Origin of the sequence: Erythrobacter neustonensis (genome assembly GCF_001663175.1) — a bacterium.
GTDB lineage: Bacteria > Pseudomonadota > Alphaproteobacteria > Sphingomonadales > Sphingomonadaceae > Erythrobacter > Erythrobacter neustonensis.
This window is the reverse complement of record NZ_CP016033.1, coordinates 57,672-112,819: the sequence shown is the minus strand read 5'-3', so window position 1 is coordinate 112,819 and position 55,148 is coordinate 57,672. Positions and strand designations below refer to the sequence as shown.

Sequence of the window (55,148 nt, the reverse complement as noted above, 5' to 3'; positions counted from 1 at the left end):
GCCTGAAACTGGTCGATCAGGTCGAGCTGGGTGAGGATCTGGCGGGCAAAGGCTTCGAACTTGTTGGTTACCACCGCCATCGCCACACCCTGCCGGGCAAGCTGTGCCAAACCCTCACGCACTCCGGGATAGGGTTCGGTATGGACCGCATTGTGATCGGCGTAATAGGCCAGCATCGCCTTGTAGAGCCGCTTGAATTCGTCTTCGGGCAGGCCGCCTTGCGCATCGACCGCGCGCGCCAGCATCACCTTGGCCCCGCCGCCGATGAGGTCTTTCGAGCTTTCGACCGAAACCGCGTCGAACCCGCCAAGCACCAGCGCATGGTTCACCGCCGCGCCCAGATCGCGGAAGGTATCGAGCAGGGTGCCGTCAAGGTCGAAGCCGATGGCGCTGAAAGGGATGCTGTTCATGCGCTTCGGCGTGGCGGATGCGACTTCAAACCGCAAGCAATTGCTGTAAGGATCAGGGTTATGACGACCACAGCTTCCCCCTTCGCCGCCATCATCCTCGCCGCGGGCAAGGGCACCCGCATGAAGAGCGACACGCACAAGGTGCTGCACAAGATCGCAGGGCGCGCGATGCTTGATCACCTGATGGCGAGCGTTGCCGAGCTGGGGCCGCAACGCACCGCAGTGGTCGTGGGCGCGGGGCGCGAGCAGATCGAGAAAGCGGTCGAGGGGCGCGCCGTGACCTGCCTGCAGGAACCGCAGCTCGGCACAGGCCACGCGGTGCAGCAGGCGCAAGCCGCGCTCGAAGGCTTCGGCGGCGATGTGCTGGTGCTTTATGGTGACGTGCCTTTCGTGAAGGCAGAGACGATGCGCGCGATGCTCGAACGGCTCCATGGCGCGGATAGGCCAGCGGTGGTGGTCCTCGGGTTCGAGCCCGAAGACCCGCTCGCCTATGGCCGGGTGATCGCCGATGATGCGGGCGGCATCGTCAAGATGGTCGAATTCAAGGACGCGGACGAGAGCGAGCGGGCCTGCCGGTTGTGCAATTCGGGCCTGCTCGCCGCGCGGGCAGAGGATCTGTTCGGGCTGCTGGCACGGGTCGGGAACGATAATGCACAGGGCGAATATTACCTTCCCGACATCGTCAATATCGCGATTGCCGATGGGCGCGGCTGTGCGGTGATCGCAGCAGACAGCGCGGACGAGGTTGCCGGCATCAACAGCCGGGCCGAACTCGCCGGCGCGGAAAGCCGCTGGCAGGCCGCGCGCCGGCTTCGCGCGATGGACGAGGGCGCAACCCTGATCGCGCCCGACACGGTGTTCTTCAGTCATGACACCGAACTGGGCCGCGATGTCACGATCGAGCCCAACGTCTTCTTCGGCCCCGGTGTGCGCGTCGCGGACAGGGTGCTGATCCGTGCCAACAGTCATATCGAGGGTGCCAGCCTCGCCAGCGGGGTCAAGGTCGGCCCCTTTGCGCGGCTGCGCCCCGGCACGGTGCTGGAAGAGGACAGCTTCATCGGCAATTTCGTCGAGGTGAAGAACGCGGTGATGCACAAGGGCGCCAAGGCCAGCCACCTCACCTATCTGGGCGATGCCAGCATCGGCGCGGGCGCCAATATCGGTGCGGGCACGATCACCTGCAATTACGACGGCTATTTCAAATATCGGACCACCATCGGCGAGCGCGCCTTTATCGGTTCGAATTCGGCGCTCGTCGCGCCGGTCACGATCGGCGCGGACGCGATCGTGGCAGCGGGCAGCACCGTCAGCCGCGATGTCGCGCCGGGCGAGTTGCGGATGGTGCGCGCCGAACAGCTGATCAAGGATGGCTGGGCCGATCGTTTCCACGACACGATGAAAAAGAAGAAGGCGGCGGAGAAGAAGGGGTGAGCGCACGCGCGCTCGGTCTAGCGATCGTCACGGTGCTGGCGGGGTGCCAGGGGCAGGATGCCGGCACGGACTCTGCCGCCCGGCAAGATGCAGCGCCGCCATTACCGACCCCTGCCGCCTCCCCGGTTACAGCACAGCCGCGCATCCCGGCCGTAGCCTGTGCCGCAGGGGAAACGCCGGTCTTCACCTGCAGGTTTACCGATGGCAAGCGCGTCTCGGTATGCGGCACTGGCCCGGGCCGCGCCGAATATCGTTTTGGCGGCGAGCAGCCGGAAATGGTGATCGCCGGCGGGGCGCGGGCGAACGTCATGTATTCGGGCGGCGGCGAACAGCAGTTGGCATTCGACAACGCCGATACGCGCTATATCGTCTTCAGCCGCATGGTGCGCACCCGGTTCGACGGAGCCGGCAACGAACCCGCGATCAGCGACGGGGTGGTGGTCGAGCGCGCTGGCACATTCGCCGCCATCCGCATCTGCGACGATCCCGATCTTCGCCCGGTCGATGTCGATGCAGCGGAAAAATACCTGCCCGCCGGCGATACGGACGGCGGCGACCTGTTTACCGAAGCAACCATCAGAGCGGACCCGCAAGGCCATGAGTGACGATCCCCACACCCCGGCCTGCTGGCTGTGCGACCGGCCCTTGGGCGATGTCGTCCAGTGGCATCACCCCGTGCCCAAGTCGAAGAAGGGCAAGATCAAGGTGCCGGTCCACCCGATCTGCCATAAGACGATCCATGCCAACTTCACCAACAACGAACTGGCCCGCATCGGCGCGAATGCCGCCGCGATCCGCGACAATCCGGCGATTGCGAAATTCGTCGCATGGGTCGCGAACAAGCCCGCCGATTTCGACGCGCCCACGCGCTGACCGGTCGCCTGTGCCCGCAGGGGCGGGAACTCTTCGCTGGCTCGCGGACTATGGCTCCTGAAACAAGGAGATCATGGAATGAAAGCCCTTCGCTGGATCGCTGCCGGAGCCGGCCTCGCCGCCGTGGGGGCCGTAGGTGCCTATGCGCAAAGCCGCAGGACCGAACAGCCCGATTTCACGCTGATCCGCGACGATGGCGATTATGCCTTGCGCGATTATCCGTCGCTGGTCGTCGCCGAGACGCGGCACATCGGCACCCGGCAGACCGCAAGCCGCGCAAGCTTCAACAGGCTCGCCGCCTATATCTTTGCCAAGGACCGCCCCCAAGGTGGCGAGAAGATCGCGATGACCGCGCCTGTCCTGCAGCAGGAAACCCAGCCGAGCGAATGGCGGATGCGGTTCGTCATGCCGGGCAAATACACGCTCGAAACCTTGCCGCCCGCGCCCGCCGACATCACGCTGACGCAGACCCCGGCGCGGCGCATGGCTGCCGTGCGGTTCTCGGGGAATGCCGGGACTGCCGAACTGGCCGAGATGGAGACGCGCCTGAGAGGCTGGATCGCAGCGCAAGGGCTCGTGCCCGCGGGCGAGGCGGAATTTGCCTTCTATGACGCGCCAATGGTTCCCGGACCGCTACGCCGCAACGAGGTTCTGATCCCGGTCGCGGCGAAATAGCTCAGGCGTCCTGCATCCCGGCCTGCCGCGTGCCTCCGGTGGCGAGGTAATCGGCTTCCCACTGGTCGAATTCGGCACGGCTGAGCAGGTAGCGGTCGCGCGCCTCGTGAAAGCTCATCGCGCTGTCGCGCACCGCGCGCACGACTTCGTCCTTGCGCGCCTTCGACCAGTGGACGCGGTGCGTGCGGGGCAGTTTGTAGTAGCTCTTGATCGCGTCGGCGATCGATACATTGCGGTCATAGGCCATCGGTGAATTCCCTCGTCGCTGGTTTTCATCGCCCCCGATGGACCCGGTTTCGGCGCTGTGGCCTTAACGAGGTCCTGCCGATCATGGTTAATATCGTCTTGATGAAACGCGCCGTGCCGCACGCGCGGTGAGCCGAGCGCAAAGTGTCGGCCGGGTTTACATGTCGGCCCGGCGCGGCGGGCTCCGGATACAAGAAAGGCGGCCCCTTGGCATCGGAGCCGCCTTTTTTGTGGTAAGGATCGAGCAGATTACTTCGCCGTGCGATCGTCCATCAGCCGCTTCATCAGGTAGATGAACTGCAGCGCCTGCAGCTTGGCGCGCTGATCGTTGTCGACTCCGCCCGAGTGGCCGCCGGTGGTATCCTCGAAGTAGTAATAGGGCTGCCCAAGCGCCTTCAGTTTCGCCGCACCCTTGCGTGCGTGCGCAGGGTGCGTGCGGTCATCCGCGGTCGAGGCCCACAGGAACGGTTCAGGGTATTGCACGCCCGCGACGATCTTCTGGTAGGGCGAATAGCCTTCAATCCACGCGCGCTGTTCGGGAATGCGCGGATCGCCATATTCGCCGATCCACGAGGCCCCGCGCCCGATCAGGTGGTAGCGCAGCATGTCGAACAGCGGGATCTGCACGATCGCCGCGCCGAACAGGTCGGGCCGCTGGGTGAAGGCGGTGCCGACCAGCAATCCACCTTGGCTGCCGCCCTGGATGCCGAGGTGTTCGGGCTTGGTGAAGCCGCGCTTCACCAGATCCTCGGCCACCGCGATGAAATCATCCCACGTGCGCTGCTTGTTCTCGCGGATCGCGGTCTGGTGCCAATTGGGGCCGAATTCGCCGCCGCCGCGCATGTTGGCGAGCACATAGGCGCCGCCCTTTTCGACCCACAGCTTGCCGGTGCTGCCGAGATAGGCGGGCAGGCGCGGCACTTGGAAGCCGCCATAGCCGGTGAGCAGGGTGGCGGTCGAACCGTCGGGCTTCATGCCCTTGGGCTTGACGATGAAGTAGGGGATCCTGGTCCCGTCCTTGCTCACCGCCTCGTGCTGTTCGACTTCGGCGCCCGCCGGATCGAAATAGGCCGGGCTGGTCTTCATCACCGCAGGAGGGGTGGTGCCGTCGGTGTAGTAGAGCGTGGTCGGTTCAAGGAAGCCCGACACGGTATACATGATCTGGTCGGTTTCATCCGACGAGGCGGCAATCCCGATGGTGGCATTGTCGGGCAGCGCGACCTGCGTGCTGGTCCACTTGCCATCGGCGAATTTGAACTTGAGCACCTTGCCCACGACATTGTCGAGCAGCGCGACATAAAGCCCGCCGCCGGTTACAGTCGTGCCCTGCTTTGTCTGGCGGTCGGCCGGGGCCCAAACCAGAGACTTCTTCGCGCCGTTGGGGTTGGCCTTCCATTCTTCCAGATTGGCCGCGACAAGGCTGTCGGCGGGGAAGGTCTGGCCATCGACGGTCCAGTCGACATCGGGCGAGAACAGCATGTGGCCATCGACGATCCCCACCGGGTTCGCCTTGGTCGGCAGATCGAGCTGGAGCCAGGCATTGTCCTTCCAGACATACCACAGCCGCTCGTGGAAGCTGATGCCGCGATAGGCGATGCGCGCATGGACCACGCTGTCATTGTCGCGCAGCAGCGTTGCGCCCGACGAGACATCCTTCACATCGCCCCGGAAGATTTCAGGCGCATCCGCAATCGCGGTGCCGCGCTTCCATTCGCGGGTGGTGAAGGGGTATTCGCTTTCGGTAATCGTACCGCCGCCGAAATCGCGGCTCACGAGCAGCGTGTTTTCGTCGACCCACTCGACTCCGCCCTGGCTTTTCGCATCGAGCACGAAGCCGCCTTCGACGAATTGCTTGGTTGCAGTGTCAAATTCGCGCAGGATCGTGGCGTCCTCGCCCCCGTCCGAGAGCGCGATCATGCAGCGGTTCAGGGCGGGTGGCAGACAGGTCGAGCCCTGATAGACCCACTCCTTGCCCTCCGCCTTGGCGAGCGCATCGACGTCGAGGATCACTTCCCACTGCGGGTTGGCGGTGCGGTAGCTCTCCAGCGTTGTACGGCGCATTACCCCCTTGGGGTTCGTCTTGTCCTGCCAGAAATTGTAGAGGCCATCGGGGCGGAAGCTGACGAAGGGAATGCGGTCGTTGCTGTCGAAGATCGCCAGCGCCTCGTCCTTCAGCTGCTGATAACGCGGATCGGCCTCGAAGGCGGCGAGCGTGCGCGCGTTTTCCTTGGCCACCCAGTCGAGCGCCTCGGGGCTGCGGGCTTCCTCAAGGAAGATGAAGGGATCCTGCTCGGCTCCGGGGATGCCGGGGACAGGCGTTTCCTGCGCCGAAGCGCCAGTGGCCGGTGCGATGCTCATTGCGAGAGCCAGTGCGAAAGTCGAGACAAGTTTCAAGCGTCCTCTCCTCGGGGGAATGCGTGCCGCCGTTGTGGCGGGAGAGGAGCGCAATGTGAAGGGGATAGACGCAAAAAGGGCGAGCCATTGGCCCGCCCTGATTGGTTGTTCGTCGATTGGCCGGGGGATTATCCCTCGACATGCTCCGCGAGCACGGTGAGGCCCTTTTCATTGACCTCGGCAAAGCCGCCGCGCACCTGGATGATCTCGGGCGCCGCGCCAGCAGCACGGAAGATCTGCACCGCGCCATCGCGGATCGTGCTCATGAAGGGCGCATGGCCTTCAAGCACGCCGAATTCGCCTTCGGTGCCGGGGACGACCACCATGTGGACGTCCTCGGAACGGACGAGCTTGGCCGGGGTGACGAGTTCGAAGTGGAGGGGCATGGTGCCTTACGCTTCCTCGGCCATCTTCTTGGCCTTGGCGACCACATCGTCGATCCCGCCGACCATGTAGAAGGCCTGCTCGGGCAGGTGGTCATATTCGCCGTCGACGACTGCCTTGAAGCTCTTCACGGTGTCTTCGATCTGCACGAAGACGCCCGAAATGCCGGTGAAGACTTCGGCGACGTGGAAGGGCTGCGAGAGGAACTTCTGGATCTTGCGCGCGCGGGCGACGATCGTCTTGTCCTCTTCCGACAGTTCATCCATCCCGAGAATGGCGATGATGTCCTGCAGGCTCTTGTACTTCTGCAGCGTTTCCTGAACGCGGCGGGCGGTTTCGTAGTGCTCCGCACCGACAACGCGCGGTTCGAGCACGCGCGAGGTGGAGTCGAGCGGGTCGACCGCGGGGTAGATGCCGAGTTCCGAAATCGCACGGTTCAGCGTCGTGGTCGCGTCAAGGTGAGCGAAGGAGGCGGCCGGCGCCGGGTCGGTCAAGTCGTCCGCGGGAACGTAGATCGCCTGCACCGAGGTGATCGAACCCTTGGTGGTCGAGGTGATGCGTTCCTGCAGCTTGCCCATGTCGGTGGCCAGCGTCGGCTGGTAGCCCACTGCCGAAGGAATACGGCCGAGCAGCGCCGACACTTCCGAACCGGCCTGGGTGAAGCGGAAGATGTTGTCGACGAAGAACAATACGTCCTGGCCTTCGACGTCGCGGAAATATTCCGCCATCGTCAGGCCCGACAGCGCGACGCGGGCGCGGGCGCCCGGGGGCTCGTTCATCTGGCCGAACACGAGCGCAACCTTGGAGCCTTCCGAGGTCGCGTTGCCATCGGCGTCCTTGGCGATAACGCCGGCGTCGAGGAATTCGTGATAAAGATCGTTGCCTTCGCGGGTACGCTCACCCACGCCAGCGAAGACCGACACGCCGCCGTGGCCCTTGGCGATGTTGTTGATCAGTTCCTGAATGAGCACGGTCTTGCCCACGCCAGCACCGCCGAACAGGCCGATCTTGCCGCCGCGCGCATAGGGGGCGAGGAGGTCGATCACCTTGATGCCGGTGACGAGGATCGCCGCGTCGGTCGATTGGTCCATGAACAGCGGAGCGTCGGCGTGGATCGGCATGGTGCTTTCGGCACCGATGGGGCCGCGCTCGTCGATCGCTTCGCCGATCACGTTCATGATGCGGCCCAGCGTCTTGGGGCCGACGGGAACGCTGATCTGCGCGCCGGTGTTGACGACTTCGGTGCCGCGGGTCAGGCCCTCGGTGGCGTCCATCGCGATCGTGCGGACGGTGTTTTCACCGAGGTGCTGGGCGACTTCGAGCACCAGCGTCTTGTCGCCATTCTTGGTTTCGAGCGCGGTCAGGATCGGGGGCAGTTCACCGGGGAACTGGACGTCGACGACGGCGCCGATGACCTGGCTGATCGTGCCGTTGGTGGTCTGGTTGAGAGCGGGGGCGGTGGCCATGTTTCGTTCCTTAGCCTTCGATTAGAGCGCTTCAGCGCCCGCGATGATTTCGATGAGTTCGGTGGTGATCGCGGCCTGACGGCTGCGGTTGTACTGGATGGTCAGCTTCTGAATTAGCTCGCCAGCGTTGCGCGTGGCGTTGTCCATCGCGGTCATCGAGGCGCCCTGTTCGGAGGCCTCGCGTTCAAGCAGCGCGCCGAACAGCTGGGTGCGCACGTAACGCGGCAGCAGTTCTTCGAGGATTTCCTCCTCGCCCGGTTCGTAATCGACCACGGCGTCGGCCGCGAGCGCATTGGTCGGGGCGGGGACGGGGATCAGCTGGTTCACGGTCGGGTCCTGCGCCAAGGCCGACTTGAAGGTCGGGTAGACGAGGTGCGCGACGTCGAACTTGCCCGCGTCATACATCGCGATCAATTCGTTCGCGATCGCTTCTGCCTCGGCAAAGCCCGGGGTCTTGGCGCCGCTGGTGTCGAAGCCGTCACCGATCAGCGTCGGAAACTCGCGCTTCAACGGCGCGCGGCCCTTCTTGCCGACAAGGTAGAACTCGACCGTCTTGCCTGCGGCCTGAAGCTCGCGCGCCTTGATCTTGGCGGCCTTGACGATGTTCGAGTTCAAACCGCCGCACAGGCCCTTGTCGGTGTTGACCACCACGAGCAGGTGCTTGCTGTCAGCGCCGGTGCCGGCCAGCAGGCGCGGTGCGGCAGAGCCCGACACCTTGCCCGCAAGCGATGCCATCACGGCCGAAAGCCGCTGGGCATAGGGCCGCCCGGCTTCGGCCGCGGCCTGCGCGCGGCGCAGCTTTGCGGCTGCGACCATCTGCTTGGCCTTGGTGATCTTCTGGGTCGACTTGACCGAGTTGATCCGACCTTTCAGTTCCTTGAGTGAGGGCACTGGGGGTTGTCCTTAAGCGAACTGCTTGCCGAATGCTTCGAGCGCAGCCTTGGTCTTGTCGGCGACTTCGCCTTCGAACTTCTTCGAGCTGCGGATTTCCGACAGCACGCTGCCGTGTTCGCGGCGCATGTAGTCGAGCATCTGGCTCTCGTATTCGCCCACGCGGTTCACGGCGACGTTGTCGATATAGCCGTTGGTGCCGGCGAAGATCGAAACAGTCTGCTCTTCGAAGGGCATCGGCGAGAACTGCTTCTGCTTCAGAAGCTCGGTCAGGCGGGCACCGCGGTTGAGCAGCTTCTGGGTCGATGCATCGAGGTCCGAGCCGAACTGCGCGAAGGCCGCCATTTCGCGGTACTGCGCAAGATCGAGCTTCATCGAGCCCGACACCTTCTTCATCGCCTTGGTCTGCGCGGCACCGCCCACACGCGACACCGACAGGCCGACGTTGATCGCCGGACGGATGCCTTGATAGAACAGGCCGGTTTCAAGGAAGATCTGGCCGTCGGTGATCGAGATCACGTTGGTCGGAATGTAGGCCGACACGTCGCCGGCCTGGGTTTCGATGATCGGCAGCGCGGTCAGCGAGCCGTGGCCGTTTTCGGCGTTCATCTTCGCGGCGCGCTCGAGCAGGCGGCTGTGGAGATAAAACACGTCGCCCGGGTAAGCTTCGCGGCCCGGAGGACGACGCAGCAGCAGCGACATCTGGCGATAGGCGACGGCCTGCTTGGAAAGGTCGTCGTAAACGATCACGGCGTGCATGCCGTTGTCGCGGAAGAATTCACCCATCGCGCAGCCGGTGTAGGGCGCGAGATATTGCAGCGGGGCGGGCTCCGAAGCGGTCGCGGCGACGACGATCGAATATTCCATCGCGCCGTTTTCTTCGAGCTGCTTGACGATCTGCGCCACGGTCGAACGCTTCTGGCCGATCGCGACATAGACGCAGTAAAGCTTCTTGCCTTCGTCGTCGCCGGCGTTGGCTTCCTTCTGGTTGATGAAGGTGTCGATCGCGACGGCGGTCTTGCCGGTCTGGCGGTCGCCGATGATCAGCTCGCGCTGACCACGGCCCACGGGAACCAGCGCGTCGACCGCCTTGAGGCCGGTCTGCACGGGCTCGGACACGGATTCGCGCGGGATGATGCCCGGTGCCTTCACTTCGACCCGGCTGCGCTTTTCGGCAACAATCGGGCCCTTGCCGTCGATCGGGTTGCCGAGCGCATCGACCACGCGGCCAAGCAGGCCCTTGCCGACCGGCACGTCGACGATGGTGCCGGTGCGCTTGACGACATCGCCTTCCTTGATTTCGGCGTCCGAGCCGAAGATCACGACGCCGACGTTATCGGCTTCGAGGTTGAGCGCCATGCCCTGCACGCCGTTGGCGAATTCGACCATCTCGCCGGCCTGCACCTGATCGAGGCCGTGGATACGGGCGATCCCGTCACCCACCGACAGCACGGTGCCGGTTTCGCTGACTTCGGCCTCGGTGCCGAAATTGGCGATCTGGTCCTTGATGACCTTCGAGATTTCTGCGGCGCGGATTTCCATGTTTATGTCCTTCAGGCCTTCATGGCTTGGGCAAGCGAGTTGAGACGGGTGCGGATCGAGGCATCAATGCGCTGCGATCCGATGGTGACGACAAGGCCGCCCAGGAGGTCGGGATCGACCGAGGCGGTGAGCATGACGGTGCGCCCTTCGCGCGCCGTCAGCTTGGTCTTCAGAGCGGCGATCTGATCGTCGCTCAGGGGGTGGGCGCTGGTCACGGTCGCGGTCACTTCGCCGCGCTGGGCGGCGGCGATCGCCTTGAACGCGACGATGATCGCAGGGATCTTGCCCAGACGGCGGTTGCCCGAAAGCACGCCGAGGAAATTGGTGGTAAGGTCGCTGAGGCCCAGCGTCTGCGCCACGCCTGCCATCGCCTTGCCCGCGGCATCGCGGCCAAGTTCGGGGTTGGTGGTCAGCGCAGTCAGATCGGCCGATTCGCGCAAGGCAGCGCCCAGCGTTTCGAGATCCTTCTCGACCGCAGTCACCTTGCCATGTTCGGCAGCCAGATCGAACAGGGCCGAGGCATAGCGTCCAGCCAGGCTAGCCTTGATACCGGCGGAAATATCCACGCGCGTCTCGTCCTCTCGGAAAACTCGTAAGGGGTCTTGCTTGGGCCTTGGGTCGGGAGCGCGCACAAGGGCGACCCTTCAAAGCTGGCGCGCGCCTAGCAATTGATTCCGGTTCCTGCAAGTCGCGAGGGGTCGGAATTGTGCAAGTGCGAAGATTGCGCGCTTCGCTGCGGCTCGCTGCGCGCGGCGTCCGAAACCTGCCAGTCGAGATAGCGCAGGCCCAGCCATGCCCCGACAAGCAGAGCCAGCGCCAGTGCGATCACTGCGAGCCGTCTGGTCCGGCCGCTCACTTGGCGGCCTCCTTGGCGGAGCAATTGTAGACCAGCCTTTCGTTGGGCCGGTCGGGCAGTTGAGCGATCAGCGCCGATTGCTGCTCGCCCAGCGTGCGCGCCGCATCGCTCACCCCGCAGGCGGGCGGCGTATAGGCCGCGCGCGCGGCGCGCGCCTGTGCCAGCGCGGCCTGTCCCAGCAGATAGCGGTCCGAACGCAGCGTGCGCGTGGCCGGATCGAAGGTGTTGACCGCAATCGCCGCATCGTCCTGCGCGGCGAACACGCGCGACCACTGGCCGGCCCCGGCAAGCCCGTATTGGGTGCGCCCGTTGACGCACCCATCGGCTGACCATTCCAATGCGACATCGTCGGTGCGGCCCGATGTCACCCGGCTGCGCTCGGGAACCAGCGTACAAATCAGCGCACCTTCCGCAGCGGCCCCATCAGCGGGCGCGGCGGGCGTATCCTTGCCTTGCGCCTTGTCTATCGCAGCAGCGACGCGGTCCTCGATCTCGTCAAGGCCGGGGCGCGTGAACCATAGCAGCGCCGCAATCACGAGCGCGCCAGCAGACAGCCCCGCCGCGATGCGTGCGTGGGTGCGGCGCGCATCATCCCCATGCCAGACGGCCGCTGCATAGCCGCAGCCGACGCTCGCGATCAGCGCGATCAGCGCCAGCGCCATGCGGTTTTCGCGCGCCTCAAGCACCTCCATCTGCGCGGTCAGCTGCGCTTTTTCGCGCAACGTGCGGAGCGCTTCGGAGCGCTGCGCGACAGCCGCGCGGGCTTCGTTTTGCTGCGCCTCGATGCGTTCGCGTTCTTCGGCGTTCAATTCGTCGATCGAGCGGCACGGCATCGCGTTGGTGACGGGCTCGACCCCGTTGCTGCGCAGAAACGGCAGCAATTCGCGCAAGGAGACCGCGAAGAAGAATTCCGCGTCCCCGCCGGCCGAATCCGAACTGAACGAATTGACCCCGATTACCCGCCCGCACGGATCGAGCAGCGGCCCGCCCGAATTGCCGCGCGCGATGGGGGCGGTGTGGAGGATCGTGTCGAACTGCCGGCTCGGCCGTTCCCCCGAGACAAAACCGCGCGATTTGACCGGGGGCTGCGCGCGGAAGATGTCGGCGATGTCGAGCCCTTGGGCCAGATCGACATTCATCGGATAGCCCACCGCCGACACTTCGCCCAGATCGCGGCTCACCCCCGCTGCCAGCGCGAGCGGGGGGAGGCGCAGCGAGCCCTTGGCGATTTCGAGCAGCGCCAGATCGTTGCGCGGGCTGACCGCGATCAGCCGCGCAAAGGCGCCGCCTTCGCCTTCGGACGGGACGATCCCGATCCGCAGCGTATCGTCCTGCACCGCTTCGCTGACGACATGCGCATTGGTGACGATCCGGGTCGCCGAAACCGCAAATCCGGTGCCGTGAGACACGGGGACGGGCTCGCCCCCTTCCTCGCCGATGATCACCACCCGCACCACGCCGCGCGAGGCCGCATCGACATCGCCGGGGTCGGCCGAGGCCGGCAGGGTCAGGAAGGTGAGGAGCAGGGCAAGCGTGCCAAGAAGCCGGATCATGGCGCGGCTTATACGCTCTTTTTCCAGCCGCGGAACATTGAACGCAAACTTGCCGGGTGCGGGCGCGCCGCGCCTGTGGCACAGTGTTTCACGTGAAACATTGCAAGAACATTTCGGATGATGCGCGCTGGCAGGCGGTGCTCGCCAAGGACCGCCGTTACGACGGGGAATTCGTCACCGGCGTCCATTCGACCGGGATCTATTGCCGCCCGTCCTGCCCTGCGCGGGCGCCGCTGAGGAAGAACGTGCGGTTCTATGATAGCGGGCAAGCGGCGGTCAAGGCGGGGCTAAGGGCGTGCAAGCGCTGCTCTCCCGACAGCCTGAGCAGCGAAGAAGCCTGCGTGATCGCCGCGATCGCGGCGATCCGCGAGCGCGGGGGAATGACGCTTGCGCAGCTTGGCGATCTCACCGGCTACGCGCCGACGCACTTCCAGCGCCTGTTCAAACGCACGGTCGGGCTTTCGCCGGCCGCCTATGCACGCGCGGTGCGCGAGGAGCGGGTGAGGGAGGGGTTGAGCGGGGGGCTAACCGTGACCGAAGCGGTGGCAAAGGCAGGCTACGGCGGGGCAGAACAGTTCTATGCAGAGACGAAAGGCAGGCTGGGCATGAAACCGGGAGAATGGCGCGAGGGCGGGGCGGGCAAGCAGGTGCACTGGGCGGTGCTGCCGACAACGCTCGGCCCGATGCTGGTCGCCGCGACCGACAAGGGCGTGTGCTGCCTTGCCTTTGGCGAAGGCGAGGCCGAATTGCGTGCGCGCTTTCCCAAGGCCGAACTGCTGCCGGCGGGCGAGGGGTTCCGCGATCTGTTTGCAGAGGTGCTCGCCGCGGTCGAGCAGCCGGGCGCGAGCAGCGCGGCGATCCCGCTCGACATTCACGGCACCGCCTTCCAGCAGCGCGTCTGGGACGAACTGCGCCGCATCCCGCACGGCGCGACGCGATCCTATGGTGAGCTTGCCGCCGCGCTGGGCAACCCCAAGGCCAGCCGCGCGGTGGGCGGCGCGAACGGCGCGAACAATGTCGCGGTGCTGATCCCCTGCCACCGTGTAATCGCGGCGGATGGGACTCTGGGCGGCTACGCCTATGGGCTGGAGATCAAGGCGGAATTGCTGCGGCGCGAGGGGGCGTGACCGCCGCACGGACTTCGCCCCGCAGCCCCCCGCGAACCGATCAATCCAGCTTCGGCGGCATCCCCGGCTCGCACGTCGCCATCGCGCGCTGATAGGCCGGGCGTTCGCCGATCCGCTTCAGATAGGCCTTGAGGTTGGGCATCGCGTCGATCCCCATTCCGCTCATCGCGCGGCTGGTGGTGAGCTGGAAGCCCATCATGATGTCAGCCGTGGTAAGCTGGCTGCCGCCGAAATACTCTGCCTCGCCCAGCCGCTTCTCGATCAGGGCCCAGCTTTTCTGCATCCGGTCGGCAACGAAGGGCGGCAATTCCTTCGCGCCCATGAACTGCGCGACGAGCGCCATCATGCCGTTGGTCATGAAGGTTGCGTTGGCCCAGTGATAGAAGAACAGGTGGTCGGTGTAATCGGGGTGGCCGAGCTTTGGCACCAGCGGCGTATCGGGCGCGTATTTCGCGACGAGATAGTCCATGATCGCGCCGCTTTCGCCCAGCGTCAGGTCGCCATCATTGATGACCGGCGCAATCCCCATCGGATGCAGCGCCTTGTATTCATCGGGCGCGAGGCGATTGTCGGCGCGGCGGGTGTAGAGCTTGCATTCGTAATCCAGCCCCAGTTCCTCGGCCAGCCAGACGATGCGTTCGGATTGCGACAGGCGCAGGTGGTGGATGGTCAGCATGGCTCGGGCTCCCTCTAAGCGTTTCGCGCCCAGCCTTTGCTTGCGGGCTCAAGGCTGTCGAGGAATTTTTCGGCGCTCTCCAGATATTCGCGCTGCTTGGCCTCGCCCATGCGGTCCCACGTGGCGTAGATCCGCCCGATGCGGTGATTGCTTTCGAGCCGCTGCCGGTTGGCGTCCATGAAATGCCAGTAAAGCGGATTGAACGGGCAGGCATCCGGCCCGGTCTTCTGCGACACCTTGTAGCGGCAGCCCTTGCAGTAATTGCTCATCTTGTTGATGTAGTTGCCGGATGCCGCATAGGGCTTGGTCGCCAGCCGGCCGCCATCGGCGTAAAGGATCATGCCGGCCACATTGGGCAATTCCACCCATTCGAAGGCATCGGCATAGACCACCAGATACCAGTCGGCGACTTGGCGCGGATCGATGCCCGCGATCAGACAGAAATTGCCGAGCACCATCAACCGCTGGATATGGTGCGCGTGGGCATCCTCGCGCGTGGTGCGGATGCAGTCCGACAGGCAGCGCATGTCGGTCTCGCCGGTCCAGAAAAACTCGGGCAGCGGGCGGTGCGCGCCCAGTTCGTTCGCCTCTGCAAGCCCGGGCATCTGGTGCCAATAGAACCCGCGCACATATTCGCGCCACCCGATGATCTGGCGGATGAAGCCTTCTACGGAATTCAACGGAGCCCTGCCCGATTTAAAGGCAGCCTCGGCGCGTTCGCACAGTTCGAGCGGGAGCAGCAGCCCGATATTGATGCTGGTCGACAGCATCGAATGATACAAGTCATCCTCGCGGTGAACCATCGCGTCCTGATAGGGCCCGAACAGTTCGAGCCGCCGCGCGAAGAAGGCATCGGCAGCCTCCAGCGCCTGTTTGCGGGTGACGGGCCAGCCGAAGGGTTCGAGATCGCCGAAGTGATCGGCAAAGCGCTTGCCAACCAGCGCGATCACCGCGCGCGTGATCGCATCGGGAGCGAATTTCGGGGTGGGCGGTGCGCGCAGGCCTTCCTTGGGCGGCTGGCGGTTTTCCGCGTCCAAGTTCCAGATGCCGGTCAGCGGCTTGTCCCCGTCCATCAGCACCCCCGTCTTCCGGCGCATGTCGCGGTAGAAATACTCCATCGTCAGATGCTTGCGATCTTCGGCAAAGGCGCGAAATTCGACATGCGTGGCGATGAAGCGCGTGTCGGGAAGGATCCGGACGGGGCAGGGGAGGCGGCCCTCCCATTCGAGCATGGCTTCGTGAACGCGCCATTCGCCGCTTTCGGTGACGCGGATTTCGGACGGCGCGTGGCGCTCCACCGCGCGAGCGACCTCGCCGGTGAAGCTGCCGGTGTTCTCGGGATCGTCGAGGGCGATGTAATCGACCTGCCAGCCTTCGGCGCGCAGCTCATCGGCAAAATGGCGCATTGCCGAAAAAATGAGCACGATCTTCTGCTTGTGGTGCTTCACGTAGGTCGCCTCGTCCCACACCTCCATCATCAGCACGACGGTGCTTGCCGGGGAGAGATCCTCAAGGCTGGAGAGGCTGCGCGACAACTGGTCGCCGAGGATCGGCACAAGAACGGGGCGGGTCATGCGAGCCATACGTCCGCCGCGCGCTTTTGTTTCGTTCAGACGAAGGAATAGGGGTCGATATCCACGCCCACGCGCACGCCGGGGGGAAACTGCACCGCGCCGATCCAGTCGCGCAAGGCCGCCTGCACATTGGCGCTGCGCCGCGCGTTGATGAGGAAACGATAACGATAGCGTCCGCGCAGCAAGGCCAGCGGCGCGGGTGCGGGGCCGAGGATCTGGACATCGGCCAGGCGCGGGCGGGCATCGCCCAGCCGCGCGGCGGCGGCGCGCGCTTCCTTTTCGTCCTCCGAGGACAGGATGATCGCCGCCCAGCGTCCGAAGGGCGGCGCGCCCGCATCCTTGCGCCCCTGCGTTTCGGCAGCATAGAACGCGTCGCGGTCGCCGTTCGCCAGCGCGGCGATGACGGGGGCATCGGGGTGGCGGGTCTGGATCATCACCTCGCCCGGCTTTGCGCCGCGCCCGGCGCGCCCCGCGACCTGCGCGATCTGCGAATAGGTCCGCTCGCCCGCGCGCAAATCCCCGCCTTCGAGGCCAAGATCGGCATCGACCACGCCCACCAGGGTGAGGTCGGGGAAGTGGAACCCCTTGGTGACCAGCTGCGTACCGATGATGATATCGATCGCGCGCGCTTCCGCCATGGCGATGAATTCGCCTGCGCGCTGGGGGGTCGACAGCGTGTCGGATGTGGCGACCGCGGTGCGCGCCTCTGGGAATAGCTCGGCCACTTCTGCCGCGATCCGTTCCACGCCAGGGCCGCAGGCGACCAGACAATCGCTTTCGCCGCATTCGGGGCAGGCGTCGGGCACCCGCGTCTCGAACCCGCAGTGGTGGCAGGCGAGCCGCGCGGACAGTCGATGCTCGACCAGCCATGCGCTGCACGAGGGGCATTTGAAGCGGTGCCCGCAGTTGCGGCACAGCGTCAGCGGCGCATAGCCGCGGCGGTTGAGGAACAATAGCGATTGCTCGCCTTTCTCCAGCCGGTCGCGCAAGGCTTCCACCAGTGGCCCTGCAAGCCAGCGCTGGCTGCCGGGCTTTTCCTGCGTCAGATCGACAAGCTGCACGGAAGGCAGCGTTGCCCCCCCGAAACGCGCGGGCAGATCGAGCTTCGTGTAAATCCCCTGCGCCGCCATGTGCAGGCTTTCGAGCGCCGGGGTCGCGCTAGCGAGCACCACGGGGATGGCTTCGAACCGCGCGCGCATCACCGCGACATCGCGCGCATTGTAACGCACGCCGTCATCCTGCTTGAAACTGATCTCATGCGCCTCGTCGACCACGATCAGCCCGAGATTGGCATAGGGAAGGAACAGCGCCGAACGCGCGCCGACCACCACCTGGGCGCTGCCGTCGGCAATCGCGCGCCAGGCACGGCGGCGCTCGGTCGATTTCAGCGACGAATGCCAGAGCACCGGTTTGGCCCCGAACCGCGCCGCGAACCGCGCAAGGAAATTCTCGGTCAGCGCGATTTCGGGGAGCAGCACCAGCACCTGCCGCCCCTGCCGGATGGCCTCTGCGACGGGTTCGAAATAGGTCTCGGTCTTGCCCGATCCGGTCACCCCGTCGAGCAGAAAGGGCGCAAAGGCCCGCGCGCGCACCGCATCGGTCAACGTCGCGGCGACCGTACCTTGCGTCTCCGACAGGTCGGGTTGGTGGAATTCCGGATCGGCGCAGGCGTAGGGGCGGTCGATATTGACCTGCACCGGCCCCAGCAACCCCGCACCCGCCATCCCGCGCAGCACGCCTTCCGAGACGCCGGCAAGCGCCGCCAATTCGCGCATCGTGCCCTGCTGGCCGGCGAGCATTTCCAGCGCGGTCCTGCGCTGCGCGGTGAGCCGGCCTTTCGCCTCGCTCCCCGTCAGCCGGTATTCGGTCATCGTCGCCGGCCCGCATAGCGCGCCGCCGCTGGCGAGAGCCATCCGCGCCACGCTGGCAAGTGGTGCGCAGTAATAATCGGCGGTCCATTCGATCAACCGGCGCAGGGGTGCAGGCAGCGGCGGCACGGGAACCACTTCGAGGATCGGGCGCAGCCGTTCGAACGCGATCGCATCGCCCGGCAGACGGCCTTCGTCCCAGACGATCCCCATCACCTTGCGCGGCCCCAGCGGCGCGATTACCACGCTGCCCGCAGGCGCATCGACGCCGTCAGGCAGCCGGTAATCGAGCGGGCCCAGAGCGGCATTCAAAACAAGCAGACGCAATCGGTTCATCGCAGCGCTATATGGAGATCGCCATAGGCCAAGGGCAAGCTTGGAGACCCGAATAATGACCGCAAATTCCCTGACCTCCGCCATGCCGACCCGCCGCCGCCTACTAGCTGGCGCTGCGGGCGGCGCCACTTTGCTGTTGCTTCCTGCGTGCACCACAATGGGCGGCGGGTTCAGCCTGACCGAAGCGGTGCGCCGCCTGCTGCTGCTCGCATCCGAGAATGCCTTTGCGCGGTTGACCGCGCCCGGCGGGTTCTGGGACGAACAGGTCGCCCGCATCGGGCTTGGCACGGTTATGGGAACGCGCGGCGATATCCTGTCGCGCATCCTTACCTCGGCGCTGGTCAAGGATCAGCTGGAGGAGCGGTTCGCCACCTTCGCGATCGATGCGACCTATCGCGCTGCGCCCGTAGTCACCGATGCGATCCGCGTGATCGGCTTCCAGAACGCAGTCGATCTGGTGCGCGGCGGGCCGACCGCGGCGAGCGGGTATCTGCGTCAGGAACTGGGCACCGCGCTGCTCGATGCGGTGGTGCCCGAACTCGGCGATGCGATCCGCGTCAGCCGCGATCCCCTGATCGGGCAGGCGCTGGGCGCGTTGACCGGGGTGGATGTCGCTGGCGTCGCAAACCGGCTGGGCCGCGAGGTCGACAACGCGATCTGGGGCGAAATCGCGCGCGAGGAAGCCGCGATCCGTGCCGATCCGCGCAGCACGCGCGATCCGGTTCTGATCAGCGTCTTCGGCGCGGCGCGCGCGCTCTAGAACCGGAAGGTCATCACCGTCTGGGGCACATGGGTGTATCGCGCGGGCTGGCCGCCGCGCGGCTGCGCGATCATCCAGTAATTGGCGCCCAGCTCCAGCCGGTCGCTGACCTTGTAGGCGAGGCCCGCCTGCGCACGCCATTGTTCGGTCGAACTGCCGCGGCCCGCACTGCGATCCTGCAACAGGCCGAGCCACTCGGCCCCGATACTCGCGCGCCAGCCATTGCGCAGCGGCTGGTTATACTGGATGCGCTGGCGCAGCCGCAGCTCCATCCGGTCCGCGCCGTCGAAAAAGCGTTCCTCCAGCCGGGTGCGCAATTCGAACCGCCCGCGGCCAATCACGATCTGCTGGTGCGGGCGGATTTCGGTAAGGCCCCCGGCATCGAACACCGCGCCTCCGCCGCCGATCCGCACACCGGGCGCGATCGTCTGCTCTATCGTCAGGCGCAGCGTCTGCTGCTCGCCCCCGCGCGCTTCCTCGCGCCAGCGCTGCGAGGCATCCACTGTCAGGCGCGTGTCCTTGTCGAGATCGCCTGTCAGGAACACGAACTGCCACAATTGCGTATCGTCATTGTCAGCAAGCGCACTCGACGGTTGCCAAGCCGCGACGAGGGCGGCAAGCAGCGCCAGATTGCGAACGGTATGACCCATGCCCCGCGCCCCCTTCCAGCGCGCTGATGCGCCGCTACACCGAGTTTAAGGAGACACAAGTGAAATTCTTCGTCGACACCGCCGAGATCGAAGCGATCCGCGACCTTGCCGCCACGGGTCTTCTCGACGGGGTGACCACCAACCCCTCGCTGATCGCCAAGTCGGGCCGCGATTTCAAGGAAGTGACCCGCGAAATCTGCGGCATCGTCGATGGCCCGGTCAGCGCAGAGGTCGTCGCGCTTGATCACGCGACGATGATGAAAGAAGCCGAAGTCCTGCGCAAGATTGCCGACAATGTCTGCATCAAGGTGCCGCTGACGGTCGATGGCCTCAAGACATGCAAGGCGCTGTCGGGCGAAGGCACGATGGTCAACGTGACGCTGTGCTTCTCGGCCAATCAGGCGCTTCTCGCGGCCAAGGCGGGTGCAAGCTTCATCTCGCCTTTCGTCGGGCGGCATGATGACAACGGGTTCGACGGGATGGACCTGATCGAAGACATCCGCCTGATCTACGACAACTACAATTTCGCCACCGAAATCCTTGTCGCGAGCGTCCGTCATACAAATCATGTGTTGCAGGCCGCCAAGATCGGCGCCGACGTGATGACCGCGCCGCCTGCGGTGATCCACGCTCTGTTCAAGCATGTGCTGACCGACAAGGGCATCGAAGGCTTCATGGCCGATTGGGCCAAGACCGGGCAGTCGATCCTGTAAAACCTGCGACTGTGAGATTTGCGAGCGGGGGCAGTTCGGGCTTCCGGCGGGCCAATTCGTTGCTAGAGAAAATGGACCATGGCTGACCAGTCCCCGCTCGATCTGTTCAAACAGGCGCTCACCGGCGCCAGCCGCGCCATCGCGCGCGACCCGGAAGTCGAAGTCGCGTGGAGCGCCGATGTGCCCGGCGCGGCGGGCAACCGCTTCCGGGTGCCGCTGCCCGGGCGCGATCTGCCGGCAGAGCAAGTCACCGAAGCGCGCGGCTTTGCCGACAGCTTTGCGCTCAAACTGCGCCACCATGACGCCGCGCTCCACGCCCGCGCCGCGCCGCCCGAGCCGATCGCCCGCGCCTGTTACGACGCGATCGAGCAGGTGCGTTACGAAGCGCTGGGCGCCAACCGGTTCGGCGGCATCCGCGCCAATCTCGATGCGGCGACCGAAATGCGCACCGCATCCGACAAGATCGTGCGCGCGCAGAATTCCTCCGAAGTGCCGCTCCAGACCGCGCTGGCGCTGCTGGTGCGCGAGGCGCTCACCGGCGAGCCGGTGCCGGCGAAGGCGCAGGGCGGGATCGAACTGGTGCGCGATTTCCTTGAGGAAAAGGTCGGCGGCGATTTTGCGGCCTTGTCCGAAATGATCGGCGATCAGGAAGCGTTCCAGCGGCTCGCGCTCGACATGCTGCGCGAACTCGATCTGACGCGCCCCACCGAAAATCCCGATCAGTCCGATACCGACGATGCGGACGACGACGACGCGCCCAGCGACGACGATCAGGGTGACGATGAAAGCCAGGGCGAAGGCGATCCGCAGTCCGCCGAAATGGCTGGCGAAATGGCCGAAGGCGAGGGCGAGGGCGATCAGTCTTCCGACACCCAGACCGACAGCGACATGTCCGAAGGTGAGCCCGGCGACGACAGCGACGCCCCCAACGCCCCCTCGCGTCCCAACCGCCCGCAGGCCGACGTGCCCGCGAGCACCGACTACAAATATTTCACCAGCAAATTCGACGAGGAAGTCTCCGCCCCCGACCTGTGCGATGCCGAGGAGCTCGACCGCCTGCGCGCCTATCTCGACAGCCAGCTGACCGGCCTTCAGGGCGTGGTGACGCGGCTTGCCAACCGGTTGCAGCGCCGGTTGATGGCGCAGCAGAACCGCAGCTGGGATTTCGATATGGAGGAGGGCGTGCTCGATGCCGCGCGCCTCGCCCGCGTGGTGATCTCGCCGGGCACGGCGCTGTCTTACAAGGTCGAACGCGATGTCGAGTTCAAGGACACGATCGTCACGCTCCTGATCGACAATTCGGGTTCGATGCGCGGGCGGCCCATCTCCATCGCTGCGATCAGCGCGGACATTCTGGCGCGGACGCTCGAACGGTGCGGGGTCAAGACCGAGATTTTGGGCTTCACTACCCGCGCGTGGAAGGGCGGCCAGTCGCGCGAGGCGTGGCTCGCCGATGGCAAGCCGCAGAACCCCGGCCGTCTGAACGATCTCAGGCACATCATATACAAGCAGGCCGACGAGCCTTGGCGCCGCGCGCGCCGCAATCTCGGGCTGATGATGCGCGAAGGCCTGCTGAAAGAGAACATCGACGGCGAGGCGCTGATCTGGGCGCATTCCCGCCTGCTCTATCGCCCAGAAGAACGCCGCATCCTGATGGTGATCTCCGACGGCGCGCCGGTGGACGATTCGACCCTGTCGGTGAACTCGGCAGGGTATCTGGAGGCGCACCTGCGCGGCGTGATCGAATGGATCGAAAAGGTCTCGCCCGTGCAGCTGGTCGCGATCGGCATCGGCCACGATGTGACCCGGTATTACCGCCGCGCGGTGACAATCATGGATGTGGAACAGCTCGGCGGCACGATCATGGAGCAGCTTGCCGAACTGTTCGAGGATGAGAAGGGTGTGAAGAAGCGGTGAGGTCGATGGGCCACACCGTGTTCGTTTCATCCTGCCCCGCGTGAAAACCGATTGACCGCACGCTCCGCTTTTAGGATGTCTCGGCGACAAGAGGGGTAGGGGGCCGGGACCTTTGTTTTCATCGTTGCTGATGCTGCTTTTGCAGCCTGTCGTCGTTCCGGCCGAGCCGGTGATCGTGGCCGACGCGCCTGCCGCACAACAGGCTGTTGCGGAGGCCTCGCCGCCGGCGCCCGCTGGTGTGCTCCTCCCCAAAACCACGCCGCTTATCATCGCGATCGACAAGGAGCTCGGCTCCAAGATCAGCCGGGCGGGGGAAACCTTTCCTATCCGGTTGGTCGATGCCGTCCTCGTCGACGGTGTCGAAGTGCTGCCTGCGGGAATCACCGGACAGGGCGAGGTCGTGCACGCCAAGAAGGCGGGTCTGGCAGGCGCCGCGGGCGAGTTGGTGCTCGCCGCGCGCTATCTCGATTTCAATGGCCGCCGGATCGAATTGCGCAGCTTCCGCTTCATGGAGGCTGGCGAAAGCTCGCTGGGCAAGGGCCAGGACAACACCGGGGTGTCCAATGTCACCACCGCGATCGCGGGGCCGATCGGGTTCTTCATCGGTGGGGGCAACACCAATGTGATGCCGGGCACGATCGCCAACGCGAAGACACGCAACGACGAATTTTTCGCAAGCGCCGCTGCGCCGGTGTCGCCGGCCACCGCTGCCGAACCAGTTCAAACCGAGGGAGGAAATCCATGAAGAAACTGCTTGCCGCCGCCATATTTGCCGGGACCGCGCCGATCGCCATGACCGCTGGCGTGCCCGCCGCGCTGGCACAGGAGGCCGAAGCCACTGCAACCATCCCCGCACCCCCGCCGGGCAAGGGCCAGGTCGTGTTCTACCGCACCGGCGGGATCAGCGGCGCGGCACTGGGCTGCGCGGTGTTCGACGTGGGCAAGGAAGATAAGCTTTCCTCGCTCGGTGCGGGCAAGTATTTCGTGCTCGTTTCCGATCCCGGCCCGCGCAGCTTCACGGTGAAGTCGCTCGAAACCAAGGACGCGCTGACGCTCGAGATCGAGGAAGGCGAAACGCAATACGTCCGCTGCAAGATCAAGACCGGCTTCATGTCGGGCCGCGCCGATATCGGGCCCAGCACCGAGAGCGAATTCCGGGCCAAGCACAAGAACCCCAAGCTGGTCGATGCCGACGACATGTCAGCCGAAGTCAAGGCGACCAATTACCCCTGATTCTCTCGCTTTTTGCGAAGAACCGAAAAAAGATGCAGGGCCGCTGGCGATTTTGTCGCTTGCGGCCCTGCTGCTTCGGGCGGCAAGACGAACGCCGCATCACCGCCAGCAAAGGCCCGAGATCATGAACGTCACCGAAGCTGTCACCACCCGCCGCTCGATCCGCGCATTTCTCGACAAGCCGGTGGACCTTGCCACCATCACCCGCGTGATGGACACCGCGCGCTGGGCAGCCTCGGGGTGCAACTACCAGCCGTGGGAGGCCAGCATCGTGACGGGCCAGCCATTGAAGGACTTGCAGGCGAAGATCGTCGCCAACGGCCCGCAGGCGGCGGAGTATGACTGGGCGGCGCCCGGTCAGGAGGAAGCCTACAAGAAGCGCCTCGACGGGGTATCGGCGGGCATGTTCGGCGCGATGGGGATCGCTCGCGATGACGGCGCAGGCCGGATGGCGGCGATGATGAAGAACGCGGTCAGCTTCGACGCGCCCGCGGTGATGTTCGTCTATTTCCCGCGGCTGATGAAGGAGCCGCAATGGTCCGATGTCGGTATGTGGCTGCAGACCGTGGCGCTGCTGCTGCGCGAGGAGGGGCTCGATTCCTGCTGGCAGGAATACATGGCGCTTTATGCGGGCACGATCCGTGAGTTCCTCGGGCTCGACCACGATCGTTACATGTTCTTCTGCGGCATGGCGATCGGCTACCGCGATGCGGATGCGCCGGTGAACAATTTCGAGCGCCAGCGCGTGCCGCTTGAGGAGCACGTCAAGTTTATCGGCTTCGAATGAGCCGCCTTGCGCATCGGTAAGCGATTGGGGCAAAGACCCGCGCCATGACCGATGCACCCCTCAAGCTGTTCAACTCGCTTACCCGTTCGCTGGAAGCGTTCGTGCCCGTCCACCCCGGCGAGGCGCGGGTCTATTCCTGCGGGCCGACGGTCTACAACTATCCCCACATCGGCAACATGCGTGCCTATGTATTCGCCGATGTGCTGGGGCGCACGCTGAGCTGGAAGGGGCTGAAGCTCACCCACGTCATCAACATCACCGATGTCGGCCATCTGACCGACGATGCCGACGCGGGCGAGGACAAGATGGAGCGGATGGCGGCGGCGCAGAAGCAGTCGATCTGGGACATCGCCGAGCATTACAAGCAGGCCTATTGGGCCGACGTGCGCGCACTGAACATCCGCCAGCCGGCGCAGTGGACGGTTGCGACCGATTACGTGCCGCAGATGATCGAATTTGCGAAGGGGATCGCGGAGAAGCACTGCTACGAGCTTGAAAGCGGGCTCTATTTCGATGTCTCGACCGTGGCCGATTACGGGCGGCTGGCGCGCGCCGTCACCGATGACGGGGAAGGGCGGATCGAGGCGGTCGAGGGCAAGCGTAATGCGGCGGACTTCGCGATCTGGCGCAAGACCCCGCCGGGCGAGAGCCGCCAGATGGAATGGGACAGCCCGTGGGGCCGGGGCGCGCCGGGCTGGCACCTCGAATGCTCGGTGATGAGCGGCGAGGTGCTGGGCTTTCCCTTCGACATCCACACCGGCGGGATCGACCACCGCGAAATCCACCACCCCAACGAGATCGCGCAGAACCAGGCGCACTGCTGCACCAATGGGCTCGACGATCCGAGAAATTCGGGTGCGCGGATCTGGATGCACAACAACTTCCTCGTCGAGCGTTCGGGGAAGATGTCGAAGTCCTCGGGCGAGTTCCTGCGGCTGCAATTGCTGATCGACCGGGGCTATCACCCGCTCGCCTACCGGATGATGTGCCTGCAGGCGCATTACCGCAGCGAGCTGGAGTTCAGCTGGGAGGGGCTGGGCGCGGCGTTAACGCGATTGAAGCGGATGGTGATGGCGGTCGCGCCGCTCGCCGATGTCACCCCGCAGCCCGAAGCCGAGCATGCCAAATTCGCGCCCGTGCTGGCCAAATTCGATGCCGCGATGGCCGATGATCTCAACACTGCGGTCGCGCTCACCGCGCTCGACGAGGCGCTGGCGGTGAAGAAGGTCGATGCAGGCATCAAACGCGCGGTGATCGAAGACATGGATTGCGTTCTCGGCCTTGGCCTGTTCGGCCTCACCCGCGCCGACCTGCGCATCCGCCCCAGATCCGCTTCGATCACCGAAGCCGAAATCGAAGCCGCTCTCGCCCGCCGCAGGGAAGCGCGCGCGGCGAAGGACTTTGCCGCCTCGGATGCGATCCGCGATGAGCTCGTCGCCGCGGGTGTCGAGGTGATGGACGGCGATCCGCTCGGCTGGGAATGGCGGCTGGGAGAATAGTCACGTCCTCCCGAGCTTGACCCGGGGCACCCCTGCCTTCAACTGCAACGGACTTGGCACACCCCGGATCATGTTCGGGAAGACGATAAAGGGACAGCCAGTTTGACCATTCTCGCCATTTCCGGCCTGATCCGCCCGATGCTCGAACACCGCCTGCCCGCAGGGCTCGACGTGCGCTGGTTCATGTCCGCCGAGGAAGCGCAAGAGGCCGTGGCCGATGCCGAGATCGGCTGGTTCGACATGAACGACCAAGCCGCGATGGCCGCAACGCTGCGCGCGGCGAAGAAGCTGAAATGGCTCAACTCGATCTATGCCGGGCTCGATTTCCTGCCGATGGACGTGCTGATCGAGCGCGGGATCACCCTCACCAACGGTGCCGGAATCAACGCCATCACCATCGCCGAATATGTGGTGATGGGAATGCTCAACATCGCCAAGGGTTACCGCGAGGTCGTCCGCGCGCAGGACCGCCACGAATGGCTGTTCGACAGCCCGGGCAAGCGCGAACTGGCGGGCTCGAAGGCGCTTTTGCTGGGTTATGGCGCAATCGGCAGGCTCATCGAGCCCCGCTTGAAGGCGTTCGACATCGAGGTCAGCGTGGTGCGCCGCAGCGCAGGCGAGAACACGCTCGGCCCCGATGAATGGCGCGCGCGGCTTGGCGAATTCGACTGGATCATCCTTGCCGTCCCCGCCACGCCCGAAACCGAAGGCATGATCGGCGCTGACGAGCTTGCGGCAATGAAAAGCGATGCGGTGATCGTCAACATCGCGCGCGGCAGCGTGATCGATCAGCCCGCGCTGATCGCCGCGCTGGAAGGCAGGGCGATCGGGGGTGCCTTCCTCGATGTCACCACGCCCGAACCGCTGCCCGCCGACCATCCGCTGTGGACGCTCGACAATGCCCATATTTCGATGCACCTGTCGGGCCGCGCACAGGACAAGATGTTCGTCCGGTCGGGGGAGCGGTTCCTGGCCAATCTCGACGCCTATCTGAAGGGCGAGGCCGTGGCGCCTGTGTTCGATCCGAAGCTCGGATACTGAACCCGGCGCGCGCAGCCTATGCATCACTTGGCGGCGATCAGCCTTCCTCGAGCAGCAGTAGCACCGCGGTGACCTCCAGCCGCTCCATCGCGCCGAAGCGGTGGTCCACCTTGGCGATCGTCGCATCGGCGACCAGCTGGGCCGGCAGGGTGAATTCGTGATCGGGCAGGCGCTCGATCAACTCTTCGCCCGCCGCCACCGCATCGGGACCGCAGAATTCGAGCACCACCTCGTGCCGGGTGCCCGAAAAAGTGATCGAGGCCCAAGCCTTTTCTTCGTGAGACAACAGCGTGCCGTGACCGGCGGTGATCGCCATCAGCGCGGCGCGCACCCGGTCGGCGAGCGTGCGGCGCGGGCGCTGGAACCGGCTGACGCCCAGCAACGGAACGGATTTCACCTCGATCTGGTCGAACGGGGCGGTGAGGTGGCGATAGGGGTCGCGCAGGCTTTGGGTCAGCATCATGCCATCTCCGAAGGAGCGGCGCAGCGCATGTCCGCGCGTGTCGCATCGCAATAGCCCTGCATCCAGGCGCGGGTGCGCAGTTCGGTTTCGCGCCGGGGTGTGCGCCCCATTCGCAGATCGAGCACGAAGCGTGGATCATGCGCGGCAAGACGGCCGAACTTGGTGGGCGGCATGGCGAAGACATCAAGGAAAGTTTCGATCGACCGTAGCAGCATGGTTTTGCGTCCCTGAAAGTGCTGATCTGGATTGGCGGCATCGTGCGACTCGCCCGATGTTCCTGAAATGTTCCATGTTTTTTCTCGCTTGTCTAGGAAAAATCCTTCGTGTAGGAAGCGGGCATGAAGGAAACCCAACAATCTGCCGGCGCCTCGCTGACAGGGCCGCGTGCGCGGTTGCTCGAACTGGCGCAGGCACGCGGGGTATCGCTCGCCGCATTGTCCGAATTGCTCGGGCGCAACCCCTCCTATCTTCAGCAATTCATCCGCAAGGGGAGCCCCCGGAAACTGGAGGAACAGGACCGCGCCACGCTCGCGCGCTTCCTTGGCGTGGGTGAAGATACGTTACGCGACGTTAAGGATAATTCCTATGACGTGCCGCCGGTTTCGCGGCCAGAAGGGCTGGGCTGGGTCGAAGTGCCGCGGCTCGATCTTGGCGCGGCAGCGGGGGCGGGGCGAGTACCGGGCGGCGAGGGCGCATTCGACACCTTCCGCTTTTCCCGCCGCTGGCTCGAAGAACAGGGGCTCGCGCGCGCCGATCTGTCCGCGATCCGGGTCGAAGGCGATTCGATGGAACCCTTGCTCAACGATGGCGACGAAATTCTTGTCGACCGATCCCCGCGCGCCTTTCGCGACGGCATTCACGTTGTGCGCCTTGGCGATACGCTGATGGTGAAGCGCGTCGCCAGCGCCGGGCCGGGCCGGATCGCGCTGCTCTCGCAGAACCTCGCCTACCCGCCGGTCGAGGTCGCGGCAGATGAAGTCGCGATCATCGGGCGGGTTGTGTGGAAGGGGGGGCGGGTCTAAATCTCGCAGCCATGACAGATACCCCAGCACCCCAGCTCCCCATGCGCGCCGCGATCATTCCGGTGACACCGCTCCAGCAGAACTGCTCGCTGATCTGGTGTACCAGGACCATGAAAGGCGCGCTGGTCGATCCGGGCGGGGATCTGGACAAGCTCAAGGCAGCCGTCGCCAAGGCGGGCGTCACGCTCGAAAAGCTGCTCATCACTCACGGGCATCTCGATCATTGCGGGCAGGCCGGGATGCTGGCCGAGGAGCTGGGCCTGCCCATCCAAGGCCCCCACGAGGACGACCTGTTCTGGATCGAGCAGCTCGACAGCGACGGTGCGCGTTACGGCATGACCGCCAAAAGCTTCACGCCAACCCGCTGGCTCAAGCACGGCGACACGGTGAGCGTGGGCGACCTGACGCTCGACGTGATCCACTGCCCCGGCCACACGCCCGGCCACGTGGTGTTCTTCCACGAGGCGAGCCGGTTTGCGATCGTGGGCGACGTATTGTTCCAGGGCTCGATCGGCCGCACGGATTTCCCGCGCGGCAACCATCAGGACCTGATCGACGCGATCACGCAGCGGCTCTGGCCGCTTGGCGATGACGTGATGTTCATCCCCGGCCACGGCCCCACCAGCACCTTCGGCCGCGAGCGCAAGACCAACGCCTTTGTAAGCGATTACGCCTTGTCCTGATCGCGGCCCCGCCTCCGCGAGATCGTCCGGTGGCGGGCCGTCGCCCGAGGATGGCTGCGTTCTTTACATCACCCCCATCACGATCAGGATGGCCGCCGCTGCAAGCCCGAGCTGGATCAGCATCGTCAGCAACGTGCCGATCATCCGGCCGAGCTTGGCCTTGCCGCCGTCCATCCCGAAGCCGTGCGCCACGCGGCCAAGGAAGTAGGCCATCGCGACAAATGAAAGCCACCAGCTGCCACGCCCGGCCAGTTCGATCGCCGCGATCAGCACCAGCACGAAACCGGTGTTCTCGACATAATTGAGCTGCGCGCGCATCCGGCGCTGCAACGCCTCGCTCCCGCCATCGCCCACGCTGATCTGGAGCGCGGTGCGCAATGCGCCGATGCGGATGCCCAGCCAGATGTTGAGCACGGCGGCGGCCGCTGCCGCGGCAAGCGTTACAGGAAGCACGGTCATCACAGGAAATCCCCTCGTCAAATGCGATCCGTGCGCTAGGCGGGGGCGAGGCGGGTTGCAACGCGTGAATTTATCGCTATAGCGCGCCGCTTCCCGCCGCTGGTGGTAAGGAATGTCCGCAGGGCCTTGTGCTTGTGCGGTGCCAATCCTTGCCGTAAGGGCGGCCTTCGAGAATCACTGGCGCACCTGTCTCACGGGGTGGTGGCGCAAACGCAATATTATTTGAGGAAATGGTGCCGCCATGGCTGTCCCCAAGAGAAAAGTATCGCCGTCCCGTCGTGGCATGCGTCGTTCGCACGACGCGCTGAAGGTTGAAGCCTTCCATGAATGCTCGAACTGCGGCGAACTGAAGCGCCCGCACAACATCTGCGGCCACTGCGGCCACTACAACGGGCGTCAGGTTGTTGCCGTCGGCTGATAGCCGATGGCCTGTATCCTAGACCGGAGTCGCACTTCATGAGTCTGCCCCGGATCGCGGTCGATGCGATGGGCGGCGATGAAGGCGTGCGCGTGATGATCGAGGGCGCGGCGCTGGCGCGGCGCGACCACGACAGTTTCAAGTTCCTGCTGGTGGGCGATTCTGCCCGCATCGAAGCGGCGCTGGACAATCATCCCAACCTGCGCGCAGCCTCCGAAATCCTGCATTGCGACGATGTGGTGGGCGGCGAAGAGCTGCCCAGCAAGGCGATCCGCCGTGCCAAGACCACGTCGATGGGGCTTGCCGTCAACGCGGTGAAGACCGGCGATGCCGGTGCGGCCGTCAGCGCAGGCAACACCGGCGCGCTGATGGCGATGAGCAAGCTTGCGCTGCGCACCATGCCCGGGATCGACCGTCCGGCATTGGCCGCGATCATGCCGACGCTGAAGGCGCATGACGTGGTGATGCTCGACCTTGGTGCCAACACCGAGGCGGACGCGCGCAACCTCGTCCAGTATGCGGTGATGGGCGCGGCCTATTCGCGGATCGTCAACGGCTTCGACAAGCCGGTGGTGCGCCTGCTCAACATCGGCACCGAAGAAATCAAGGGCACCGAAGAATTGCGCGATGCCGCCGCGATGCTGACCGCCGCGTCGGCTGGCGGCAATGTCGCGCTGCAGTTCGATGGCTTTGTCGAAAGCGACAAGATCAACCGCGGCGAAACCCATGTGGTCGTCACCGATGGCTTTTCGGGCAATATCGCGTTGAAGGCGATCGAAGGCTCGGCCCGCTTCGTCACCGATCTGCTGCGGCAGGCCTTCACTTCGTCGCTGCGCTCCAAGATCGGCTTTCTGGTTTCGCGCCCGGCGACCGAACTGCTCAAGCACCATCTCGATCCCAACAACCACAACGGTGCGGTCTTCCTCGGCCTCAACGGTGTGGTGGTGAAAAGCCACGGGAGCGCGAATGCCAAGGGCGTCGCCCATGCGGTCGCGGTGACCGCGCGGTTGCTCGAGAACAAGCTGACGCAGCGGATTGCCGAAGATCTGGCGCTGCTGGGCGAGGAAACGCTGGGCAAGAAAGGTCGCAGCATTGCACCCAAGGGTGACGAGGCGCCTGCGTGACGACGGCCGTAGCCACCGGCTCACGCATCATCGGCACCGGCGCGGCCTTGCCCCGCCAGGTGGTCACCAACGCCGAACTTGCAGAGCGGGTCGACACCTCGGACGAATGGATCGTCGCGCGCACGGGCATCCGCCAGCGGCACATCGCGCAGGCTGACGAGACCACCGCGACGCTGGCGATTGCCGCGGCGCGTGCCGCGCTCGATGATGCGGGGATCGATGCCGCCAGCATCGGATTGATCGTGCTGGCCACCGCAACGCCCGACAACACCTTCCCCGCCACCGCCACCAAGGTGCAGGCCGCGCTCGGCTGCAATGGCGGGGTCGCCTTTGATGTCGCGGCGGTGTGTTCGGGCTTTCTCTATGCGCTGGCCACCGCCGATTCGCTGCTGCGCACCGGCATGGCGCGGCGCGCGCTGGTGATCGGCGCGGAAACTTTCAGTCGCATCCTCGACTGGGAAGACCGCACTACCTGCGTGCTGTTCGGCGACGGGGCGGGCGCTGTCGTGCTCGAAGCGGGCGACGGCGATGCTGCCGCAGGCATCCTCGGCACGCGGCTCCATGCTGATGGCACGCAGCACGATCTGCTTTATGTCGATGGCGGCCCTTCGACCACGCAGACGGTGGGCCACTTGCGGATGCGCGGGCAGGAAGTGTTTCGCCACGCGGTGGTGAACCTGTCGAACGTCTTGAAGGAAGTGCTTGAAGATACGGGCCATAATGCCGCCGATCTCGATTGGGTCGTGCCGCATCAGGCCAATGCGCGCATCCTCGATGCGACCGCGCGCAAGCTCGGCATTGCGCCCGAAAAGGTGATCGTCACGGTCGATCGCCACGCCAACACCTCGGCTGCATCGGTGCCGCTGGCGCTCGATGTCGCGCGCAAGGACGGGCGGATCAAGACGGGCGATCTGGTGATGCTTGAGGCGATGGGCGGCGGCTTTACCTGGGGTGCCAGCCTGATCCGCATGTGAGACGCGGCGCGAAAGGCTTACCCCTCTTGCCGGCACCGTCACCCAAGTTGCACAAAATGGGCAGCATCGCTTTGCAATCGCGCAAAAAAATCGTAAGAAGCCGAACTTCTTTCGGGTCGCGCCGCGAAGGAGAATTCGCATGATGCGTTCGGTTGGAACTTTGACCCGCGCCGATCTGGCGGAAACCATCAACCGCAAGATGGGTTTCAGCCGTGCAGAATCGCTCGATATGGTCGAAGCGATCCTCGGCAAGATGAGCGATGCTCTGGCCAAGGGTGAAAACGTCAAGATTTCGGGCTTTGGCAGCTTCGTTCTGCGCGACAAGAACGAGCGGATCGGCCGCAATCCCAAGACCGGGATCGAAGTGCCGATCACCCCGCGCCGGGTGATGACCTTCCGCGCGAGCCAGCTGCTCAAGGAACGCATTGCCAAGGGATGACAAAGCAAGGTGAGGCCTCATGACCGGTTTCGATGACCGCAAGGACGACGGCGCGCTGCGCACGATCGGCGAAGTCAGCGAGGCGCTGGGGATCCGGCCTCACGTGCTGCGTTACTGGGAAGCACAGTTCCCGCTGCTCCGACCGCTGAAGCGCAGCGGCGGGCGGCGCTACTATCGCCCTGCGGATGTCGAACTGGTCAAGACGATCGACCGGCTGGTCAACCGCGAGGGCTATACGCTCAAGGGGGCCGAAGCGGTGCTGCGCGCCGCGGCCAAGTCGCCGCTCGACCGCCGCAAGGATGATCGCCGCGCGGGCGAACGGCGCGTCGACGCCGACGAAGCGCCCGCGCCCGGCGTGCGGCTGATGGTGACAGAAACGCCCGAGCTTTCCGAAATCATCGCCGGTCTCAAATCGGTTCGCGCCAAGCTGGCCGCTGCGCTCGACGCCTGATCGCGGCTATTCGGCGGCGAGCAGCGCGGCTTCGCCCAGATCGACGCTGACGAGGCGCGAGACGCCTTTTTCCGCCATCGTCACCCCGAACAATCGGTGCATCCGGCTCATCGTCACCGCATTGTGGGTGACGATCAGATAGCGGGTGCTGGTGGTCTCGACCATCTGTTCGAGCAGGTCGCAGAAGCGTTCGACATTCGCGTCGTCCAGCGGTGCATCGACTTCGTCGAGCACGCAGATCGGGGCAGGGTTGGTCAGGAACAGCGCGAAGATCAGCGCGGTCGCGGTCAGCGCCTGTTCGCCGCCCGACAGCAGAGAAAGCGATTGCAGCCGCTTGCCCGGCGGCTGGGCGTAAATCTCCAGCCCGGCCTCGAGCGGATCGTCCGAATCGACCAATGCCAGATGCGCTTGGCCCCCCTCGAACAGGCGCGTGAACAGCACGCGGAAATGCCCGTCGACCGCTTCGAAGGCGGCGCGCAGCCGCTCGCGGCCTTCGCGGTTGAGGTTGCCGATCGATCCGCGCAGCCGCGCGATCGCTTCGACCAGTTCGGCCTGTTCCTGCGCGCTGGTGCCATGCTCGCCCTCGATCCGCGCGAGTTCGTCTGCGGCAACCAGATTGACCGGCCCGATCCGCTCGCGCGCGGCGGTGAGCTTTTCAAGCTCCGCGGACTCGTCGGCGGCGGGGGCAAGCTCGGTCTCGGAAAAGCCGAAGCGGTCCGGCAGCAGCGGCGGCGGGCACTGGAAACGCTCGCCCGAGATGCGGCCCATTTCCGCCCGGCGCAATTCTTCGTTCTCGGCGCGCGCGGCGAGGCTGGCACGGGCCTCGCGCGTTTGGGCGAGCACTTCGGTCGCCTGCGACAAGGCGGCATCGGCCTCGCGGCTGCGGGTTTCGGCCGTGCGCATCGCGGCCTCGGCGGCGGCAAGCTCGGCTGCGAGGTGCGCGCGGGTTTCCTCGCCAGCGGCAATCTCTTGCGAAAGAGCGGCGGGGCGGGCGGCGTGGACGGCCAGCTCCTCGGCGATTTCGGCGAGCCGCCGGGTGGTTTCCGCCATGCGCCGCTCGGCATCGGAGGAGCGCGCCTGCCAGCCGGCGTGATCGGCCTGCTGCCCCGCCAGCCGTTCGCGCAAGGCGGCCAGCGATTGATCCTGCGCGGCGAGCGCGGCGAGCGCGGCTTGCACGTCGGCGCGCGCCGCGGCGTTGCGCGCCTGAGCGGCTTCCAATGCCTGACGCCCCGCATCGCGCGCGGGCAGACGCGCGCGGGCAGCCTCGGCAATCGCGACTTCTTCTTGCGCGGCGGCGATCTGGGTGCCCACATCGGATTGGCTGGCGGCGAGTTCGGCGAGCCGCGCGGCGCGGCGTTCGCGTTGCGCTTCGGCCTGATCGAGCCGGCGCAGCGCGTGGCGTTCGGCCTCGATGCTGGCGGCAAGGCTGCGTTCGCGCGCGACCAGATCGGTTTGCAACGCGGCCAGTTCCTCGCGCACCGCGCTATCCTCGGCGGCGGCGGCATCGGCTGCGGCGCGCAAAGGGGGCAGCGCGGCTTCAAGTTCGGCAAACCGGTTCGCCGCTTCGAGCTGCGCCGCTTCGGCCGCGCCTTCGCCGCGCGCGACGAAACCGTCCCACCGGCGCAGGTGCCCGGCGAGTGTGACCAGCCATTCGCCCGGCGCCAGCACGCGGCCATCGTCGGCCTCGATGCAATGCACCAGCGCAAGCCGCGCGGCGAGTTCAGCGGGGCATTGCGACAGGCGCGAAAGCAGACTGTCGGCAACCGGCGTTGGCGCGGGCGCGCTTCCCGTCCAGAACCGGCCATCGGGGGTTCCGGCAGGCGCGCCCAGCGGCGCCTTGGCATCGCGCCCCAGCACCGCGGCGAGCGCGCGTTCATAGCCTGCGGCCACGCGCACTTCGCCGATCGCGGTCGCCTGGCCTGCGCGCCCCGCCTCGCGCTTGGCGCGGGCATCGCGGTCGCGGCCAAGCGCGGTGTGTTCGCGTTCGACCCCGGCGAGTTCGGCGCGCGCGGCGGCAAGGTTGCTTGCCGCATCGTCGCGCCGCGCCTGAAGCGCGCTCTTGCGCGCCTGCGCCTGCACAAGCGCGTCGCGCATCCCCGCGATTGCCTGCGCCGCATCATCGGCCGCGGCGCGGGCGGCGGCAACTTCGGCATCGGGATCGCCGCTTGCTGCAAGCTCGGCGCGGGCGCGCGCGATCCGCGCAGCCTCGCTCTCGATCCGGACAAGCCGCGCGCGCGCCTGATCGACCGCGGCTTCGGCAACGCGCCATTCGGCTTCGACCCCGGCCTGATCGGCGGTCGCCCGGGCGAGCGCGAGTTCCGCGGCGCGGTGCGCGCGGTCCTTGTCTTCGGCGCGCTCGGCCAGCCGTGGCCGCTCGGTTTCCGCGGCGGCAAGCGCAGTCCGGCTGGCGGCGAGTTCACCGGTCAGCCGCGCCAGTGCCTCGACCGCGGCATTGGTCAGCCGGTCGGCATCCGTGCGGTCATCCTCCAGCCGGCGCTGCTGGCGGGTAAGATCGGCAAGGCGGCTGTTGGCAGCGTCGAGCTTTTCGGTGAGCGCGGCGATCCGATAGGCGTGCGCGCTGGCATTATCGCGGCAATCGGCCAGCGTATCGCGCGCGCTCGCCAGATCCTGCGCGGCGCTGGCCTGCTGCTTTTGCGCGATGTCGACGAGGGCTTGCGCCTGCGCGACCTTGGTTTCGGCATCCTGCGCAGCGGCGCGCGCGGCCTTGGCAGCCTCGGCCGCTTCGCGCCAGCGCGCGAACAAGAGCCGCGCTTCGGCGGCCTGAATGCGGGTGGTGAGCTCGGTGTAGCGTTCGGCCTGCTTGGCCTGCCGTTTCAGCGAAGCGATCTGCGTGTCGAGGCCCGCCATCAGATCGTCGAGCCGGGCAAGATTGGCCTCGGCCCCGCGCAGCTTGCCTTCGGCATCCTTGCGGCGGACGTGCAGCCCTGCGATCCCCGCGGCTTCCTCCAGCATCGCGCGCCGTTCGGCGGGGCGGGCGGCGATCACCTGTGCGATCTTTCCCTGGCTGACCAGCGCAGGGCTGTGCGCGCCGGTGGCGGCATCGGCAAAGGTCAGCGCCACATCCTTGGCGCGCACATCGCGGCCGTTGACGCGGTAGGCGCTGCCCGCGCCGCGTTCGATCCGGCGGGTGACGATCAGCTCGTCGCCCTGATCGTCTTCGGCGTGGAGCACGACTTCGGCAAAATCGCGCTGGGGACGGGTGGAGGTGCCCGCGAAGATCACGTCCTCCATCCCGCCAGACCGCATCGACTTGGCCGAGGTTTCCCCCATCACCCAGCGGATCGCTTCGAGGAGGTTGGATTTGCCGCAGCCGTTGGGGCCGACCACGCCGGTCAGCCCCGGCGCGATCCGCAGTTCCGCCGGCTCAACGAAGCTTTTGAAGCCGCTGAGCTTGAGCCGGTGGATCTGCATCAGGCTGCTCCCGCGCCCGCTTTAGGATCGATCAGCGTGCGCCGGCGCGCTGCAACTGGGGTTCGATCAAGGCCCAGGTCGTGCCTTCGACGCGGTTGCCGTTGAGGAAGAAGGTCGGGGTGCCGGTGACCTTGTCCTTGGTGTTGTTGGCTTCGACCTGCTTGACCAGCGCCTCGATCCGCGGCGCATCGGCAAGGCAGGTGCGCGCCTGATCGGCGGAGATGCCGCGCGCGGCGAAGAATTCGATCAAGCCGGTCGCCTCGGCAATCGCGGCAAAGCGCTGGCCGATGGGCAGCGCGCCTGCCGCCTCGACCGCCTGCGGATTGCCCTGAAGCCCCTGGAAGACCGCGGGCAGGTTTTGCCACACCTGGTCCGAGAGCGGCTGCATCTGTTCCTTCGCGCCGCAGGTGGCAAGCCCGGCGATCACCACGTCATAGGGGTTGAGGAAGGTCTGACGCTGTTCGAAGCTGACCACGCCGCTGGCGACATACTTGTCCTTCAGCGGCTGCTTGCCGGTCTGCGAGAATTCGGCGCAGTGCGAGCAGGTGTGCGAGGCATATTCGACCAGCTTCAGCGGCGCATCGGGGTTGCCGATCATGTAACCGCCTTCGGGCGTGACGGTGACGGTGTCGGCCCATTTGGTGCCCGCAGGCGCGGCGACCGCGGGCAGCGCCTCGCCGGCGGGCTGCGCGCCATCGGCAGCGACATCATCGCCGCAAGCGGCCAGCATCAGCGGGGCGGCGGCGAGCAGCGGAAGCGAAAACAGGCGGGTCAGTTTCATCGAAAGCAATCCTCGGGAGTGGTGACAGGCCGGGTATCGGCCCGCAGATGAGATTGGGCAAGCATGCACGGCGCTGTTTTTCGCCGCGATTGGCGTTCTCAGCGCGAGCCTTGCACGGGCGCGGTAGGCCCGGCGGCAAAGCGGGCGGACAGCACGGGGTAGAGCGCCTCCCACCCGTGGACGCCATCGAGCAGCTTGTCGTCGAGCGCGAAGCTCGGCGTGCCGGTGACGCCGAAATCGGCGGCGTCGGCATCGGTGTTGGCGCGCAGCCGTGCGGCGGCAGCATCATCGGCAAGGCAAGCGTCGAGTTCGGCAACCGATTGCCCGCGCGCAGCAAGCAGCGCGGTCAGCCCGAGCGCGTTGGCGGCGTTGATCCGGCCAGCCTTGTCGCCGCGCTGCCAGAGTTGCTGTTGGCTGACCGGCGCGCCGCGCGCCTTGGCAAGCCAGGTCGCCTGATTGAGCATCAGCGCCTTGTGCCGTTCCTTGAAGCCCGACGGATCGCCGCACTGGGCAAGCAGCGTTGCCGCCACGTCGACCCCGTTGCGGATGAAGGAGCGCACTTCGAGCGTCATCTTGCCCGGTTGCAGCAGCACGATTTCCAGCGGCGCTTCGCCGCGCGCGGCAAAATCGGCGCAGTGCGGGCAGGTGTAGCTGATGAATTCGATCAGCTTTGTCTCGGCCTCGGGATTGCCGATCGTGTGGCCGCGTTCGGTGCGCACGGTCGCTGCGCCCCAGTTGCCGGGATTGTCCTGCTCGGCAAAGCTGCTGCCCGGCTGCGACAGGCCCTGCGGTGCCGGCGCGGGGCGGGTTTGCGCAGTTGCGGGCGCGGCGGCGAGGATCAGCGCGGTGGCGGCAAGTAGAAGCGGCTTGATCATGACGGGTCGTGGTCCTGTGATGGTGCAGGTTCGTTGTCGGACAGGCTGCGCGCGAGCGATTCGAGCACGGTGCGCAGTTCCGGATCGCCGATATCGCGCAAGCTGTCGCCCAGTTCCAGCGGGATCGGCTTTAGCGATGGCGGGGGCTTGGCCGGGCGGTCGGTGTCGGGCGGGGTGACGGCCCCCTGCCGCAGCTTGACGCGGGCGACCGCGCGGTAGCCGAAGAAGCGGTTGACGCGTTCGATGATCTCGGGCGCGACCTGCTCGATCAGCGGGGCGTGCGCGGGCACCACCACCAGTTGCAGGATGCCTTCGGCCTTTTCGCCGGGGGGGAAACGGATCGCTTCGGGGCTGCACACGCGCGCGTGGCGCGGGCCGACGATCTCGGGCCAGCGGGTGACCACCTGCGACTGGACGAAACCGAAGCGCCGGAACGCGGTGCGTCCGATTTCGGGCATCAGATCGCCGATCGCCTTCGCGCCTTGGCCGCGCGGGCGGGTATAGGGTCGGGGGGTGTTGGACTTACCGCTTTTCATGGATTGGCCCGCCATGCCATAGGCGCTGCGTGACTGCCAGCATCTCCGACAATCTGCTTGCGTGGTATGACCGCAATGCCCGCGATCTGCCATGGCGCAATCCGCCGGGCCGCGCGCTGCCCGGTGATCCCGCATGGCCTTACCGCGTGTGGCTGTCCGAAGTGATGCTGCAGCAGACCACGGTCGCGGCGGTGAAGCCCTATTTCGCCAAATTCGTCGAAACCTGGCCCGATGTCGCCGCGCTTGCCGCAGCATCGGACGATGACGTCATGGCGGCATGGGCGGGGCTGGGCTATTACTCGCGCGCCCGCAACTTGGTGAAATGCGCGCGCGCGGTGGCGGCTCGGGGCGGCTTTCCTGCAACCGAAGCGGAACTGCGCAAACTGCCGGGGCTGGGCGACTATACCGCCGCTGCGGTCGCCGCGATCGCGTTCGGGCGCCGCGCGGTGGTGGTCGATGCCAATGTCGAGCGGGTGGTGGCCCGCCTGTTCGCGATCGACGAACCGCTGCCCGGCGCGCGGCGTGCGATCCGCGCGGCGGCGGACAGCATCACGCCCGCGGCGCGCAGCGGCGACTTTGCGCAGGCCCTGATGGATCTGGGCAGCCACGTCTGCACCAGCCGTGCCCCGCGCTGCCTGATCTGCCCGCTGGCGGCCGATTGCGCCGGACGCCTTCAGGGCGCGCCCGATCAGCTGCCGGTCAAGCCGCCCAAGAAGGTCGTGCCGCAGCGAACCGGGACTGCGTTCTGGATCACCCGCGCGCGCGGCAAGGAGGTGTGGCTGGTAACGCGCCCCGCGCAAGGCATGCTCGGCGGGATGCGTGCGCTGCCCGATGATGGCTGGAGCGCGCAAGCCGACGGCAGCGGCAAGCCGCCGCTGGCGGGCGATTGGCAAAGGCTTGGCGCGGTCCGTCACGGCTTCACCCATGCGCATCTGACGCTCGAAGTGCGCCGCCTCGACACGCTGTCGCGCCCGCGCGGCGAGGGGCAGTGGTGGCCGGTCGAAAAGATCGCCGAAGCGGGGCTGGCGACCCTGTTTGCCAAGGCCGCCGCGCTCGCGCTCGCGAAAGCTTAAATCACGCCGCCGCCCAGCGTCAGCCGCACCGCCGCAATCAGCAGCACGACCAGACAGAAATTGCGCCCGCCGTTTGACGACGACAGCGCGCCCAGCACCACGCCCACCACGATCAGCGGCAGCGCGAACCAGTTGCCCCAGCCCAGCAAGGGGATCTGCGACGGGATGACGATGATCAGGCTGATGAGGCCGGTGAGATAGGCAAGGATATTGAGCATGTGTCTTATATGGGTAAGGCACCTGATAATTGCAACATCTGCCAGCGATTGACGGGGCTTCCTGCCTGCCGCAGACAGTCGCCAAGACCAGCCTTTGCGGAGAATGCGCCTCATGCCTGCCGAAACCCTTGCCGCTTCACACCTTTCGCGCCGGTCGCTGATGCGGTTCAGCGCGCTGTTTGCCGGCGGTGCGGCGCTTTCGGGGCTGCCGTTCGGGCGAATGGCCTTTGCCCATGACGTTTCCGAAAGCTGGACCAATGTCGCCGCGCTCGCCGACAAGTACGTGTCCAGCCGCAAGCTGGCCAATCTGATGGTGACCTTCGGCTGGGGCCAGCAGCCCCACGCGCACACCGTCGGCGGCGGCACGCTGTCGCTGTCACGGCCCGAACAGGTCGATGGCGATTCGCTCTACCGGATCTATTCGATGTCGAAGCCGATCACCGGGATGGCGACGATGATCCTGATCAGCGAAGGCAAGCTCGGCCTCGATCAGCCGCTGCACGAAATCCTGCCCGCGTTCCGCGACATGCAGGTGCTGGTCGATCCCGAAGGCGCGCTCGACAACACCGTGCCCGCCGACAAGCCGATCACAATCCGGATGCTGCTGACGCACACCTCGGGCCTCGGCTACCAGATCATCAGCAAGGGGCCGCTGCAAAAGGCCTATAACGAGGCCGGGCTGGTCGGCGGCCGGGTGAGCCGGATTCCGATCCCCGGGATCGAGCCCGTCACGCCCGCGCCCGGTCTTGCGGTGTGGGCCGACCGGCTTGCCGAATTGCCGCTGATGTATCAGCCCGCGACCAAGTGGAGCTATTCGGCCTCGATCGACCTCCTCGGCCGGGTGATCGAAGTGGTCAGCGGGATGGAATTCGAAGCCTTCCTCAAAGCGCGCATCTTCGATCCGTGCGGGATGACCAGCACATGGATGCAGGTGCCTTCCAGCGAAGCGCACCGCCTGACCGACAATTACGGGATCGTCGGCGGGATTCCTTTCCCGATCGATCCGGGGGTCAATTCGATCTTCCTCGACGCGCCCGAAGTGCCTGCGGGCGGCGGCGGGCTGGTGTCGAGCCCGAAGGATTACGACCGTTTCCTGCGGATGCTGCTGGGGTATGGCACGATCGACGGCACATTCGTGATGAGCGAGGAAGCGGTGCGCGTGGGCGCCTCGAACCTGCTGCCTGCGAGCGTCGATACGGCGGGCAGCTGGATCGCGGGCGAAGGCCACGGCGCGGGCGGTCGGTCCAAGGGCGGGCAGTTCGGCTGGGGCGGGGCAGCCGGCACGCTTGGCGCGGTCGATTTCGATCTCGGGCTGCGCTCGGCCCTGTGGACGCAATACATGCCGTCCGAAGCTTACCCGATCCGCGATGAATTCATGGCCGCGATGCAGAAGGATATCGGCGCGCTGCACCACGCAAAGAAGGCCGCCTGATGCACGGAGCTGCCGATGCTGCCGGGGCGATGATGGCCTTTTCGGGCTCCCCGCTCGACCGGGCGGATCATATCCGCGTCGACAATGACGCGCTGGCGGGCCTGATGAACTGGCGCGCGCGGGTGCTGTTGATGGACGGGCTGCTGCCGGGCGTCGACGATATGGGCGGGCTGGTGTGGGGCAGCCTTGCCGATGTGCCGCAGGACGCCGAACTGGTGTTCTTGGGGATGCTCGATGGCAAGGCGCATTTTGTCCCCGTTCCGGGCGAGGGCGCGGATGGCCCGGCCTATGCGATGCCGCGCGCATGGCAGCTTATGACGCAGCTCTCGCCCCCCGATCTGGCGATCTATGGTGGGGCGCGCAGCCTTGCCGATTGGCACGCGCGGCACCGCTTCTGCGCGCGCTGCGGGTCTGCGACCAAGCTGGTCAAGGGCGGCTGGCAGCGGCACTGCGACAATTGCGGCGCGGACCATTTCCCGCGCACCGATCCGGTCACGATCATGCTGGTCGAGCATGAAGACCGCCTTCTGCTGGGCCGCCAGCCGCGCTTCCCGCCGAAGATGTATTCTGCGCTCGCCGGATTTGTCGAGCCGGGCGAGACGATCGAGGAAGCCGTGGCGCGCGAAATCCACGAGGAGGCGGGCGTGCGCGTGCGCGATGTGCGCTACATCGCCAGCCAGCCATGGCCGTTCCCGAGCCAGTTGATGATCGGCTGCACTTCGGTCGCCGACGATCCGACGCTGACCATCGACACCACCGAGCTCGAAGACGCACGCTGGTTCACCCGCGAGGAATTGCAGGCCGCGCGCGCGGCGGGCGAGGCGGGGACCGACCTGCTCTACTTCCCGCGCCCCTTCGCGATTGCGCATCATCTCGTTTGCTGGTGGCTCGACCGATGAACGCTCCGCAGAAACTCACGATCGACATTTATTCGGATGTCATGTGCCCGTGGTGCCTGATCGGCTACGGCCAGCTGACCAAGGCGCTTGAGGAACTCGACGGCGAGATCGCAGGCGTGATCCGCTGGCGACCGTTCGAGCTGAACCCCGACATGCCGCCCGAAGGTGAGGAGCAGGAGGCCCACCTCCAGCGCAAATACCGCCGCCCTGCCGAAGAGGGCGCGAAAATCCGCGGGCAGATGAAGGCGATCGCCGAGCAGGCGGGCGTGTCGCTGGCTTATGAGGGCGAGGGCGAAGCGCCGCCCGCGATGATGTGGAACACGCGGGACGCGCACAAGCTGCTGGCCTTCGCGCTCGAACAGGCGGGGCCGGAGACGCAGACCGCATTGAAGCTCGCGCTGTTCCGCGCCCATTTCAACGAGCGCCGCAATCTCGGCGACCGCGCAGTGCTGCTCGATATCGCGGCAGCGGCCGGCCTCCACCGCGCGGCGGCGAAGGCCGCGCTGGACGATCCCGATCTCGAAGAGCGCGTCGTCGCCGAAGAACATCAGGCGTGGGACATGAACATCTCGGGCGTTCCGGCGATGATCGTCGAAGGCAAGTTCCTGATCCCCGGCGCGCAGGGGCCCGAGGTTTACGTCAACGCATTGCGCCGCGTGGCGGAAAAGACGCGGGGCTGAGCGGCAACGGCTAGCGGCGCCTGATCGTCACCATATCGCTGCTGGCTGCGGCATCGAAGCGCGCAACGGCCTTCGCATCGCCGAGCACGCGGCCCATCAGGAAATCGTCCATGAGCGCGGCCACGGCATCCCAACCCGGCTGCGTGCCGCCCGCAAATTCGTGCGTTGCGCCCGCCACGACCAGCGCGGTGCGATCGCCTGCGGGAAGCTGGTCGAAATAGATCAGGTGCGATGCCGGGTCGTCGGCAAAACCGGGCACCTTGTCCGCATCGCCCGTGACCAGCAGGGTCGGCACCGTGACCTGAGCAAAGGCGCCGGGCGCGCTGGTCAAAGGCGGAATCGGACCGGGGGAGGAAAACATCACCACCGCCTTCACGCCGGGAATGGCGCCGGGGATCATGCCGGCAAACGCGCCTGCCCCGATCAGCGAAGTGAGCGACCCGTAGCTGTAACCGACCTGCGCCACCGGGAGCGCCGGATAGCGCGCTGCGGCAAGCCCAGCAGCCGCCTTCATGTCGGCGATCCGGGTCGCCAGCGCAGCACGCAGATCGGTGCGGCGCTCGGCGGGAAGGGCGAGCGAGTCGGTGTGGGTCGGCGCGATGATGGCAAAGCCGCGCGCGGTCAGCCGGGCATTCAGCACGCGCGTGGCGAGCGGATTGCTGTTGCCGCCGTGCGACAAGAGGATCACGCCGCGCGGGGCGGCAGGCGCGATGATGGTCACGTCGATCACGCGGCCATCGGGGGCCGTCAGGGTGGTGGTGGAAGTGGCCGCTCCGGCCAGCGCGGTGCTGCGGGCATCGGGCACTGCATCCGTCTGCGGCGCTGTCATGCAGCCGCCTGCCAGCAAGGCCAGCGGCCCCAACCACAATGACGAAAGCGGCATGCGTCTCATGAACAATTTCCCCCTGATTTGCATGGGCTTTACGCCCCGCGATGCGCTTACACCAGCCCCAGCCGCTCCAGCTTCATTGCCAGCTTGCCGGGCAGCGCATCGCCGATGTCCTCGCCCTCGGCGACGTCCTTGGGGGCCTTGTCCTCGGTCAGATAGCGCCAGCCCTGATGCGCGCGCTTGGCGATCTGGTGGACGCGGATCAGCTTGGGCTCGAGCATGATGTCCCAGCGCCCGTCCCTGGTCTTCTCGAACCCGATGATCGGCGAGCGCGCAACGATCGCGTGGTTGATGATCCAGTAGAGCGACCCGCCCGCGCATTCCTCGAACCGGGTGGGGCGGTTGCGCGTGGTCAGCGCGATCGGTTGCCGCCCGCTGATCCGGCTGGCGAGCTGGTCGTAGCTTTTCGCTCCGAAGGCGATCTTGGTCAGGTGCAGCGGCATCGCGCCAATGTGGGCCGGCACACCGCGCGATCAAGCGATGGCGCGCGCTGCGTCCACAATAATGCGTATCGCCCGCCCACCGGCAGCCGTCAGAGCGAAGCGAGCCCCAGCGCGACGGCGAGGCCGAGAAAAGCGAAAAACCCCATCGAATCGGTGATCATCGTCACGAACACCGAGGATGCGACCGCCGGGTCCTGATCCAGCCGCTCGAAAATCACCGGCACCAGCACGCCGGCAAGTCCCGCAACCGCGATGTTGATGATCATCGCGAGCGCGATCACCACCCCCATCATCGGGGAGAACAGGAAGCCTGCCGCCAGCCCGATCAGCACCGCGATCGTCCCGCCGTTCAAAAGCGCGACGCGAAACTCGCGCCACAGGATGCGGCGCGTGTTCGACCGGGTGAGCTGGTTGGTCGCCATCGCGCGCACCGCCACCGCCATCGTCTGCGTGCCCGCATTGCCGCCGATGCTGGCGACGATCGGCATCAGCACCGCGAGCGCGACCAGCTGTTCGATCGCCGCGCCGAAGAAAGCGATGATCGTGGATGCCAGAACCGCCGTGCCCAGATTGGCGATCAGCCAGCGCACGCGCGCGGCATAGGCTTCGCGGATCGGTTCGTTGATGTCGCCTTCGCCTGCGCCCGACAACAGCAGCGCGTCCTCGCCCGCTTCCTCGGAGATGATGTGGACGATATCGTCGACCGTCATCTGCCCGACCAGCCGCCCGCTTTCGTCCACCACCGCAGCCGAGATCAGCGCGTATTTCTGGAACATCAGCGCGGCTTCTTCCTGATCCATCGTCACCGGGATCAGCGTCTGGTCGCGCTTCATCACATCGGTCAGCCGGACATTGCGCGGGGTGGTGAGCACCCATGAAAGCGCGCAGGTGCCGACCGGATGGTGGCGCTCGTCGATCACGAAAACCTCGAAGAAATCGTGGCTGAGATCGCCGTCCTCCCGCAGGTAATCGATGAGATCGCCGACGGTGAGATGTTCGGGCACCGCCACAAAATGCCGGCTCATCAACCGGCCGGCGGTTTCCTCGGGATAGGCGAGCGCGGAGGACACCGCCTCGCGGGTTTCGGGCTCCAGCTCGGCCATGACCGCAGCCTGATCGGCGGCGTCAAGGTCCTCGATCAGCTGCACCGCATCGTCGGTGTCGAGCTGCTGCGCGATGGTGGCGACGGCCTGCGCGGGCAGCGCTTCCATCAGGTCTTCGCGGACGTAATCGTTCAGCTCGGCGATCACGTCGCCGGTCATCAGGTCGCTGATCGCGGCAGCGAGCTGCGCGCGTTCGCCGGGCGCGAGCAGTTCGATCAGGTCGGCGATGTCGGCGGCGTGGAGCGGTTCGACCAGATCGTAGACCGCGCCCTTGTCGCCCGCTTCCAGCGCATCGTGCACCGCGCTGACGAAACGGGGCTTCAGGCGGTTTTCCTCGTCGTGGCGTTCGTCGTCGACCCGGTCGTCAGGACGCACCTCGGCATCGACCGCTTCCGGGCCGGAATCAGCGATCAGCAGATCGTCGTCGAGGAGATGGTCGTCGGCCATACGAGGCGTTTACGGGTGGGAGGGACAAAAGCAAGCGGGGGGAGGGTGACAGCCGCGCATTGGCTGCTAAAAGCGCGGGCAAATTCACGCAGGAGATACCAATGGCCGAAACCCTCACTTTCACGCTCGACAATGGCGACGGCGCCCAGAACGATGTCGTCATCAAGCTGCGCCCCGATCTTGCCCCAGGCCACGTCGCGCGCATCACCGAACTGGCGCAGGAAGGTTTCTATGACGGGGTGATCTTCCACCGCGTGATCGGCGGCTTCATGGCGCAGGGTGGCGATCCGACCGGCACCGGCATGGGCGGCAGCGACAAGCCCGATCTTGCGGCCGAATTCAACGCCGAACCCCACGTCGAAGGCGTGTGCTCGATGGCCCGCGCGCAGAACCCGAACAGCGCGAATTCGCAGTTCTTCATCTGCCTCGATGATGCGCGCTTCCTCGACAAGCAGTACACCGTCTGGGGCCAGGTGACGAGCGGGATGGAACACGTCCACGCGATCCCGAAGGGCGAACCGCCGCGCAATCCGGGCAAGATCGTCAAGGCGACGGTCGCCTAAGACTTAACGGATACAGGGGGAGGTGCGCATGAAGAACATTGCCGCGGGTTTTGCCGCTTTGCTGCTGTCGGCTTGCGCCACCTTCCCCGATATTTCGCAAGGGCGATCGCCCTGCCAGATGGAGCCGGGCGGCTGGTGCGCCTTCGTGCGCGAGGCGGCGGTCGATGCCTTCCCCTATGCGCTGGCGGCGACCAACGCCTATACCGGCGATGAAGACCTGTTCGAAAAGCCGGGCCGGGTGCTGCAGCGTGTGCCGCGCATCCCGATTGCCGAAGGCGATGCGGACAAGGGCTTCGATTACCAGATCTTCAACCAGTACGAACGCGGCAGCGGCGCCAATGCCGACCGCAAGCCCGTGGCGCGGATCATCGCGTTCCGTGGCACCGACATGAAGAGCCTTGCCGATATCTTCTACGGGACGCTGCGCGATGATCAGATCGAGCTGGCGCTGCGCTATTACGAGGCGGAAAAATCGCGGCTGGGCACCGATGTGCCGTGGGTGGTGACGGGCCATTCGCTTGGCGGCGCGCTCGCCACCGAAGTCTCGGTCGCGCACCCCGAGGTGCAGGCCTACATGTTCAACACCTCACCTTTCTATCGCAGCGAAGTGCGCGCCAATGCGTTGAAGCGCGTGGTCTTCAACGAACGCGGCGAAGTGCTGCGCCGCTTCGCCCGCTCGGTCGAGCCGCCTGCGGCCAATGTCTACACGATCAATTGCGAACCGCGCAAAGGCGGTCTGGCAAAGCACGCGGTGCGCCCGCTGGCCGACTGCATCACGTGGATCGCCGCCTATGACAGCACCGACGCGCACGAAGTGGTCAAGGCGAACGGCATCACCAAGCCTTTTGTCGAATGCGGGCAGGAAGACCAGAACCACCCCGGCCCCGGTTTCCGGCCGACGGGGCCCTGCGTCCACAACAGCCTGCGCCGCGAGGAGCAGAGCCAGCGCGGCCGGTCGCGTTAGAGCAGGCGTGCGGGCCGAGCGCGGCGGGGTGAAAGCTGACCCCGCCTTGCCGCGGTCTAGAACGGTCTCGACCCGCGCCTGACCCCCTCCAGACCCGCTTCAGCCCGGTCTTGCACCCGTGCTGCGCGCATGTTTCACGTGAAACACCGCGTTTCCGCAGCCGTTGAAGGCGCGCAGGATCGGGGCTAAGGGCGGCTGTGTCATGAGACCGCAACCCCCCATCATAACCGCACCCAAGACCTACCGGGTCAAAAGCTACGGCTGCCAGATGAACGTCTATGACGGCGAGCGTATGTCCGAAGTCCTCGCCGCACGCGGGATCGTTCCGGCAGGCGAGGGCGAGGACGCCGATCTGGTGGTGCTCAACACCTGCCATATCCGTGAAAAGGCGGCGGAAAAGACCTATTCCGACATCGGCCGGCTGGCCGCGGCGGGCCGCGAAAAAGGGCGCTCGCCGCTGATCGCGGTGGCGGGCTGCGTCGCGCAGGCGGAAGGCGAGGAAATCATGGCCCGCGCGCCTGCGGTAAGCATCGTGGTCGGCCCGCAGGCCTATCACCGCCTGCCCGAAATGCTCGACAAGGCGGCAAAGGGCGAGCGTGCGACCGACACCGACATGCCCGCGATCGCCAAGTTCGACGCGCTGCCCGAGCGCCGCAAACGCTCCCCCAGCGCGTTCCTGACGGTGCAGGAAGGCTGCGACAAGTTCTGCACCTATTGCGTCGTTCCCTATACCCGCGGCGCGGAAATCTCGCGGCCTTTCAGCCATCTGGTGGCCGAAGCGGGGAAGCTGGTGGAGCAGGGCGCGAAGGAGATCACGTTGCTCGGCCAGAACGTCAACGCCTGGGCGGGCGAGGACGAGAAGGGCCGTGCTGCGGGGCTGGGCGGGTTGATCCGGCGGCTCGCTGCGATCGATGGTCTGGAGCGCATCCGCTACACCACCAGCCATCCCAACGACATGGCTGACGACCTGATCGCCGCCCACGGCGAGGTCGACAAGCTGATGCCCTATCTCCACCTGCCCGTGCAGGCTGGCAGCGACCGCGTGCTGAAAGCGATGAACCGCCAGCACACGGCGGAAAGCTATCTGAAAATCATCGAGAAATTCCGCGCCGTCCGGCCCGATATCGCCATATCGGGCGACTTCATCGTCGGTTTCCCGGGCGAGAGCGAGGCCGAGTTTGCCGAGACGCTGAGCATCGTCGACGAAGTGCGCTACGCCCAGTGCTTCAGCTTCAAATATTCGCCGCGCCCCGGCACCCCCGCCGCCACGCTCGAAGGGCAGATCGCGCCCGAAGCGATGGCCGAGCGGCTCCACCGTCTGCAAACGCGCCTGGCCGAGCACCAGCACGCCTTCAACCGCGCCAGCGAGGGCAAGGCCTGCACGATCCTGATCGACCGCAAGGGCCGCAATCCGGGACAATGGCTGGGCAAATCGCCGTGGCTGCAATCGGTCTGGATCGATGCGCCCGCCGCGATCGGCGACATGGTCAGCGTGACGCTGGCCGAGGCGGGGCCCAATTCTCTTAGGGGCGTTCCGGCCTAATCTTCCTGTGACGCATCCCCGCGCGCGCTGTCCACCACAGCCACGCGCAGGACTTCCCTGGCCAACGAGCCGGCCGGCATGCGATAGAGCGCCTTCAGATAGGCGCGGTCAAAGCGGGTCATGGTCTGCGGCGCGCTGGCAGGCGCGGCGAACAGGGTCATGATGGTGCGCGGCGCATTCGCTTCGGCCTCAGCCACATCGACCTCGCCCGTCGGAGCGAGCAGCCGCAGGCTGGCATAGTCTGCGATCTGCACAGGGGTGAGCCCGGTAACGGCGGCATTGTCTACCACCACCAGCGCTGCCAACATATCCTCGCGCGTCAGCCGGCTGAGGCGGCCCATGGCGGTGACGTTGTTGGTCGGCTGATCATCGGGCATGACCTTGGGTATCGCCTGTCCGCTCGCTGCCGTGGTCTCGCTCGCCTGAAACACATAGACCGGATCGCGCGCACCCAGAACCGCGTCGATTTTGCGCTGGCTGAGGCCGGCAAAAATGCGCTTGCCGCTCTTGCGGATATCTACCAGCTGCGCATGGGCATCATCCGAAAGGGTGAGCAGCGCGTTGGTCTTGCACCCGCGCCCGCGCACCCGCACTCCGGCGCGGCGGGCATTGTCGATGATCCGTTCGGCTATTTCCTTCCCCAGCGCTATGTCGCCAGAGGCGACCATCAGGCATAGTGGCTGCTCGAACCGCGCGAGCGGGCGATCGGCGCGGGGTCGACCGGCAAGATCGCGGGCAAGATCGGTAAGCGCCTTTTCATCCTGCGGCCTTTCGCCTTCAACTATAATCGGCGGCGCAGGGGCCTCCTGCGCGACAAGCGGGGCCGCAGCAATGGCCGCCAAGCCCAGTAAGCCTGCCCCGGCCATCACGGTGCAGCCACGCTCCGACAGGATATGGCAGGGATGGCGGGATTCTTCACGGATGGGGGCTCCTTCGCCGGGAAATCAACATCTTGCGGATGAATGAGCGATGAATCCAGGTCGCCGCAATATAGGCCCGAATCTGCGCGGTTTGCGGCGTTTGCGTGACTATCCACCGCGATTGCGCGCCCATCTGCTTGCTATCCCCGCGCCCCCGCTTACCTTTGCGACTCAAGGGCCGAGGGATCATCCTTCTGCCGCAGACAAAGGAACTGAATGGGCCGACGACCCTCCCGTGCCGGACATCCGGCGCTCTCGCCCGATCCGCGCGGCATCCCTGCACCGCGGCGTGCGCGCATCGATCTGACCTTCGAGAACCAGGCGTTGCTCGGCCCGCTGTTCGGCCAGTTCGATGCCAATCTGGTGCAGGTCGAAAACCGGCTCGGGGTCTATATCCACGCCCGCGGGCACCAGGTGGTGATCGAAGGACCGGAGGACGATGTCGCCCGCGCGCGCGAGACGCTGAAGACGATGTATGACCGGCTCGCCCGGGGCGAGGCGCTGGACAGCGGGGCGATCGAAAGCATGATCGCTATGTCGAACGAACCCACGCTGGAAGGCATCATCTCGGGCGATGACGGCGCGCCGCCGATCATGATCCGCACGCGCAAGAAAACCATCGTGCCGCGTTCCGCAACGCAGATCGACTACATGCGCAGCCTTGCGAAGGACGACATCATCTTCGCGCTTGGGCCGGCGGGCACGGGCAAGACCTATATCGCGGTTGCACAAGCAGTCAGCCAGCTCATCACTGGCAGCGTCCAGCGGCTGATCCTGTCGCGCCCTGCGGTCGAAGCGGGCGAAAAGCTCGGCTTCCTGCCCGGCGACATGAAGGAGAAGGTCGACCCCTATCTGCGCCCGCTCTACGATGCCCTGAACGACTGCATGCCGCCCGAACAGGTCGAGCGCCGGTTGGCCAATGGCGAGATCGAGATCGCGCCGATCGCCTTCATGCGCGGGCGCACGCTCGCCGACAGCTTCATCATCCTCGACGAGGCGCAGAACACCACGCGCGAGCAGATGAAGATGTTCCTCACCCGCTTCGGCCAGAACAGCCGGATGGTGATCTGCGGCGACCCGCGGCAGGTCGACATCCCCGGCGGCCCGCGGATGAGCGGACTGAACGACGCGGTCGAGCGGCTAGAAGGCGTCGAAGGCTTCGGCACGATCCGGTTCAGCGCCGCCGACGTGGTGCGCCACCCGATCGTGGGCCGGATCGTCGAGGCTTACGAAGGCGGCGGCGAGGGCGATCAGGGGCTCGCCTGAACGCCGCCTGGTCCGGTCAGCCGACCATCCTCAGCCCCGCTGCGATACGGCGCGGCGCGTCGCCATGACCGGCACCATGCCTGCTCTCGTCCGAAGCGACTTCGAACGATCCCACGGTCTGCCACAGCCCGTCGGCCTCGCTCGCCAGTGACGAGGCCGCCGCAGTGCATTCCTCGGCCATCGCGGCGTTCTGCTGGGTCGAACGGTCGATGTCGCCGACCACATTGTTGATGTGGGCGAGGCTTTCGGACTGGGCCTCGGTTGAGACCGCGATGGTTTCGACCGTGTCGGTCAGCGCTGCGATGGCCTGAGTGATGGCGTCGAAGGCATCGCCGCTGCGCCGGACGAGATCGACCCCGGACGAGACATGCGCGCTGGTGCCGCTGACCAGCGCCTTGATCTCTTCGGCCGATTGCGAACAGCGCAGCGCCAGTTCGCGCACCTCGTTGGCGACCACCGCGAAGCCCCTGCCGGCTTCGCCCGCGCGGGCCGCTTCCACGCCGGCGTTGAGGGCCAGCAGATTGGTCTGGAACGCGATCGAATCGATCACGCCGATGATGTTGGTGACTTCCTGACTGGAGCGCCGGATCTGATCCATCGCGTCCACTGCCTGGGCGACGATCTTCGCCCCGTCTCCGGCGGTGGCATTGCTGTCCCTGATCGCGGTTCTGGCGCTGTTGGCCTGTTCGCGGGTTTCGCACACGCGCTCCAGAACCTTGCCCACGGCGGCGGCCGCCTCTTCGAGATTGGCGGCCTGTTCCTCGGTGCGGCGGGCAAGATCGTTGGAGGCATACTGGATCTCGCTCGATCCGGTCGAGATCGCTTCGACCCCGGCGACCACTTTGCTGATCGTGTCGTGCAGCGCGGCGACGGTGGAATTGAAGTCGGCAGCGACCTTGGCATATTCGGGCGGCAGATCGACCGCGTCGATGTTGAGCTTGCCCTCCGCTAGCCGGGCCAGTGCATCGCCGAGCACGGTGTTGAGCGAATTGACCTTGGCGCTGATGTCGAAAAAGTAGGACGACAGGGCGATGTCCATGTCGAGCAGCGACACCTTGACCAGCGCGGCGATGCGGCGGGCCTGCCTGCGCTTCCACGGCAGATGGCGCTGCCAACCGGGCGCGACCATGTGCCTGATCAGTTCGTCGAGGATCCGCGCATAGCTGCCGACATACCACTTGGGTTCGAGCCCGATGCGCGCATGCACGCCGCCGATCTGGTTGGAGCGTTCGAGAAAGGCATCGGTCAGCCCGTCGGTGAAGGCGCCTGTCCAGTGGCGCGCCTGCGCCGCGCGGGCCTTGGCCATCGATGCGGGGGAGAGGAACTTGCCGGCCAGTTCGTCGCGCGACTGGACCTCGCGGTAGAAGCCTTCGAGCGTGCCTTCCATCACCTTCGAGATGGAAGCGGACACGCTGGAATAGATGGGATCATGCGCTTCGAGCCCGTAATAGCCCAGGCGCTCGGTAAGATTGGTGTTTGTCATGGATGATGCTCCGACGGCAACGAAGTGCCAGACCGCTTTGCAGTGCATGGCGGACCGAACTGCGTGCGGCGGGCCGCCCGCGGGTGCGGGGGGCGGGCCGGAAAACCTGTCCTTGCGGGAGCTGGTTTCATCACTCTGTCCAAGTCCTGCGGCCCACGCCGCACGCCGCGAGATGCGGCACGATCGGGAGGCACCATGGCACGCAGATATTAAGTCGCCGGTCGCGCCGTCTAGGGATAGTCCCGCAGCACGCCTGCGTGGTGGTTTGCGCGCAGGGCCGTTCCTTGCGCGCCCGTTCCGCGCTAAGGCGCTGCGCCATGACGCTTGATATCGACATCGAAGACTGGCCGGAAGGCGATTGGGAGGCGCTCGCCACCCGCGCGGCGCAGGCCGCTGCCGAAGGCGAGCCGCTGCTCGCGCACCCGCGCCTCTCCGCCAGCGTGCTGTTCACTTCGGACGCGGAGGTCCACGCCCTCAACCGCGAATGGCGCGAGCGGGACAAGCCCACCAACGTCCTCTCTTTCCCCATGCTCGAACGCGAGGAACTCGCCGATCTCGCGCCCGATGGCCCGCCCGAAATGCTCGGCGACATCGCGCTGGCGCACGAAACCTGCGCGCGCGAGGCAGCGGAGAAGGGCGTCACGCTCGAAGCGCACGCCGCGCATCTGATCGTCCACGGGCTGCTGCATCTCGCAGGCCACGATCATGTCGATTCCGACGAACAGGCCGAAGCGATGGAGGCGCTGGAAACCGCCATACTTGCCAAACTGGGCATCGCTGACCCATATGGCGACTGACCAGCAACAGGAGCCCCAACCAAGGCCATGGCCGATTCCCATTCGTCTGCCCCCCTTTCGGGAGATGCGGACAGTAGCAGCGGACTGATGTCCGCGCTTCGCAAGATGCTCGGCCTTGAGGCCGCACGTTCCTTGCGCGAACAGCTCGAAGAAGCGATCGACGAGCACGAGGACGAGAACGGCGGCGAGGCCGGGGATGGCCGCAGCGGGCCGGACGGCGACCTGTCGCGCGTGGAGCGGCAGATGCTGCGCAACCTGCTGCATTTCAGCGACCACGATGCCGACGATGTGGCGGTGCCCCGCGGCGAGATCATCGCGGTCGACGCTTCGATCAGCTGGGACGAAATGATCGCCGCCTTCTCGGAAAACGGCCATTCGCGCATGCCGGTCTACCGCGACACGCTCGATAGCGTGATCGGGATGATCCACATCAAGGATGTCTTCCCCTTCCTTGCCAACGGCACGCCGCCGCCGGCCGACTGGACCACCCTGATGCGCCAGCCGCTTTATGTGCCGCAGGCGCGCGGCGCGCTCGACGTGCTGGCGGATATGCGGTTGAACCGCGTCCATCTGGCGATCGTGCTCGACGAATTTTCGGGCACCGACGGGCTGATCACGATCGAGGATCTGGTCGAGGAAATCGTTGGCGAGATCGAGGACGAGCACGACGAGACGCCGCAGGAACTGATCACCCCGATCGGCGAGGGTATGTGGGATCTCGATGCCCGCGCCGAGCTTGACGATATCGCCCAGAAGATCGACCCGCGGCTTGCCGAGGTCGAGGAGTCGGTCGACACGATCGGCGGGCTCGCCTTCGTGCTGGCCGAAGCGGTGCCGGCGGTCGGCACCGTGCTCGAACATCCCAGCGGCTGGTGCATCGAAGTGACCGCAGGCGACGAAACGCATGTCACCCGACTGCGGCTGCATCCGCCTGTGGCGGAGGAAGAGGTGCAGTAGGCGCAACTTTTCGCACCTACCCACAATTTTTCTTCGATTTTTTGCATCCGATCATGCGTCCGGGCGTATCTCATGTCACTGAGGAGATATGAAAATGCCCGCACGCCGCTTGCCGCCGCTCCGCGCCCTTGAAGCCTTCATGCGCACCGTGCGGCTGGGTTCGGCGCGCGCGGCGGCGGAGGAAATCGGGCTGAGCCCTTCGGCATTGTCCCGGCGGATCAGCAATCTCGAAGAATTCGTCGGCAAGAAGCTGTTCACTCGCGCGCGGCAATCGATGCAACTCACCGACGAGGGCCAGGCCTTCTACGAAGCGGTTAATCCGCATATGGAGGCGCTGACCCGGGCGGTCGAAAGCCAGTCGGACAATATCGCACTGCTCCGCCTGCGATTGGGCGTGCTGCCGATGTTCGGCAGCCAGCGCCTGTTCCCGCGGCTGGGCGAATTGCGCAAGCGCCACCCGCTGCTGCACATCGACATCGACACCGCGCCGCATCTGGAAGACCGCGTGGGCGATACGCTCGATGCCGCGATCATCCTGTCGCGCGGCCCGGCGAGCGGGCTGCATGCGGTGCGGCTCGATCACAACCTCGTCCACGCGATCTGTTCGCGCGAGACCGCCCGCGCGATCGGCACCGATATCGTGCCCGAGGTGATGACCAAGCAGACCTTCCTGATCCACAACGAACTGCCCGAAAGCTTTCAGGCGTGGAAGAAGGCCAACGGGCTCGACGCGATGGATCCGGCGGCGATCGACCATTACGATTCGGGCGCGCTGATGCTCGAAGCCGCCGCGCAAGGGCTGGGCATCGCGATCATGCACGACGATCACCTGCGCCGCGCGAACGACAACCGGCTGGTCAATCTGCCCGGTGCGCCGGTCGAAAGCCCCTATTCCTATTGGTTCGTGTGCAA

58 protein-coding genes (2 of these 58 cut by a window edge) are annotated in these 55,148 nt (G+C 66.0%); 31 read left to right on the top strand and 27 right to left on the bottom strand.

The genetic code is table 11. The annotated features are described in order from the left end of the window. Positions 1–410, bottom strand: partial view of an HAD hydrolase-like protein gene (locus A9D12_RS00530; protein WP_068348624.1) — the 5' portion only. The gene continues 286 nt to the left of window position 1, outside the view; 410 of the gene's 696 nt are visible here — the first part of the coding sequence; the start codon lies at positions 408–410; its stop codon lies beyond the left edge, outside the window. Positions 411–470: 60 nt separating this feature from the next. On the opposite strand from A9D12_RS00530, the gene glmU reads away from it, so the two are divergent. The 4 genes from glmU (at position 471) to A9D12_RS00510 (ending at position 3,389) form a co-directional block, all read left to right on the top strand. Further along, a complete protein-coding gene (gene glmU, locus A9D12_RS00525; RefSeq protein WP_068348621.1) occupies positions 471–1,841 on the top strand; it encodes a bifunctional UDP-N-acetylglucosamine diphosphorylase/glucosamine-1-phosphate N-acetyltransferase GlmU in 1,371 nt (456 codons plus the stop codon). Further along, on the top strand, positions 1,838–2,446 hold the full coding sequence (locus A9D12_RS14575) for a hypothetical protein (protein WP_156522750.1): 609 nt from the start codon (positions 1,838–1,840) through the stop codon (positions 2,444–2,446). The genes glmU and A9D12_RS14575 overlap by 4 nt, the downstream gene beginning before the upstream one ends. Next, positions 2,439–2,714, top strand: a complete 276-nt coding sequence (locus A9D12_RS00515) for an HNH endonuclease (protein ID WP_068348615.1) — start codon at positions 2,439–2,441, stop codon at positions 2,712–2,714. Before A9D12_RS14575 ends, A9D12_RS00515 begins: the two co-directional genes overlap by 8 nt. A gap of 78 nt (positions 2,715–2,792) precedes the next feature. Next, positions 2,793–3,389 carry an SOUL family heme-binding protein gene (locus A9D12_RS00510; protein ID WP_068348612.1) on the top strand — a complete coding sequence of 199 codons (597 nt, stop codon included), beginning with the start codon at positions 2,793–2,795 and terminating at the stop codon, positions 3,387–3,389. A gap of 1 nt (position 3,390) precedes the next feature. On the opposite strand, the gene A9D12_RS00505 is transcribed toward A9D12_RS00510, so the two are convergent. From A9D12_RS00505 to A9D12_RS00465, 9 genes are all read right to left on the bottom strand, one after another. After that, positions 3,391–3,636: a DUF1153 domain-containing protein gene (locus tag A9D12_RS00505; RefSeq protein WP_068348610.1), complete on the bottom strand. Its 246-nt coding sequence runs from the start codon at positions 3,634–3,636 to the stop codon at positions 3,391–3,393. Positions 3,637–3,884: 248 nt separating this feature from the next. Beyond that, positions 3,885–5,993, bottom strand: a complete 2,109-nt coding sequence (locus tag A9D12_RS00500) for a prolyl oligopeptidase family serine peptidase (RefSeq protein WP_082925302.1) — start codon at positions 5,991–5,993, stop codon at positions 3,885–3,887. A 164-nt stretch (positions 5,994–6,157) separates the two neighbouring features. Then, positions 6,158–6,415 (bottom strand): ATP synthase F1 subunit epsilon, encoded by a 258-nt coding sequence (locus A9D12_RS00495; RefSeq protein ID WP_068348604.1) that lies wholly within the window; start codon positions 6,413–6,415, stop codon positions 6,158–6,160. Positions 6,416–6,421: 6 nt separating this feature from the next. Then, positions 6,422–7,879, bottom strand: coding sequence for a F0F1 ATP synthase subunit beta (gene atpD, locus A9D12_RS00490; RefSeq protein ID WP_068348601.1), 1,458 nt, complete (start codon positions 7,877–7,879; stop codon positions 6,422–6,424). 21 nt (positions 7,880–7,900) lie between these two features. Then, positions 7,901–8,770, bottom strand: a complete 870-nt coding sequence (locus A9D12_RS00485; RefSeq protein WP_068348598.1) for a F0F1 ATP synthase subunit gamma — start codon at positions 8,768–8,770, stop codon at positions 7,901–7,903. A 12-nt stretch (positions 8,771–8,782) separates the two neighbouring features. Further along, complete coding sequence (gene atpA / locus A9D12_RS00480; RefSeq protein ID WP_068348595.1) at positions 8,783–10,312, bottom strand: F0F1 ATP synthase subunit alpha; 1,530 nt, start codon at positions 10,310–10,312, stop codon at positions 8,783–8,785. Between the two features lie 11 nt (positions 10,313–10,323). After that, positions 10,324–10,878 (bottom strand): F0F1 ATP synthase subunit delta, encoded by a 555-nt coding sequence (locus A9D12_RS00475; protein ID WP_068348591.1) that lies wholly within the window; start codon positions 10,876–10,878, stop codon positions 10,324–10,326. A gap of 95 nt (positions 10,879–10,973) precedes the next feature. After that, on the bottom strand, positions 10,974–11,168 hold the full coding sequence (locus tag A9D12_RS00470) for a hypothetical protein (protein WP_068348588.1): 195 nt from the start codon (positions 11,166–11,168) through the stop codon (positions 10,974–10,976). Continuing rightward, on the bottom strand, positions 11,165–12,721 hold the full coding sequence (locus tag A9D12_RS00465) for a S1 family peptidase (protein WP_068348586.1): 1,557 nt from the start codon (positions 12,719–12,721) through the stop codon (positions 11,165–11,167). The genes A9D12_RS00470 and A9D12_RS00465 overlap by 4 nt, the downstream gene beginning before the upstream one ends. A gap of 92 nt (positions 12,722–12,813) precedes the next feature. On the opposite strand from A9D12_RS00465, the gene ada reads away from it, so the two are divergent. Next, positions 12,814–13,848: a bifunctional DNA-binding transcriptional regulator/O6-methylguanine-DNA methyltransferase Ada gene (gene ada / locus A9D12_RS00460; protein ID WP_068353268.1), complete on the top strand. Its 1,035-nt coding sequence runs from the start codon at positions 12,814–12,816 to the stop codon at positions 13,846–13,848. 40 nt (positions 13,849–13,888) lie between these two features. Here ada and A9D12_RS00455 read toward each other — a convergent pair whose 3' ends face one another. From A9D12_RS00455 to A9D12_RS00445, 3 genes are read right to left on the bottom strand one after another with little or no spacing between them, the layout of a single operon-like run. Next, a complete protein-coding gene (locus A9D12_RS00455; protein ID WP_068348583.1) occupies positions 13,889–14,524 on the bottom strand; it encodes a glutathione S-transferase family protein in 636 nt (211 codons plus the stop codon). A gap of 14 nt (positions 14,525–14,538) precedes the next feature. Further along, positions 14,539–16,098, bottom strand: coding sequence for a cryptochrome/photolyase family protein (locus A9D12_RS00450; RefSeq protein WP_068348580.1), 1,560 nt, complete (start codon positions 16,096–16,098; stop codon positions 14,539–14,541). A 35-nt stretch (positions 16,099–16,133) separates the two neighbouring features. Further along, complete coding sequence (locus A9D12_RS00445; protein ID WP_068348577.1) at positions 16,134–18,302, bottom strand: primosomal protein N'; 2,169 nt, start codon at positions 18,300–18,302, stop codon at positions 16,134–16,136. 55 nt (positions 18,303–18,357) lie between these two features. Here A9D12_RS00445 and A9D12_RS00440 point away from each other — a divergent pair, with 55 nt between their 5' ends. After that, positions 18,358–19,062, top strand: coding sequence for a DUF4197 domain-containing protein (locus tag A9D12_RS00440; RefSeq protein ID WP_068348574.1), 705 nt, complete (start codon positions 18,358–18,360; stop codon positions 19,060–19,062). On the opposite strand, the gene A9D12_RS00435 is transcribed toward A9D12_RS00440, so the two are convergent. Beyond that, complete coding sequence (locus A9D12_RS00435) at positions 19,059–19,712, bottom strand: DUF2490 domain-containing protein (RefSeq protein WP_068348572.1); 654 nt, start codon at positions 19,710–19,712, stop codon at positions 19,059–19,061. The genes A9D12_RS00440 and A9D12_RS00435 overlap by 4 nt on opposite strands. Before the next feature lie 59 nt (positions 19,713–19,771). Here A9D12_RS00435 and fsa point away from each other — a divergent pair, with 59 nt between their 5' ends. The 7 genes from fsa (at position 19,772) to A9D12_RS00400 (ending at position 26,902) form a co-directional block, all read left to right on the top strand. Continuing rightward, positions 19,772–20,425, top strand: a complete 654-nt coding sequence (fsa, locus tag A9D12_RS00430; protein ID WP_068353264.1) for a fructose-6-phosphate aldolase — start codon at positions 19,772–19,774, stop codon at positions 20,423–20,425. 78 nt (positions 20,426–20,503) lie between these two features. Next, on the top strand, positions 20,504–22,342 hold the full coding sequence (cobT, locus tag A9D12_RS00425) for a cobaltochelatase subunit CobT (protein WP_068348569.1): 1,839 nt from the start codon (positions 20,504–20,506) through the stop codon (positions 22,340–22,342). Positions 22,343–22,472: 130 nt separating this feature from the next. After that, entirely contained in the window at positions 22,473–23,087 is a 615-nt protein-coding gene (locus A9D12_RS00420; protein WP_156522749.1) for a hypothetical protein, read from the top strand. Next, positions 23,084–23,575: a DUF2846 domain-containing protein gene (locus A9D12_RS00415; RefSeq protein WP_068348564.1), complete on the top strand. Its 492-nt coding sequence runs from the start codon at positions 23,084–23,086 to the stop codon at positions 23,573–23,575. Before A9D12_RS00420 ends, A9D12_RS00415 begins: the two co-directional genes overlap by 4 nt. Positions 23,576–23,699: 124 nt before the next feature. After that, positions 23,700–24,362 carry a nitroreductase gene (locus A9D12_RS00410; protein WP_068348561.1) on the top strand — a complete coding sequence of 221 codons (663 nt, stop codon included), beginning with the start codon at positions 23,700–23,702 and terminating at the stop codon, positions 24,360–24,362. Positions 24,363–24,406: 44 nt separating this feature from the next. Next, positions 24,407–25,861 carry a cysteine--tRNA ligase gene (gene cysS, locus A9D12_RS00405; protein WP_068348558.1) on the top strand — a complete coding sequence of 485 codons (1,455 nt, stop codon included), beginning with the start codon at positions 24,407–24,409 and terminating at the stop codon, positions 25,859–25,861. Positions 25,862–25,963: 102 nt separating this feature from the next. Further along, the gene (locus A9D12_RS00400) at positions 25,964–26,902 is read left to right on the top strand and encodes a D-2-hydroxyacid dehydrogenase (RefSeq protein WP_068348556.1); all 939 of its coding nucleotides are present in this window, start codon (positions 25,964–25,966) and stop codon (positions 26,900–26,902) included. A 37-nt stretch (positions 26,903–26,939) separates the two neighbouring features. Here the strand turns inward: A9D12_RS00400 and A9D12_RS00395 are convergent, their stop codons facing one another. Beyond that, positions 26,940–27,365, bottom strand: a complete 426-nt coding sequence (locus A9D12_RS00395; RefSeq protein ID WP_082925301.1) for a hypothetical protein — start codon at positions 27,363–27,365, stop codon at positions 26,940–26,942. Continuing rightward, positions 27,362–27,718: a hypothetical protein gene (locus A9D12_RS15175; RefSeq protein WP_418251566.1), complete on the bottom strand. Its 357-nt coding sequence runs from the start codon at positions 27,716–27,718 to the stop codon at positions 27,362–27,364. Before A9D12_RS15175 ends, A9D12_RS00395 begins: the two co-directional genes overlap by 4 nt. On the opposite strand from A9D12_RS15175, the gene A9D12_RS00385 reads away from it, so the two are divergent. Then, positions 27,704–28,387: a S24 family peptidase gene (locus A9D12_RS00385; protein ID WP_068348550.1), complete on the top strand. Its 684-nt coding sequence runs from the start codon at positions 27,704–27,706 to the stop codon at positions 28,385–28,387. The two genes, A9D12_RS15175 and A9D12_RS00385, sit on opposite strands and share 15 nt — an antisense overlap. A gap of 11 nt (positions 28,388–28,398) precedes the next feature. After that, complete coding sequence (locus A9D12_RS00380; RefSeq protein WP_269465681.1) at positions 28,399–29,070, top strand: MBL fold metallo-hydrolase; 672 nt, start codon at positions 28,399–28,401, stop codon at positions 29,068–29,070. A 63-nt stretch (positions 29,071–29,133) separates the two neighbouring features. On the opposite strand, the gene A9D12_RS00375 is transcribed toward A9D12_RS00380, so the two are convergent. Continuing rightward, positions 29,134–29,529 (bottom strand): MAPEG family protein, encoded by a 396-nt coding sequence (locus A9D12_RS00375; protein ID WP_068348542.1) that lies wholly within the window; start codon positions 29,527–29,529, stop codon positions 29,134–29,136. Between the two features lie 241 nt (positions 29,530–29,770). On the opposite strand from A9D12_RS00375, the gene rpmF reads away from it, so the two are divergent. The 5 genes from rpmF (at position 29,771) to A9D12_RS00350 (ending at position 32,935) form a co-directional block, all read left to right on the top strand. After that, complete coding sequence (gene rpmF / locus A9D12_RS00370) at positions 29,771–29,947, top strand: 50S ribosomal protein L32 (protein ID WP_026092120.1); 177 nt, start codon at positions 29,771–29,773, stop codon at positions 29,945–29,947. 38 nt (positions 29,948–29,985) lie between these two features. Next, the gene (gene plsX, locus A9D12_RS00365; protein ID WP_068348538.1) at positions 29,986–31,071 is read left to right on the top strand and encodes a phosphate acyltransferase PlsX; all 1,086 of its coding nucleotides are present in this window, start codon (positions 29,986–29,988) and stop codon (positions 31,069–31,071) included. Beyond that, a complete protein-coding gene (locus A9D12_RS00360) occupies positions 31,068–32,045 on the top strand; it encodes a beta-ketoacyl-ACP synthase III (RefSeq protein WP_068348534.1) in 978 nt (325 codons plus the stop codon). The genes plsX and A9D12_RS00360 overlap by 4 nt, the downstream gene beginning before the upstream one ends. Positions 32,046–32,184: 139 nt before the next feature. Next, positions 32,185–32,484 carry an integration host factor subunit alpha gene (locus A9D12_RS00355; protein WP_231889658.1) on the top strand — a complete coding sequence of 100 codons (300 nt, stop codon included), beginning with the start codon at positions 32,185–32,187 and terminating at the stop codon, positions 32,482–32,484. A gap of 19 nt (positions 32,485–32,503) precedes the next feature. After that, positions 32,504–32,935: a MerR family transcriptional regulator gene (locus A9D12_RS00350; protein WP_068348531.1), complete on the top strand. Its 432-nt coding sequence runs from the start codon at positions 32,504–32,506 to the stop codon at positions 32,933–32,935. Between the two features lie 6 nt (positions 32,936–32,941). Here the strand turns inward: A9D12_RS00350 and A9D12_RS00345 are convergent, their stop codons facing one another. The 4 genes from A9D12_RS00345 to A9D12_RS00330 form a co-directional block, all read right to left on the bottom strand. Beyond that, a complete protein-coding gene (locus A9D12_RS00345) occupies positions 32,942–36,367 on the bottom strand; it encodes a chromosome segregation SMC family protein (RefSeq protein ID WP_068348527.1) in 3,426 nt (1,141 codons plus the stop codon). 31 nt (positions 36,368–36,398) lie between these two features. Beyond that, positions 36,399–37,148: a thioredoxin domain-containing protein gene (locus A9D12_RS00340; protein WP_068348524.1), complete on the bottom strand. Its 750-nt coding sequence runs from the start codon at positions 37,146–37,148 to the stop codon at positions 36,399–36,401. A gap of 98 nt (positions 37,149–37,246) precedes the next feature. Then, complete coding sequence (locus A9D12_RS00335) at positions 37,247–38,023, bottom strand: thioredoxin domain-containing protein (protein WP_068348520.1); 777 nt, start codon at positions 38,021–38,023, stop codon at positions 37,247–37,249. Further along, on the bottom strand, positions 38,020–38,559 hold the full coding sequence (locus tag A9D12_RS00330) for a DUF721 domain-containing protein (protein ID WP_231889657.1): 540 nt from the start codon (positions 38,557–38,559) through the stop codon (positions 38,020–38,022). Before A9D12_RS00330 ends, A9D12_RS00335 begins: the two co-directional genes overlap by 4 nt. A 29-nt stretch (positions 38,560–38,588) precedes the next feature. Here A9D12_RS00330 and A9D12_RS00325 point away from each other — a divergent pair, with 29 nt between their 5' ends. Beyond that, entirely contained in the window at positions 38,589–39,632 is a 1,044-nt protein-coding gene (locus A9D12_RS00325) for an A/G-specific adenine glycosylase (RefSeq protein ID WP_068348514.1), read from the top strand. Here A9D12_RS00325 and A9D12_RS00320 read toward each other — a convergent pair. After that, positions 39,629–39,850, bottom strand: coding sequence for a hypothetical protein (locus A9D12_RS00320; protein ID WP_068348511.1), 222 nt, complete (start codon positions 39,848–39,850; stop codon positions 39,629–39,631). The genes A9D12_RS00325 and A9D12_RS00320 overlap by 4 nt on opposite strands. A 112-nt stretch (positions 39,851–39,962) precedes the next feature. Here A9D12_RS00320 and A9D12_RS00315 point away from each other — a divergent pair, with 112 nt between their 5' ends. The 3 genes from A9D12_RS00315 to A9D12_RS00305 are packed head-to-tail and all read left to right on the top strand — an operon-like array spanning position 39,963 to position 42,861. Continuing rightward, positions 39,963–41,282, top strand: a complete 1,320-nt coding sequence (locus A9D12_RS00315) for a serine hydrolase domain-containing protein (protein ID WP_068353256.1) — start codon at positions 39,963–39,965, stop codon at positions 41,280–41,282. Beyond that, positions 41,282–42,181, top strand: a complete 900-nt coding sequence (gene nudC, locus A9D12_RS00310) for an NAD(+) diphosphatase (RefSeq protein WP_082925300.1) — start codon at positions 41,282–41,284, stop codon at positions 42,179–42,181. Before A9D12_RS00315 ends, nudC begins: the two co-directional genes overlap by 1 nt. Next, positions 42,178–42,861: a DsbA family oxidoreductase gene (locus A9D12_RS00305; protein WP_068348508.1), complete on the top strand. Its 684-nt coding sequence runs from the start codon at positions 42,178–42,180 to the stop codon at positions 42,859–42,861. Before nudC ends, A9D12_RS00305 begins: the two co-directional genes overlap by 4 nt. Before the next feature lie 10 nt (positions 42,862–42,871). On the opposite strand, the gene A9D12_RS00300 is transcribed toward A9D12_RS00305, so the two are convergent. From A9D12_RS00300 to mgtE, 3 genes are all read right to left on the bottom strand, one after another. Continuing rightward, positions 42,872–43,753 carry an alpha/beta hydrolase gene (locus tag A9D12_RS00300; RefSeq protein ID WP_156522748.1) on the bottom strand — a complete coding sequence of 294 codons (882 nt, stop codon included), beginning with the start codon at positions 43,751–43,753 and terminating at the stop codon, positions 42,872–42,874. A gap of 47 nt (positions 43,754–43,800) precedes the next feature. Continuing rightward, positions 43,801–44,193: a DUF1489 family protein gene (locus tag A9D12_RS00295; RefSeq protein WP_068348505.1), complete on the bottom strand. Its 393-nt coding sequence runs from the start codon at positions 44,191–44,193 to the stop codon at positions 43,801–43,803. Positions 44,194–44,282: 89 nt separating this feature from the next. Beyond that, a complete protein-coding gene (gene mgtE / locus A9D12_RS00290) occupies positions 44,283–45,743 on the bottom strand; it encodes a magnesium transporter (RefSeq protein WP_068348502.1) in 1,461 nt (486 codons plus the stop codon). A 101-nt stretch (positions 45,744–45,844) separates the two neighbouring features. Between mgtE and A9D12_RS00285 the strand changes: the two genes are divergently transcribed. The 3 genes from A9D12_RS00285 (at position 45,845) to miaB (ending at position 48,813) form a co-directional block, all read left to right on the top strand. Next, positions 45,845–46,306 (top strand): peptidylprolyl isomerase, encoded by a 462-nt coding sequence (locus A9D12_RS00285; RefSeq protein WP_068348499.1) that lies wholly within the window; start codon positions 45,845–45,847, stop codon positions 46,304–46,306. 28 nt (positions 46,307–46,334) lie between these two features. Then, on the top strand, positions 46,335–47,270 hold the full coding sequence (locus A9D12_RS00280) for an alpha/beta hydrolase family protein (protein WP_068348496.1): 936 nt from the start codon (positions 46,335–46,337) through the stop codon (positions 47,268–47,270). A 202-nt stretch (positions 47,271–47,472) separates the two neighbouring features. Continuing rightward, complete coding sequence (gene miaB / locus A9D12_RS00275; RefSeq protein ID WP_068348493.1) at positions 47,473–48,813, top strand: tRNA (N6-isopentenyl adenosine(37)-C2)-methylthiotransferase MiaB; 1,341 nt, start codon at positions 47,473–47,475, stop codon at positions 48,811–48,813. Here the strand turns inward: miaB and A9D12_RS00270 are convergent. Further along, positions 48,810–49,655 carry a hypothetical protein gene (locus A9D12_RS00270; protein WP_156522747.1) on the bottom strand — a complete coding sequence of 282 codons (846 nt, stop codon included), beginning with the start codon at positions 49,653–49,655 and terminating at the stop codon, positions 48,810–48,812. The two genes, miaB and A9D12_RS00270, sit on opposite strands and share 4 nt — an antisense overlap. 294 nt (positions 49,656–49,949) lie before the next feature. Between A9D12_RS00270 and A9D12_RS00265 the strand changes: the two genes are divergently transcribed. Beyond that, a complete protein-coding gene (locus A9D12_RS00265; RefSeq protein ID WP_068348486.1) occupies positions 49,950–50,999 on the top strand; it encodes a PhoH family protein in 1,050 nt (349 codons plus the stop codon). 16 nt (positions 51,000–51,015) lie between these two features. Here the strand turns inward: A9D12_RS00265 and A9D12_RS00260 are convergent, their stop codons facing one another. Then, complete coding sequence (locus A9D12_RS00260; protein WP_068348483.1) at positions 51,016–52,482, bottom strand: globin-coupled sensor protein; 1,467 nt, start codon at positions 52,480–52,482, stop codon at positions 51,016–51,018. A gap of 317 nt (positions 52,483–52,799) precedes the next feature. Between A9D12_RS00260 and ybeY the strand changes: the two genes are divergently transcribed. From ybeY to A9D12_RS00245, 3 genes are all read left to right on the top strand, one after another. Beyond that, the gene (gene ybeY / locus A9D12_RS00255) at positions 52,800–53,279 is read left to right on the top strand and encodes an rRNA maturation RNase YbeY (RefSeq protein WP_068348480.1); all 480 of its coding nucleotides are present in this window, start codon (positions 52,800–52,802) and stop codon (positions 53,277–53,279) included. A gap of 87 nt (positions 53,280–53,366) precedes the next feature. After that, complete coding sequence (locus tag A9D12_RS00250) at positions 53,367–54,236, top strand: hemolysin family protein (RefSeq protein ID WP_231889656.1); 870 nt, start codon at positions 53,367–53,369, stop codon at positions 54,234–54,236. Positions 54,237–54,330: 94 nt separating this feature from the next. Beyond that, a protein-coding gene (locus A9D12_RS00245) for a LysR substrate-binding domain-containing protein (protein WP_082925586.1) crosses the window boundary here: on the top strand, positions 54,331–55,148 show its 5' portion. Its footprint extends 67 nt past the window's final position; only the first 818 of its 885 coding nucleotides appear in the window; its start codon is at positions 54,331–54,333; its stop codon lies off the right edge, out of view.

Coding starts and splice junctions, on each gene's coding strand:
- A9D12_RS00440 (WP_068348574.1), top strand. CDS start 18,358: ATGACCGCAAATTCCCTGACCTCCGCCATGCCGACCCGCCGCCGCCTA.
- A9D12_RS00415 (WP_068348564.1), top strand. CDS start 23,084: ATGAAGAAACTGCTTGCCGCCGCCATATTTGCCGGGACCGCGCCGATC.
- A9D12_RS00510 (WP_068348612.1), top strand. CDS start 2,793: ATGAAAGCCCTTCGCTGGATCGCTGCCGGAGCCGGCCTCGCCGCCGTG.
- A9D12_RS00410 (WP_068348561.1), top strand. CDS start 23,700: ATGAACGTCACCGAAGCTGTCACCACCCGCCGCTCGATCCGCGCATTT.
- A9D12_RS00455 (WP_068348583.1), bottom strand. CDS start 14,524: ATGCTGACCATCCACCACCTGCGCCTGTCGCAATCCGAACGCATCGTC.
- A9D12_RS00420 (WP_156522749.1), top strand. CDS start 22,473: ATGCTGCTTTTGCAGCCTGTCGTCGTTCCGGCCGAGCCGGTGATCGTG.
- A9D12_RS00375 (WP_068348542.1), bottom strand. CDS start 29,529: ATGACCGTGCTTCCTGTAACGCTTGCCGCGGCAGCGGCCGCCGCCGTG.
- A9D12_RS00315 (WP_068353256.1), top strand. CDS start 39,963: ATGCCTGCCGAAACCCTTGCCGCTTCACACCTTTCGCGCCGGTCGCTG.
- A9D12_RS00280 (WP_068348496.1), top strand. CDS start 46,335: ATGAAGAACATTGCCGCGGGTTTTGCCGCTTTGCTGCTGTCGGCTTGC.
- A9D12_RS00435 (WP_068348572.1), bottom strand. CDS start 19,712: ATGGGTCATACCGTTCGCAATCTGGCGCTGCTTGCCGCCCTCGTCGCG.
- A9D12_RS00300 (WP_156522748.1), bottom strand. CDS start 43,753: ATGAGACGCATGCCGCTTTCGTCATTGTGGTTGGGGCCGCTGGCCTTG.
- ybeY (WP_068348480.1), top strand. CDS start 52,800: ATGACGCTTGATATCGACATCGAAGACTGGCCGGAAGGCGATTGGGAG.
- A9D12_RS00345 (WP_068348527.1), bottom strand. CDS start 36,367: ATGCAGATCCACCGGCTCAAGCTCAGCGGCTTCAAAAGCTTCGTTGAG.
- A9D12_RS00250 (WP_231889656.1), top strand. CDS start 53,367: ATGTCCGCGCTTCGCAAGATGCTCGGCCTTGAGGCCGCACGTTCCTTG.
- A9D12_RS00395 (WP_082925301.1), bottom strand. CDS start 27,365: ATGATGCTGACCCAAAGCCTGCGCGACCCCTATCGCCACCTCACCGCC.
- plsX (WP_068348538.1), top strand. CDS start 29,986: ATGAGTCTGCCCCGGATCGCGGTCGATGCGATGGGCGGCGATGAAGGC.
- A9D12_RS00320 (WP_068348511.1), bottom strand. CDS start 39,850: ATGCTCAATATCCTTGCCTATCTCACCGGCCTCATCAGCCTGATCATC.
- mgtE (WP_068348502.1), bottom strand. CDS start 45,743: ATGGCCGACGACCATCTCCTCGACGACGATCTGCTGATCGCTGATTCC.
- A9D12_RS00340 (WP_068348524.1), bottom strand. CDS start 37,148: ATGAAACTGACCCGCCTGTTTTCGCTTCCGCTGCTCGCCGCCGCCCCG.
- A9D12_RS00445 (WP_068348577.1), bottom strand. CDS start 18,302: ATGAACCGATTGCGTCTGCTTGTTTTGAATGCCGCTCTGGGCCCGCTC.
- rpmF (WP_026092120.1), top strand. CDS start 29,771: ATGGCTGTCCCCAAGAGAAAAGTATCGCCGTCCCGTCGTGGCATGCGT.
- cobT (WP_068348569.1), top strand. CDS start 20,504: ATGGCTGACCAGTCCCCGCTCGATCTGTTCAAACAGGCGCTCACCGGC.
- A9D12_RS00380 (WP_269465681.1), top strand. CDS start 28,399: ATGACAGATACCCCAGCACCCCAGCTCCCCATGCGCGCCGCGATCATT.
- miaB (WP_068348493.1), top strand. CDS start 47,473: ATGAGACCGCAACCCCCCATCATAACCGCACCCAAGACCTACCGGGTC.
- atpA (WP_068348595.1), bottom strand. CDS start 10,312: ATGGAAATCCGCGCCGCAGAAATCTCGAAGGTCATCAAGGACCAGATC.
- A9D12_RS00495 (WP_068348604.1), bottom strand. CDS start 6,415: ATGCCCCTCCACTTCGAACTCGTCACCCCGGCCAAGCTCGTCCGTTCC.
- A9D12_RS00335 (WP_068348520.1), bottom strand. CDS start 38,023: ATGATCAAGCCGCTTCTACTTGCCGCCACCGCGCTGATCCTCGCCGCC.
- A9D12_RS00505 (WP_068348610.1), bottom strand. CDS start 3,636: ATGGCCTATGACCGCAATGTATCGATCGCCGACGCGATCAAGAGCTAC.
- glmU (WP_068348621.1), top strand. CDS start 471: ATGACGACCACAGCTTCCCCCTTCGCCGCCATCATCCTCGCCGCGGGC.
- nudC (WP_082925300.1), top strand. CDS start 41,282: ATGCACGGAGCTGCCGATGCTGCCGGGGCGATGATGGCCTTTTCGGGC.
- A9D12_RS00285 (WP_068348499.1), top strand. CDS start 45,845: ATGGCCGAAACCCTCACTTTCACGCTCGACAATGGCGACGGCGCCCAG.
- cysS (WP_068348558.1), top strand. CDS start 24,407: ATGACCGATGCACCCCTCAAGCTGTTCAACTCGCTTACCCGTTCGCTG.
- A9D12_RS00265 (WP_068348486.1), top strand. CDS start 49,950: ATGGGCCGACGACCCTCCCGTGCCGGACATCCGGCGCTCTCGCCCGAT.
- A9D12_RS00500 (WP_082925302.1), bottom strand. CDS start 5,993: ATGAGCATCGCACCGGCCACTGGCGCTTCGGCGCAGGAAACGCCTGTC.
- A9D12_RS00450 (WP_068348580.1), bottom strand. CDS start 16,098: ATGACCCGCCCCGTTCTTGTGCCGATCCTCGGCGACCAGTTGTCGCGC.
- A9D12_RS00515 (WP_068348615.1), top strand. CDS start 2,439: ATGAGTGACGATCCCCACACCCCGGCCTGCTGGCTGTGCGACCGGCCC.
- A9D12_RS00260 (WP_068348483.1), bottom strand. CDS start 52,482: ATGACAAACACCAATCTTACCGAGCGCCTGGGCTATTACGGGCTCGAA.
- A9D12_RS00350 (WP_068348531.1), top strand. CDS start 32,504: ATGACCGGTTTCGATGACCGCAAGGACGACGGCGCGCTGCGCACGATC.
- A9D12_RS00355 (WP_231889658.1), top strand. CDS start 32,185: ATGATGCGTTCGGTTGGAACTTTGACCCGCGCCGATCTGGCGGAAACC.
- A9D12_RS00305 (WP_068348508.1), top strand. CDS start 42,178: ATGAACGCTCCGCAGAAACTCACGATCGACATTTATTCGGATGTCATG.
- A9D12_RS00465 (WP_068348586.1), bottom strand. CDS start 12,721: ATGATCCGGCTTCTTGGCACGCTTGCCCTGCTCCTCACCTTCCTGACC.
- atpD (WP_068348601.1), bottom strand. CDS start 7,879: ATGGCCACCGCCCCCGCTCTCAACCAGACCACCAACGGCACGATCAGC.
- A9D12_RS00385 (WP_068348550.1), top strand. CDS start 27,704: ATGAAGGAAACCCAACAATCTGCCGGCGCCTCGCTGACAGGGCCGCGT.
- A9D12_RS00295 (WP_068348505.1), bottom strand. CDS start 44,193: ATGCCGCTGCACCTGACCAAGATCGCCTTCGGAGCGAAAAGCTACGAC.
- A9D12_RS00330 (WP_231889657.1), bottom strand. CDS start 38,559: ATGAAAAGCGGTAAGTCCAACACCCCCCGACCCTATACCCGCCCGCGC.